Consider the following 44,950-nt stretch of genomic DNA (forward strand, 5'->3'; position numbering starts at 1 on the left):
GCACCGCGCGCTCACGAAGCTCAGCAGGGTAGGGGGACGGACGTGCCATGACTCGATCCTCTCAGGGAATCGAGCCTCCATCAGACCCGGAGCGGTTCACCCCACGCCCACGGCGGACGCGTCATCCGTCATCTGACAACCTCCTTGTAATGCACCAAAGTTGACCCCACAACACAACGTAGAGTCACTCACCCGTCCCCAGGGGGCGATTGACGAAAGGCCAGGAGAACACAGCTCATGCGTACTGCAACGGCGGATCCAGACGCCCAGGCGTCGCACGCAGCGACCTGCGAGCCGCTGCCATATGCCCTGTACCGGGCGGGACCGTAGAAGGTGCCTGCGGGTACGGTGTCCCGTCCCGCGTCTCGTCGGCGACGAGGCCGACCGGCAGCTGCTCGACGAGTGCCAAGCCGCGCAGGCGGTTGTGGACGAGACCGCTTGCCCCGACCTGGCTGGTGTGCCGGGTGCTCGGCGGGAGACCGCCGTGCGGCTGCGCGCGTCGCGGCACGCCCACCACCCTGCCTACCGAGGAGAATGGCGCCCATGACCACCGAGCGCGTCACCGTCCGCGTCCTGCTGCTGTTCGGCGATCAGGCCGAGATTGTCGCCGACGTCGCACCAGCCGAGCGCGGTGAGCCGGAGCGCCATCCGGCGGCGGTCATCGCTGCCGCGGTCGGGGTCTCTGTCAGCGACCTGCCGGGCATGCGGTTGACCGCCGACGTCGGCGACGACGACTACAGCTTGTCCGACTGGCAGTTGGCCTGACCACCTGACGAAGACCGAGCAGGTGACAGGCATCGCCGACGGGGGCGCGCCGCGGCCGCAGTTACCTCGACGCGCACGGCGACCGTGCCAGAGTGGGACGCGCTACCCGGGCCGACATCGGCCGCGCCTGGCCCGCCTCGCGCCGCTCACCGGCGAGGCGGGCCAACGTGCAGTCGAGCCCGCCCTTACGTCAGCAGAAGCAGCCCGGCGCCAGAACGCCATCCCTGACGGCCCACTTCTGTATGCGTACGCGCCCAGGCCGGGTGAGGCTGGTGGCATGGCCGAACGTCGCGTGATCGTGTCTCCGCCCGCCGAGACCGGCGGCCGGCGTGTCCAGGTCGACAGCAGGACGCTGGGTACGGCGTACAGCCTGCACGATTTGACTGTCTTCCTGGAGCGGGCGGGCCTGGAGGGCTTGGACGAAGTCGACGTGGCCGACTCGCCCCTGATCGAGTGGCACGGCGGGGGCCCGGAGGTATGGTCGGCCTCCTCACCGTAGGAAGCCGCACGCTGATCCGTGAACGTTTTCAGCGTGACCACTGATCGGGTGAGACCGGTGAGGTCGAGGTGAGGGCCGCAACGCACAGGGCTCCCGTGCTGTTGGGTGAGGTGTTCGACGTCTCAACCCACCCGCACAGGAGCCCTGTTGGTTCCCCATCCTGCCGCACTCGACCTCCCGCATGCCCTGGTCGAGTGGGTCACGATGCTCATCGTCACCCGTGAGCGTGACCGACGGTGCAAACTCCCGCCGCACCAGCACGCGCTCATCGCTCTGGTGTACCTGCGCAGACGCGACGCCCTCGCCCGGATCGCGGCCGGTTTCGGCATATCCGTCGGCACCGCCCATGCCTACGTCACGGCTGTGAACGACCTGCTCGCCGACCGGGCACCGGGCCTGCTCAAGACTCTGCGCGAGCACGGTCCAGAGTTCGTCCTGCTGGACGGCACCCTCGCCGAGTGCGACCGCGTCGGCGACAGCCGAGCCGACTACTCGGCCAAGCACCGCCGTCACGGCGTGAACGTCCAGGTCGTCACCGATCCCGCCGGCGCAGTGCTGTGGATCTCGCCCGCGCTGCCGGGCCACACCCACGACCTGACCGCAGCCCGCACCCACCGCATCATCCGGATCTGCGAGCGTCAGGGCGCTGCTCGCTGTCTCCGTGCGGGACGACGCCGAGGCCACCGCACGAAGGCTCTGCCGTCTGGCTCCCAGGATCGACTCGTCCACCTGTTGGCGGCAGGCTATTCCCGTCCCTGAGGAGACAGACCATTCCTGAAGAGATCCGGCCATGAATGAGAGCCGCTGAGTGAGCGGTGCGGAGGAGCGGTCATCAGGGTCGTAACTCTCTCGCCCCCGAAGGCTGCTCACCGCCTCGGGAGGCCGGTCGTACCCGCGCAACGGTGTCCGATGCGGCGGTTGTTGATGGACTACCAGTCGTAGAGGCACTGCGCGTACCAGGGACAGGAGAACCCGGACGCTGTTGCCGCCCCGCTGAGTGACCTCGGCCCTGCGCGGTGGCGGAACGGCACGCCGACGACTCGCCACGCTGATCGACGGGCTGCTCCGCCCTGTCGGCGAGACGATCAACATCGCCTCCACCAGCGGGCGCATGGCCAGGCAGACGTCCACTGCGTGGTGGCCTGTCCGGGTCAGCGCATCGCCTGCGACGACCCACTTCCGCCTCGGCTATGACGCCCGGGCCGAAGATGTACCGCCACCTCTTGTGGCGGGAGACGCCGAGGAATATCTGAGTGGCGTTTGCCCCTCGGGCGGAGTCGAGCAGGGCGACCGGGATGTCGTCGCGGACGACGTGGTGGAAGGTGCTGCCCAGTTCCTCGACCAGGCTGCGCTGCACGGCGAGCTCCTTGGAGGACGCCAAGGTCAGGCCGTCACTGCTGGCGATGTGCACGGCCAGCACCTCGCCGCCCGCGCGCCGTTCTCCGCCAAGCGGGCGGCGCGGCGGATCAGCGTGCGGCCCTCCGGACCGCCGGTCAGGCCGACCACGATCCGCTCCCGCGAGCCCCAGATCTTCGAAGCCTGGCGCTGCGAGCTGGCCCTCCTCTGGGTGGCTGACCGGGTCGACGAGTACCTGCGGCAGTACCGTAGGTCAGACTCCCGGGCCGGAAGTAGTTCGACAGGGCCGCGTTCACCTTGTCCGGCTTGTAGATGTTGCCGTGCGCCATACGGCGGCGCAGCGCCGGAGGCGACATGTCGACCAGCTCGATCTGGCTGGACAGCGCACGACACGCCGCCGCAGCAATGTGGCCAGGGACCGGGCATGCCGACGCAGCGACGCCGGGGCAGTCGGCACGCCGGTCAGGTCTCCATCACGGCATCGCAGTCGGGGCAGACCGCAGACGCGTACTCCTCGGGATACCACGGCGTCTCACGACGCTCAGAGGGCTTCCGGCCGGTCGTCTCCATGGCGAAGGTGTCCTTGCCGCAGATGGTTCGGGGTCCAGTCGCGGTGGGCGCCCCCGGGGCTGCGGGCGCCGCGTGCACGCGGCGGACGGGCCGTTCCTCACCACGCGGCACACGCGTGGCCACCGCCTTGTCGAGCTCGAACACGACAACGATCTCGCCCATGCCTCCGCGATAGGACGGCCCCTCACCCGATCCGACCGCAGCAGCCGGCCGGACGGCTACCCAGGCCCGTCTGCCGGTTCGAGCCGGGCCACCTCGAACTCCATGCGGACTCGTTCGCCAGCCGCAACGCGCCCAAGAACGCGGTGAACGGCCTGATGCCCAGGTGGGCTGCGTGACGATCGCCCAGCCACACAACAGCCCGTCTCCGTTCCCTTCCCGTGCACCGTCGCCGGGCGGGTCCGGCCCTTGATGGTGAGGTCCCCTGTGATCTCGAAGGAGTGCGGCGTTCCCGTGATGCGGGTGGAACGGAAGGTGATCGTGGAGCGCTGTGGGGTGTTCCGCGGTGTGCAGCGCGGCCTTGTCCGCCAGCGTCTGTCCGATCTCGGCCCAGTCCGATGATCTTTGCGCAGGCGGACTGCGGGGCGCCTGACGGCCGCTACCGGGAGGCGCATCGGCATACAGCAATCCATCGCCATCGGTACCGACCGAACCTCCGAGCGAGCCGCCCGGATGTACCCGAGTCCGCGGAGTGGTCACTGCGGATCGGATAGAGCGAGGCTGGAGAGAGAGCCCATATCCCCCGACAGCGGTTCCGATCAGCAAGAAGCTGCAACCCGGTGGGTGACGCAGCGGAAGGGCGGCAGCCATGAAGGTCGGAGTGCTGACCGGCGGCGGTGACTGTCCCGGCCTCAACGCCGTGATCCGCAGCGTCGTCCGTAAAGGCATCCAGGAGTACGCCTTCGACTTCGTCGGACTGCGAGACGGCTGGCTCGGCGCGCTGGAGGGCAATGTCGTGCCGCTGGACATCTCCCGCGTGCGAGGAATCCTCCCCCGCGGCGGAACCATCCTTGGCTCCTCCCGCACCAACCCGTTCAAGCACGAGGACGGTTTGCGACGCATTGAGGACACCCTTGCCGCGCACAACGTGGACGCGCTCGTCGTAATCGGCGGCGAGGACACGCTCAGTGTGGCCACCGAACTGAGCCATCAAGGGATCAATCTGGTCGGCGTACCGAAGACCATCGACAACGACGTGTTCGGCACCGACTACACCTTCGGCTTCGATACCGCCGTCGGCGTCGCGACCGAGGCCATCGACCGTCTCCACACCACGGCCGAGTCGCACATGCGAACACTGGTGGTCGAGGTGATGGGGCGGCACTCCGGGTGGATCGCCCTACACGCCGGCATCGCGGGGGGCGGCAACGTGATCCTCATCCCGGAACGGCCATTCGACATCGATCAGGTCTGCGCATGGGTGCAGAGCCGATTCAAGATCAACTATGCGCCGATCGTCGTGGTGGCCGAAGGGGCCGTCCCCAAAGAGGGGCAGATGATCCTCAAGGACCAGACGCTGGACGAGTTCGGCCATGTGCGACTGTCCGGCATCGGCGAGTGGCTGGCCCGGGAGATCGAGGGACGCACGGGCAAGGATGCCCGCACCACGGTCCTTGGTCACATCCAGCGCGGCGGCACCCCGAGTGCCTTCGACCGGTGGCTGGCCACCCGCTTCGGACTGCACGCCGTCGACGCGGTCAGGGACGGTGACTTCGGCGTGATGGTGGCCTTGCGCGGCACCCAGATCATCCGTCTTCCCCTCGCCGAGGCCACAGCACAGACCAAGAGGGTCAATCCGTCGCTGTACGACGAGTTCGAGGTGTTCTTCGGCTGAACGCCCAGGCGCCCACCGGATCGCTGGTCGGACCTGCTGGTCCGCCTCAGCCGGCGTCTGGTACGACCGCCGCCGGGCAGCGGGCGTGGTGCAGTGAGGCGTGGGGGAGACCGGTCCCGGTCGGCCCTCTACCGCCTGGGGACCGGTGCGGCGGCCCACGACGAGCAGGTCCGCTCCCCGAGACACGTTCAGGAGTGAGTGCGCGGGTGGAGCAGGACGACATCGGGGCGGAGCGTCACCGTTGGCTACCTCTCCCGCCACGCGTGCAGGACGTCGGAGCACTGCAGGACCTCCTGGTCCTCCCAGGAGGCGGCCCTCCTCTGTCACCACCAACGTCCGGGGATGTACCTGGACCCCAGCCGAAGGCCGAGCTTGCCGCCGCCGACCATCTCTGAACGCTCCACCATGCCACCGAACTGGGGAAGACCATGCTTTTGCAGATCCCGCACCTGCACACCGTCGAGATCCTTGACTCCCGCGCCCACCCCACCCTCGCCGTCACCCTCACCACCGCAGACGGCAGCCGCTTCCGTGCCGGCGTCCCATCCGGAACCTCCACCGGCAGCCGCAAGGCCGTCGAACTCCCCGACGGCGACAAGGCCCGCTACAACGGACAGGACGTCCGCACGGCCATCGGCCGCGTCAACAGCGAGATCGCCCGGGCCCTGACCGGCCGCACCTTTGCCTCGGCGGAGGTGATCCCCCGCCCGGCGCGGTGCGAGCCTCCCAGCGGGCGAAGCCGGGTTCTCAGCCGGGTCCCTTCCTACGCAGTTGGCGTCGCTGGGTCAGGCGCATGATGTCGCGCGCGGTGATGATGCCGGTGAGGCGCCGGCCGTCGATGACGAGGATGCGCACACCGGTGAGCGGCTTGAGCTTCTTGAGGGCGTCTTCCAGGAGGTCGCCCGGCGCGCAGGTCGTGCACTGCGCGAGAGGGGTGGACGCGTCGCGCAGGCGCAGGGTCTCTCGCTGCGCCGCGGGGATCTTCGTGAGTCGGGGCAGGTCGAGCAGGCCGCTGGGGTGCCCCTCGAAGTCGAGCAACGGAAGCGCCGCGTGGCGGGCGGTCATCGCCGGTCCGTCGATGAACTGCCGCACGGTGATCCAGTCGGGGGCCGTCTCCACGGGGCTGGACATGGCGTCGGCGGCGCGCAGCCCGCCCAGGGCGGTGGTCAGGGTCGCCTGCCGCCGCTCCGCGTTGGCGACGATCATGATGAAGAGGCCGATGAGGGCCAGCCACAGTCCGCCCCATGCGCCGCCCAGGAACGCGATCCAGCCGAGGACGATCAGCAGGATGCCGAGGAGCTGTCCGCTGCGGCCGGCTGCCCGTTCGGCCCGCTCGCGGTCTCCGGTGCGCCACCACATCACGGCCTGCACCACGCGTCCGCCGTCGAGCGGTGCGGCGGGCAGGAGGTTGAACACGCCCAGCAGCAGGTTCGCCCAGCCGAGCCAAACCAGGACGGCCGCAGGTACCTCCCAGCCGAGTCCCGCATCCAGTCCTACTCCTGCACCGAGCGCCGCTCCACCGATGGCCAGGCTGGTCAGCGGCCCGCTCACGGCCACGAGGAAGGCCGCCCCGGGTGCGGGCGGCTTGCCCATCTCGGTCATGCCGCCGAGCGCCCAGAGGGTGACGGTGTGGACGGGGATGCCGTTACGGCGGGCCGTGATCGCGTGCGCGGACTCGTGCGCCAGCAGACTCAGCAGAAGCAACAGGGCGCCGACGAGTCCGGCGACGGAGTAGGCGGTCGCAGACCGTCCCGGAACCATGGCGGGGAGCGTCCGGTCGACCAGGCCGTAACCGAACAGGACGACCAGCAGCGGAACCGTCCAGTGGATGCGCAGGGGTACCCCACCGACCCGTCCCATCCGTATCGAGCTGCTCATCATCGTCACGACCGAACTTGCACGCTGCTCGCTACTGACAGTGTCGCCCCACGGGGGCTGTGACAGGCGGGGGTGTCCGTCGGCATCGTGGGTCATCGCGTCGGGCCTTGTCGGAGCGCAGGGTGGGTGCGGCGGACTCGCTCGGAGCGAGACGCTTGGGAGGGGCCGGGTCCTTGTCAGCCAGTGCGGATGCCGCTGAGCACCGCGGTGAGGACGAGGCCGGGGAACGTGAGGATGGCGAACACCGTGGCGGCGGTCAGCCCCAGCCGCATCCGCACCGCCCTCCTCGCCCCCGTCAGCCGCGACCTACGCACTCCGCTCGCCGCGATCAAGGCTGCGGTGTCCTGGCTGCGCTCCGACGACACGGCGCGGTCCGAGGAGGACCAGGCGGAACTGCCGGAGCGCGTGGAAAAGTCCACGCACACTTCCGTACCCTCTGCTCAGCCATCGCATGACCCACCCGAGATCACCAGCAGAGTCGAGAGTCACCACGTTGGGGTCAGGACAGGTTGTTGATCTTGCTGCGGACCTTGTCCACGATGGTGGCGGGGAGCGTCGCGTAGCCCTGGAAACTCAGGTCCTCCTGGCCCTTCGCGCTGGCGATGTACGTAAGGAATGCCTTGGTGGCGGGCCACGTCGCCGACTTGTTGCCCTTGTCGCAGACGATCTCGTACGTGACCAGGTCGATCGGGTAGGCACCCGGCGTCTTGGTCGCGTAGTCGAGCTTGAGCACGAGGTCGTCACCGGTGCCGGCGATTTTGGAATCGGCGATCGCCTTGGAGGCGGTGAGGACACTGGGGTCGACCGGAGCGGGAGCGCCGGTGGCGATCGAGACCGTGGGAAGGTTGCGGGCGATCGCATACGACAGCTCGACGTAGCCGATCGCACCCGTGGCTTTCTTCACCCGTTCGACGAGGCCCGAGGAACCCTTGGCGGACTGGCCGCCCTTGGCCATCCACTCCTTGCTGTGCCCGTACGGCCAGGCACTCGGTGCGGCGGCGCTCAGGTAGGAGGTGAAGTTGTCCGTCGTGCCGGAGGAATCGGAGCGGTGTGATGCCTGGATCGGCGTCGACGGCAGATTGGTTCCGGCGTTGAGCTTCGCGATCGCCGGATCGTTCCACTTCGTGATCTGCGAGTCGAAGACCTTGGCGAGTGTGGGGGCGTCCAGGATCAGCTTGCTGACCCCGGGCAGGTTGTAGGCGATTGCGATCGGGCCGCCGAGCATCGGCAGGTGGACGGCCCGACCGCCTTTGATGCAGACGCTCTTGGACTGGGCGATCTGGGCGGCGCTCAGTGCGGAGTCGGAACCCGCGAAGGCGGTTCTACCCTTCAGGAAATCGGTCTGGCCGGCACCGGAGCCGTTGCCTTCGTAGCTGATCCGGGTACCGGGGCAGGCCCGCATGTAGTTCTTGATCCAGAACTGCATCGCGAATTCCTGCGCAGTCGAGCCGGAAGCCGACAGCGTGGCCGCCTTGCCGCACTTGACACCGTCGGCACCTGTGGTGGCGGGCGAGGCGGCCGTAGGCGATCTGCCGGAGGGCCGGGAGCTGTCGTTCGAGCCGCAGGCCGTCACGACCAGGGCGCCGGAGACAACCGCCGAGCCGACCGCCAGAGTGCGCAGCCCGCTCGTCCGCTGAAACATCACTCTTCGGGCTCCTTCCTGCAGACCGCCGGGGTCGGCGCAGTAGAGGGGTGTGGTGCCGCGTGATCCCTGCGGCGTACATCTGACCAGCGATGCCTGCGCATAGGCCAGATGACCGCGGATCGGGTAGTGGTCAAGGCCCCCACCCTTCAGTAACTATATGTAATGGAACAGCTACTTTTCGTAATATTGTCTTCGGTTTCGAGAGGTTGCGCCACCCGCCACCCAGATCGCCTAACCTCGCACGCCCTCCTGAAGAAGGCGGCCTGGACTTGGCGATCGACCACGACCCCGACGCCGGGTAGGGCCAGCCCGAAGACCGTTTCGGGGGATAGCCCCCGGTGATCTCGGACCCGAATGACGGTGAGATCTCTTCATCGCTCTTTCCCGAGGAGATCTCTGATGAATTCAGCAAGGCTGCCACTGCCGAAGAGGGCGGGACGACGAGGCATGCTCGCCGCCGCCACAGCCGTGCTCACCACGTTTGTCATCGCGGCGGCCGCCGTGGTGCACAAGGAGACGCGGCAGCAGCCGCGTGCCGCCGCGGGGCCTGTGTGGACCGGGGCGTGGGGCACAGCCATGCAGAGGCCCGTCGAGGGCGGCGAGGACCAGGCGCCCAACTGGTCAGGCCAGGGCTTCGCCGACCAGTCCATACGCCAAGTGGTCCGCGTCGCCGCCGGCGGATCCACGTTGAGGATCCGGCTGTCCAACACGTACGGCGCCACGTCCCTGCGGATCACCGCCGCGGCCGTCGGCCGGTCCGCCGGCGACGCCCAGGTCTGGCCAGGCACAGCCCGCAAGCTCACATTCGGCGGTAGCCAGGGCACCACCATCGCCCCCGGGCGGGACATCAGCGATGCTGAGGCACTGAGCACCTCCCCGCTGGAGAAGCCATCACTGCCCACCAAGAAGCTCTGGGACGCCTTTCGTCAATTACCTACGCCGGGGAGATCACTCCCGGAAGAACTCGACGCCGCTTGGCAGGAGGTGTTCGCCCTCCTGCCAGCAGTGCGCACAACCGGTCCCATCGTCATGATCGAAGGACCGCGCGGCATCGCAGACCTGGCCGAGGCCATCGTGGAACTTGCGACCACAGCCACACACAGCGCCCGGTCGTATTCCTTGATCTACGCCAAGCGCGCGTACGACGATCCAGCGCTTGGCGAGCGCTCGCGACGGGTGACGACGGCTGCCTCGGAACTCAAAGAGAAGCTCTCAGCCTTCGCCGAGGAGGCGCGAAACGCCCTGGACGCTCCGGATGGCACCCACTCATAAGATCCGCCGCGTGTCTTCCCTCACACAGCGCGGGCCCCAAGTGACTCAGTCACAAGGGAGTTGATTCGCCCACAGGACAGGGCAAGACTGGGCGAACGTCTGCCTGCGGGGCCGAACAGAGCTGCTGCCCGGAGGCGGACCTCCCGAGCGGCGGGGCTGGCGCTCACGTTCATCGCCGCCCAGTCAGCGGCACGGATTCCGCGACTGCTTGAGGGAATCGGGCACTCAAGCCACCTGACCGGAACGCGTGCAGGCCAGTCCCCGCGCGACGGCGCGCCATGGAGAAGGCCCCTTCACGCGTGACCCGCTCCGGGCCGTCGAAGAACAACGGCCCGCTCGTCAGATCACCAATCAACCGGCCCAGCAGTGACGCCGTCAGTTCACTCATCGGGACCCACTCCGGCGTGTCCGGTCTCACCGGCTCCCACATGTGCACCTGCCGGCCCGGGAGGTCCACATCCTCGATCTGCGCCCGCAGCCAATCCGCCACGCGTGCCTCACCGTCCCACAGCGCCGACCACAGCGCACGGTGAGCCAACAAGATCCCCTCGTCGGCGACCAACTCCTCGAACCGCTCCCGGCTCACCCGCTCAACTTCGACCACCATGCCCCGACTCCCCACTGTCGAGATCGCCTGATCCAGTTCCCAACAACGTGCTGGCCTCTTCATGCCGCGTCCGGTTCGGGCGGCTGGTCGAGGCGCTCAACAGCCCATCAATTCGCTGGTTGTTGATCGACTGCCGGTCATAGAGACACTCGGCGTACCGGCTCAGCAGGACCTCGACACTGTTCCCCGCCCGCTGGGCGACCTCGGCCGGATCGGCGCCCGCGCACAGCCAGGTGGACAGCGCCGAGTGCCGCAGGTCATACGGGCGCTTCGCGAGCGGGGTGCTGGTGAGGGCGGGAGGCAGGGCGAGGTCGCGGGCTTCGTGCCAGACGCGGTGGTAGGTGGCGTAGGTGAGGATGCGGCCGCTTTCGCTGAAGAAGAGCCGGCCGTCGTCGGCGGTCCCGAAAGTGGCGACGTGCTCGCGCCACAGGGCCACCAAGTAGGGAGGGAGCGGCACCACCCTGGTGTCGCCGGGCGGCCGGTTCTTCAGCCCGCGGTCATCGTGGTACTCGCCGGTGTCGGTCCACCGTCTGCCTGCCTGCGGACGGGTGCGGTGCACGATCAGGCGCCCCCAACCGGTCCTGGGCAGACGGCAGTCCGGCAGCGCCGCCGCAACCGCCTCCTCCGGGCGCAGACCCGCGTAGTACATGCCGGCGAAGAACCCGACCAGCCGGCGACCGCGGGCCCGCCGGTAGCCGCCCACGTACGAGACTGCACTCAGCAGATCCCGAGCCTGGTACGGATTGACCACCACCCGCGGATCCACCACGTTGGCCGGCTTGGGCACCCCCCAGCGAATCTTCGCCAGCGGATGACTGCCCAACTCACCCCGCTCCACGGCGTAGTGGAGGGCGTGCACCAGCACCTTGCGCTTACGGCGCATCGTCTCCACCGCCGCCTCCCCGCCATCGAGCTTGCGGCGCAGCGACTCCAGCACATCACGCGCCAGGACCGGATCGTGCAGGTCGACCAGCGGCCGGGACGCCTTCGCCACCCACTGCAGCACCAGCCGGTCCTCCGCCCCCATCGCCTCCTGCCCCGCCCCGGGCAGGACAAAGGCCCAGTGCCGCAGGGCACGGCGCAGGATCTCCCCCTTCGGACGGCCCGGCACATCCGACAGCATCGCCAGAGTGACGGCGGTCAGCGCCTCGCTGACCTCATCCCGGGTCTTGGCCGCCCGACCGGGCCAGTGCGCTTGCGCGTACTTGATCGCGAAGGCATACCAGCTCAGCCTCGACGGGCCCCGGGAACCCGCGCCGGGTCCGCCCCCTGGGACAGGCCCACGCGAATGGCCCGCACCAGCTCTGCGCCGAACTCGCCAGCCAGATCCGCGACCGCGCTTCCGCCATCCTGGCGCCCCTCACCATACGACCCCACCGGGAACGGGTCCGTCGGCTGTCCGGGTTCCAGTGCAGCACCGTCGTGATGCCCGTTTGAGTCCATGCCCGCCTCCGTCTGATCGGCGGGGCATGACTGCCCGGCTCATCCACTCGAACATCCCCCGGCAAGAGGGCACTCGGGCACCGCCTCGTTGACGAGTGCGGATTGTCGGAAGTTCTACGAGGCTTCCGTCGCCGTTGGTCATACCTGGTCCTGTGTGACCGGTTGTGCACGCTGGCACCCCATGCGCACTTGTATGCGCCCCAATGCGCCGAACTACCGTTCCCGGCCGGCCGGAGCGCGCGGACACCGCAGGGGGACGCATGGCAAGAACCGCACGACAGACCCTCAAGGAACTCAGCCTCCAGACGAGCATCCACGTCCGTTCGACAGCGGACCTGGTCGAGCACACGGGGAAAGCGGCGGCGGCCATCGACGCACAACGGCGCGAGAAGGGCCAGGAGACGGGGCGCAGGAAACCCGACCTGCAGCCCGTTGCCCGGACCGAGTGCGGCCGGACCATCGAGATGACGCCGTGGCAGGTACTACATGCCGTAGCGGGGGCTACGCGCTGGCCGGCCAGGGAATGGCACGCGGGCTCGCCGAACACTGGCAGAGCCTTTCGCTGGTCTCTTCCAAGACAACGGCCCAGGACAGGGCCGGCTCGGTGCATCGCCCCGCCTCAACTGCAGTCACTCAGCGTGTCTCGGGCAGCGGTGATCCCCCTTATCACCGCTGCCCGGCGCGCCACGCCCCCTGGGGAGAATCTGGGGAGGATCCGCGTTTCTGGGGAGCGCGTGGGGAGGATCGAGCGCATAACACGGCACGTCCGTGAAAGTCGCTGAAAGACTCATCGCCGCAGGTCAGCCACCGGTACAGCCGCATCACCGCAGGTCAGCTCCCCTGGGTGGACGACTACAGGACGTACGTCCCGAAGTCGTCGGCCTCGACGAGCCCCGGCAGTGAGCCGCCCTCACGCAGGGGCGTGATGAAGCGGGTCGCGATGACTTCCTTGAGCATCGCCCCAGGTTACTGGCGCGGGGCGGGAGCACGGGACGGCCCGGGCGGGCGACGGTGCGATTGCGCCGACAGCACATCGACAGCCCTGGACAGGGAACCGACAGCTCCGCTTTACCCACCTCCGCGCCGGACCGAGTCAGGATTTCGACATCGTCTGAACAGCCGGTCCCGAAGGGCCGTACCTCTCGCCAGATCAGGAATCCGCGGAAGGAACGTCAGCATGACCAGCGAATCAGTTCAGCCGGTGTCGGGCCCGAGTCGCCGTACCGTCGTGGCGGCGGTAGGCGCGGCGGGGTTCGCCGCTGCGCTGACCGCGTGCGGGTCGGACGACGGCACGTCCGGATCCTCCACCCAACAGGGCGCCGCCGGCGGTGGTGCGAGCACCGAAGCGGGTGGCTCGTCCAGCGAGGCCGGTGCCGGCGGTGCGGCGCTCGCGAAGACCAGCGACATCCCTCAGGGCAGCGGCAAGGTCTTCAGCGACGAGAAGGTGGTGGTGTCACAGCCGACGGCGGGCGACTACAAGGCGTTCTCGACGATCTGCACCCATCAGAAATGTCCGATGACGGACCTGCAGGGCGACACGATCACCTGCGCCTGCCACAAGAGCCAGTTCTCCGTCCTCGACGGCAGCGTGAAGAAGGGGCCCGCCACCCAGCCGCTGGAGGCCAAGGAGATCAGCGTGGCAGGCGACTCGATCACGCTCGCCTGACCCGGCGTGGACGCTTGAGGCCGCCCAGTACCTCGTCCGTGGTCGCGACCGTGGCGACCAATGCGAGGGTGTGGCGGATCATCGCGGGGGTGTAGTCCGAGGGCACCCCTGCGATGGCGTCCCGCGGCACGACCACGACGTAGCCCCGGTTCACTGCGTCGAAGACGGCGTTGGGGATCGCCACGTTGGCAGAGACGCCGGTGACGATCAGCGTGCGGCAGCCGAGGTTGCGCAACAGGGCGTCGACGTCGGTGCCCTGGATCGGGGACAGGCCGTGCAGCCGTCGTACGACGAAGTCCTCCTCGGCCACCTCGATCGGCTCCGCCACGCGTACGGCACTCGTGCCGGACAGCTGCTGGACGGGGAGCCGTTCGGCGGCGCGGAAGAGGCGGGCGTTGCGGTTCGCGCCACGGCCGTCCGGGCGGCGTTCGGCGATCGCGTGGATCACCTGGACGCCGCTGTCGTGGGCGGCCGCGACCAGCCGGGCGACGTTGACGAGGGCTCCCGAGGAACGGGCCTCCTTGGCGAGTTCGGGCAGCGCGCTGTCCGGTCCGACGACGCCCTGCTGGCACTCGACGGTGAGCAGGACGGTGGTCGCGGGGTCGAGGAGTGCGCTGAGTTCGGCGTACGACGGCATGGGTCCCCCTGTGCCCGACGGCGGCGTGGGCGGCGAGCGTAGCCACCTTCGGGTGAGGACGGAACCACCATTGCGTGTGGACGGAAGACGACCCATCCTTTTCTGACGTGATGTCAGAGGATCTCTCCTCTGACACGACGTGAGAGAAGAGGGGGCCGCATGACCGTCACTGAGCAGCGCCGGGGCCGGAAGATCATGATGACGCCCGGTGAGCTGGACGAGTTCCTCACCAGCCAGCGCACCTGCCGGGTCGCCACGGTGTCCGCCGACGGCTTCCCGCATGTCAGCGCCCTGTGGTTCGCCTGGGACGGCACCTCGCTGTGGCTGTACTCGGTCGTCCGCAGCAAGCGGTGGGCCGAAATGCGCCGCGATCCGCGGGTCGCCGTCGTGATCGACACGGGTGAGGAGTACGAGCAGCTGCGCGGCGTCGAGCTGTCCGGCACCGTCGAGTTCGTGGGCGAGAGCCCTCGCGTCGGCGAGCTGCGCGCCGAACTCGACGTGCCCGAGACGCTGTTCGCGCGCAAGAACTTCGGCCTCGACGAGATGCCGCACGACGGCCGGCACGCGTGGGTGCGGCTGACGCCAGCGAAGATCGTGTCCTGGGACTTCAGGAAACTGGGAGCGCTGTAGGCGGCCTCAGGAGACGTTCTCCCCCGCATCGCGCAGCGCCCGCACCGCCGCCCGGATCGACGGGCGGCGGTCGGCGTCGGCCCGCCAGACCACGTACACATGGCGCCGCACCCGCTGCTGCAACGGCACCGTCACGACCCCCGCAGGCGTCGGATGACGCCCCAGCAACGGGACGATGCACACACCGAGACCGGCCGCGACCAGCGCGAGCTGGGTGTGCGTCTCGGGGGCGCGGTGGCCGAGAAGGGGCTCGATGCCCTTGGAGCGCAGCGTGAACATCAGCCACTCGTGACAGAACTCGCCCTCCCCCCAAGTGATCCACTCGTCCTCGGCGAACTCGGCGAGATCCACCTCGTCCCGGTCGGCGAACCGGTGCCCTGCCGGCATCGCCACGTCGGCCGGATCGTCCAGGATGTGCGCCTTGACCAGGCCCTCGGGCAACGCCATCGGCTTGTTGTACCAGTCGAGCACGACCGCCAGGTCGAGGTCGCCGCGGATCACTCCGGCGATGCCGCCCTCCGGCTCCAGCTCGCAACTGCGCACGCGCAGCGCGGGGTGCGCCGCGCGCAGGGCGGAGAGCGCGGACGGGAACAGTCCGCGTGCCGCGGTCGGGAACGCCGCCAGTCTCAGTTCGCCGACGACCTTTCCTCGCTGCGCCTCCAGGTCGGACTGGGCCAACTCGACCTGCGACAGGATGCGCGAGGCGTGCTCGGCGAGCAGCCGGCCCGCGTCGGTGAGCCGTACACCCCGGCCGTTCTTGGCGAGGAGCTGCTGGCCGACCTCCCGCTCCAGCTTGGACATCTGCTGCGAGACGGCCGAGGTCGTGATGTGCAGCCCTTCGGCCGCGCCGCTGACCGAGCCGTGCCGGGCGAGGGCGTCGAGGGTGCGCAGGCGCTCCAGGTTCAACATATAAGCAATGCTACGAGATATCGCTTGCGAAATCTCGATTGTGCTACGAGATCGGCTGCAGCATCGTTGCTGCCATGACCACCGTCACCGCCTCCCGCAACCCGGCCGAAGCCACCGCCCGCCCACTCCCCCGCGCCCGCCTCGACTGGCGTCTGCGCTTCGCCGCCCTCTCCCTGATCTGGGGCTTCAGCTTCCTGCTCATCAAGGTGGGCACCGATGGCTACGCCCCCTTCCAAGTCACGCTCGGGCGGCTGGTGTTCGGTACGGCGGTACTGGCGGCCGCGATGGCGGTGAAGCGGGAGCGGCTGCCGCGCGGGGCACGCACGTGGGGGCATCTGACGGTCGCCGCGTTCCTGCTCAACGCGCTGCCGTTCTCGTTGTTCGCGTACTCCGAGCTGACGATCCCGTCCACGCTCGCGGGAATCTGCAACGCGACCTCACCGCTGTGGGGCATGGCCCTGTCCCTGGTGGCACTCTCGGAGGACCGGCCCACGCGGGTCAGAGTCGCGGGGCTCGGTATCGGCTTCCTCGGAGTGCTGACGGTGCTCGGGGCCTGGCAGGGCTTTGCCGGGCTGGATGCGAGGGGGACGGCGATGGCGTTGCTGGCCTCGCTGAGCTACCCGATCGGCTGGATCTACGTCCGTCGCACGCTGGCCGGATCCAGTCACTCGCATCTGTCGCTGACCGGGGCGCAGTTGTTGTTGGCCACGGTTCAACTGGCCGTTGTGACACCGGCGTTCACCTCTGTGCCGACGCGGCTGTCGCTTCTTCCCTTGCTGGCGATCGTGGCGTTGGGCGCCCTCGGTACTGGGCTCGCGGTTCTGATTCAGTACGGGCTGGTCGCTGAGGTCGGGCCGACCACGGCTCAGATGGTCACGTACTTCATTCCGGTCATTGCGACGGCTGCGGGTGTCGCTGTCCTCGGGGAGTCGCTTCGCTGGACCACGCCGGTGGGTGCGGTGATCGTTCTTGTGGGGGCGGCGCTTACTCAGGTGAAGCGGGGCGCCCAATAGGACGGTTGGCTGCACCCACCCTGTCTAGACGTAGCCCCTTGCCGGTGCTGGGCCCACCGCCGCCGCCACCGCCTCTGCCAGCGGGGCGATCTCGTCCGTCGCGAGGGTCGCTACGGTGATCCGGATCCCTGGTGGCGCGCTCATACGGAAGCGCGCGCCAGGCGCGACGGCCCAGCCGGCGTGCAGCAGCCGGGCCACGGCCCCCGTCTCGTCGGGCACCGGAATCCATACGTTCAGCCCGCTGCGTCCGTGCGCCGCGATCCCCCGCTCCGCCAGCGCGGCGATCAGCGCGTCTCGGCGACCGGCGTACGCCGCCGCTACCGCCTTCGGGTCGACCGCGCCCTCGGCCCACAGCCGGACCAGGGCTCGCTGGCCGATGCGGCTGACCCAGCCGGGGCCGAGGCGCTGGCGGCCGCGGACCCGGTCGACGGTGACGGCGTCGCCGGTGAACACGGCGAGCCGCAGGTCGGGGCCGTAGGCCTTGGCGGCCGAGCGGACGAACGCCCAGCTGCGGGGGGTGCCGGCCAGGGCGTGCAGGGGCAGGTCGACGATGCCGTGGCCATGGTCGTCCTCGATGAGCAGGACGTCCGGGTGGTCCTTCAGCACCGATCGGATGGCACGCGCGCGTGCGGCGCTCACGACCGCACCCGTCGGATTCTGCGCCCGGCAGGTGACGATCAGGGCGCGCGCCCCCGCTTCCAGGGCCCGGCGCACGTCGGCCGGGAGCGGACCCTCGTCGTCCACGCCGACCGGAGCCGTCCGCAGCCCGACGGCCGGGACGAGGTCGAGCAGGCTGCCCCATCCGGGATCCTCGACGGCGACGGCGTCGCCGGGCTTGAGGTGGGCCGCGAGGACGCGCTCGATCATGTCGAGCGAGCCGGAGGTGACGGCGATCGGCCCGTCCGGAACGCCGTCGGCGTCGAACGCGGCCCGCGCGATACGCGCCAACTCCGGATCCACGGCCGCGTCCCCGTACAGGACGGGCTCGCGGTCGTTCTGTTCGGCGGCCGCCGCGAACGCCTTGGCCAGGGGCGGCAGCAGCACCGGGTCCGGGTTGCCGCTCGCCACGTCCCGTACGCCTTCCGGCACGTCCACCCGGATGGACTCGCGCCCGGTCGTGGCCGGCTTGGGCCGCACCCGGCTGCCCCGCCGCCCCGCCGTCTCGATGACCCCGCGCTCCCGCAGGATCCGGTAGGCAGCCGCGACGGTATTGGGATTCACACCCAGCTCGACCGCCAACTCCCGCATGGGGGAAAGGAGTTGGCCGGGCTCCAGCTCGCCGGCCCCCACCGCACGCTCGACGCTCGCCGCAATCTCTGCTGCGCGTCGCCCTTCGATCCGATATCCTCCTAGCACAAAACAGATTATGCACTAGTGCAATATAGAACGCAAGGGAGACCGTCATGCAGGGGACCAAGGAGCCGACGTCGCCGCCCACCGCCTACACGCCGTCCGACCGCACCGTCCCCACGCGCTCCCCGGACCGGGCGTCGTACGACAAGGAACTGGTGCACGCGGTACTCGACGAGGCCTACGTCTGTCATCTCGGCTTCGTGCGTGACGGCGCGCCGGTCGTGCTGCCCACGCTGTTCGGCCGGATCGGCGAGACGCTCTACGTCCACGGCTCGACGGGCTCGCGTCCGCTGCGGATGACCGGCCAGGCCGACCCGGGGCTGCCGGTGTGTCTGACGGTCACGCATGTCGACGCGCTGATCCTGGCGCGCTCCGCCTTCCACCACTCGATCAACTACCGGTCGGTGGTGGTGCACGGCCTCGCGTACGACGTGACGGACCCCGAGGAGAAGCGGGTCGCGCTCGATGCCCTGGTCGACCATGTGGTGCCGGGCCGCTCGGCCGACTCCCGCCCCGCCAACAAGAAGGAGCTGGCCGCCACCGCCGTGATCCGCCTCGACCTGAACGAGGTCTCCGCCAAGCTCCGCACCGGCGGCGTGAACGACGAGCCCGAGGACCTCGCCCTGCCCCACTGGGCCGGCGTCGTCCCGCTGCGCAAGGGCTACGACGCGCCCGTCGGCGACCCCGGCCTGGCCCCCGGCACCGAGCTCCCCGACTACCTCGGATCCCTGTGATGCTCATCCACCCGTGGGACGGGCCCCGCGAAGACGCGGAGTGGCAGCGGTGGCTGGACGTGCACGACTTCGGGCAGCTCGTCGTCAACGGGCTGGACGGCGAGCCGCCGCATGTCCAGCCGCTGCACTTCGCGTACGACGCCGAGCGCGGTGAGGCCGTCACGCATCTGGCCCGCCCCCATCCGATGTGGCCGGCGCTGCTGGCGAACCCCGAGGTCGTCCTGAGCGTGGTCGACGACTACGTGTACGTGCCCGGACCCTGGCAGGCGGCGCCGGAGCAACCGCCCGAGCACGGCGTGCCGACCAGCTTCTACGCGGCGGTCCAACTCCGGTGCCGGGCCCTTGTCGTGGACGACCCGGCTGAGAAGGCCGAGCTGCTCGACCGCCAGGTCGGTCACTTCCAGCCGGAGGGTGGCTCGGCGGAGGTGGCGGTCGGTGAAGCGCCGTACGGCAGGCTGCTGTCCGGCATCCGCGGGTTGCGGCTCGAAGTGACCGGCGTGCGTGCGAAGTTCAAGTTCGGGGGCAGCCGGTCGGACGAGGTTCAGGAGCGGATCGCGGGGAAGCTGGCGGGGCGGACGGGTCCGCGTGACGCGGCGGCGCGCGAGCACATGCTGCGCCGCCGCCCGGCCTGACGGCGGAGGCTGTGGCGAAGGGGCCCCTCACCCGTGCGGTGCGGGGCCCCTCGGCGTCACGCCGGCATCGGATCCCGCTCCTGCTCCCGTTCCCGCCGCGCCCCGCGCGTCTCCGCCACCGCGAGACCCGCGACCGACCCGAGCATCAGCAGGGTGCCGGCGAGGGTCGGCGCCGTCAGGTGTTCGCCGAGCAGGACGACGGCGAGCACCGCCGCGCTGACCGGCTCGAGCAGCATGATCACGGACACCGTGGCCGACCGTACGGCTACCGCGCCCGCGAAGTAGAGGGCGTAGGCGAGAGCCGTGGGCACGGCCGCGATGTACGCCAGCAGCCAGCCGAGCCGGACGAGGTCGGCCGTGTGCGGCAGGAGCCCCTCGGTGAGGGCGAGCGGCAGCAGGCACAGGCTGGTGACTGCGAAAGCCCAGACGGTCGTACCGGCGGCGTCGGTCCCGCCGTCACGGCCCCACTTGCGGGTCAGGAGGGTCATCACGGAGTACCCGGCCGCGGACACCAGCGCGAGGAACACGCCCCACGGCCGTACGGTCGCGCCCTCGCCGCCCAGCGCGAGCACGGCGAGCCCGGTGAGCGCACCGGCCACCGCCACGACACCCCCACGGCCGAGCCGCTCCCCCAGGGTCAGCCGGGCGCCGAGCGCGATGAACACGGGCCCGGCGCCGAGAGTGACGACGGTGCCCACGGCGAGCCCGGTGGCCTCGACGGCCGCGAAGTAGGCCGTCTGGAACACCGCGAGCCCGACACCCGTGACCCCGGCCCGCAGCGCCTTGCGGCCGAGGGGTTGGGATACGGCGGCGGTCAGCTGTACGGCCCTGGCACGCGGACGCAGCAGGCGGACGGCGAGGAGCAGCACGAAGCCGGCCGCGCAGCGCCAGAAGGACAGGGCGATCGGCCCCATGTCACTGGTCCGGTAGACCAGGGAGGCGGCCGCGCCGGCGGTGCCCCAGGCGGCACCGGCAACGATCAGATAGAGGAGGCCTCGCCCGATGGGCAGGCCGGAGTCGGTGTTCGACACGAGTTGTTCTCCGCAGATGCGCGAGTGCGCGGAAGTTCGGGAGGGAGCCCCGGGTCAGCGGGGTCCGTGGACTTCTTCTGCGGGCAGCACCGTTCCGCCCGGCGATGCGCGGGGTTCAGTTCCCGTCAGGCATCGGGGCGCGGCTTCCGGAGGGCCCGCCTCAGGCGGCCGGAGGCGGAAGAACGAGTGTCGAAGGCATGGTCACGGAGCTTAAGCGACGTTTCCGCGGGCGGACAATTCTCTTTCCGGACCGCCGCTCGCCACCGGCTCGTCGGGGCTCTTGGCGGGCGCGGACGACTGCGCGATGAACGCGCCGGCCAGGACGACCGCGCCGCCGACGATCTGCGGGGCGGAGAGGTGCTCGCCGAGCAGGACCCAGGCGAGGACGGTCGCGATGACCGCTTCCAGGCACGCCACCACGCCGGCGACCTGCGGCGAGAGCCGTCGTACGGAGAGCACGCCGGTGACGTAGGCGACGACCGTGGCGATCAGCACGATCCAGGCCAGCAGCACAGCGGCCGCGACCGGGGTGCCGTTCATGTCGGCGGTGTCCGCGAGGACCGACCAGTCCATGTTCCACGGGCGGGCGACGACGGTCAGGACGGCGGCGCCGACGAGCAGGCCGTACGCGATGACTCCGAGCGGGTCGGGCGCCGCCTCGCCGGAGTCGCTGCCCTGGTCGGACAGGACGAAGTAGCCGACCTGGCAGCATGCCGCCCCGAGCGCGAGGAGCAGGCCGAGGGCGTCGAAGCTCAGGCCCGACCAGACCTCGACGACGCAGGCCAGGCCACCGACCGCGAGGACCACGCCGAGCGCGGCGGCGCGCGTCACCGGCCGCCGCTGTACGAACCGCACCCAGCCGAGGACGAGGGCGGGGGCGAGGTACTCGACGAGCAGCGCGACCCCGACCGGTATGCGGGAGATCGAGGCGAAGTAGAAGGCCTGCACACCGGCCACGCCGAGCAGGCCGAACCCGGCGAGCAGCGCGGGACGGCTGCGCAGCAGCGCTCGGTGACGCACGGCGAGCGGCAGCATCACCAAGGCGGCGCCGGCCACGCGCAGCCACACCACATGGAGCGGATCGAGTCCCGCCTCGATCAGCGGCTTGGCCGCGACACCGGATCCCCCGAAGACGACCGCGGACCCGATCGCCAGACCGAGCCCGACACCCTTGCCGCGGCCGACCTGACTGCTCTCAGACATATGCACGGGCACATGATGACAGGCGATGACATGAGCGTCATCCCCAATGACACCTGTCTCGCTGAGTGGACCGGGGTGCCGGCGATCGGTGGCTGCCGGGAAGCGTCGGGACGCCGGGTGACCCGGCAGCGCTGGTCCAGCCGCGCGGAAGCCGGTGCACCGGGCAGCGGAGGTCCTGCCGGCGGAGTGGGCGCACCGGACAGCGAGGGTCCAGCGCGGCGGGGCCGTCGGGTCAGCGGGTGGCTTCGCCCTCGGCGGCGTATTCGTCCCACCGTTCGCCCATGCCACCGCGAACCGCGTCCGCGTCGATGCCGGCGCGGGCGAGCACCTCCACGGCGCGGGCCTGCGGGTCGGCCACGATCGCAGCGAGCAGGTCGGTGCCGCGGGCCTGTGGGTCGCCGCGCCGGGCGGCGCGGCGGCAGGCGTGCTCCATGGCGCTCGCCGCCAGCGGGGAGAAGCCCTCGCCGTCCAGCACCACGGGGACGGCGCCGGAGTCCTCGACAGTGCCCTGCCAGCGCAGGCCGTAGCCGATGCTGCGCTGTACGAGGTAGCCGAGCAGGCGGGCGATCTGGGGTCCGTCGCCGAAGACGGCGTACACGTCCGGGTCGCGCTCCAGGAGTGAGTGCAGCAGATGAGCCGTGTCGATCTGCCGGTCCCCGTCCCTGACCGCCCGGCGGCGGGCACCGGAGATCACCGCTGCCAGCTCGTCGCTGAGCCTGGCATCGTCCGCCGCGGCGTCCGGGCGCCGACAGTCCTGCTCCTGGGCCGACTGCCGGGAGATACGGGGTTGCACATCCCCTACCCCATCAACCACTTCGAGCCAGGTCATCCCCGAGAGGAAGCATTTTTGCGTCCCACACAGAGTGGACTCCGCCTGCTGGAATCTCCTCCTTACGGATGAGATCACGCCGGACGCCCCCGAGGGGCGCGCGCCGCCTTGCCGTGCGCTCCGTACGCAACCATGGCGCTCCGTCGCACGTCCCACAGGGACATGGAGCGCAGATGCTGGCTGGTGGCGCTGCCTGCCGTCGACGGCAGGCAGTACGTCTACCGGGTGTACGCGCCGGAGGACGCCCTGCTCGCCGACCTGTTCTGGGAGGCCTGGCACTGCCACGACGAGAGCGGGTTCCCACGCGCGTGGGATCTGTTCGACGCGGCGGTGATACGGCTGCTGGGCTGAGCCGGCGGACCGGGCCGGAACTCGGTCGGCGGACAGGTCCGGTCGGCCCCGCCGACGTCTCCACATTTTCTGACGGTTCATCAGTATTGAATGTTCCGCGCCCCACGGCTACGTTCCGCGACACCGTAGCCCGAGACGAAGGGGTGGTCGCATGGCCGAAGTCAGCGCGGAGGCACGCATCGAGGCACCGGCCGAAAAGGTCTGGGCGCAGCTGACGGACTGGTCGGCGTACGGACAGTGGAACGCCACCCACACCAGCTTCCCCGGCGGCGGCCCCGCGGCCCTCGAAGTGGGCGGGACCTTCCAGGAGAACATGAAGCTCATGGGGTTCCCGGCCGAGGTCGAGTGGACCATCGAGGAACTGGAACCGGCGCGGGTACTCGCCATTCGCGGCAAGGGTCCGATGGCGGTGACCGTGGCCACGCGCTACACGCTGGCCCCGGACGGCGACGGCGCCACGGCCGTGCGGATCGACGGGGAGTTCACAGGTGCGGCGGTGTCGTTGATGGCGGGCAAGCTGAAGGACTCGGCGACGGCGGCCCTGAACGAGTCGCTGCGCAAGCTGGCGGGGTTGGTGGCCTGAACACCCTCACCGCCGAGGCGGTGCCGGCACACACGAAGGCGCCCCGCGGATCACTCCACGGGGCGCCTCCACTCACAGGCGACCTCACCCACAGCAGGGCGGCCGCCGGCTCTTCTCACCCCTCGCCTCAGTCCTCGTCGGCGAGGATCAGGTACAGCTTCTTGCGTGACTCGTTGATGACGGCGAGCGCCTTCTCGCGCTGCTCCTTGTTGCCCGTCTTCCAGACCTGCCCGAAGGCCTCCATCAGACCGAAGCCGGCCTGACGGATCTCACCGAGGGCCTCCCAGTCGACACCACGGGAGGCTTCCTCCCAGGGGGCCTCGGGCCCCGCTTCAGCCGCCTCGCGGCCCGCGTCGGTGAGCGAGAACAGCTTCTTGCCGCCCTCGCTCTCACTGGCGATCAGGCCCTCGTCCTCCAGCAGTTGGAGGGTGGGGTACACCGAGCCGGGGCTGGGCTTCCACGCCCCGCCGCTGCGCTCGGCGATCTCCTGGATCATCTCGTAGCCGTGCATGGGGCGGTCCTTCAGCAGGGCCAGGATCGAGGCGCGCACATCACCGCGCCGTGCCCTCCCTCGCGGTCCGCCCCGTCCCCGCGGCCCCCAGGGGCCGGGCCCGAATCCAGGCCCACCGAAGCCGGGTCCGCCACCCGGTCCGAAGGGCCCGAAGGCGCCGCGAAGCCCCTCGAAGCCGCCCCGGCCGTGGTGACCGTGCCCACCGTGTCCACGCTCGAATCCATGGGAACGCATCGCAATCACTCCATTCCATCGTTGATCTGTCGCGATGCCTCAACGATATATCGGTACCGCTCGCATGGCAAGCATGTCGTTCGAGCTTCCGTCTCAGCGAACCTGGTCGTTCAGCCGAGGCTCGCTGCCGCCCGAGGCTCGCTGCCGCCGGAGGATGCGGGAAATCCCATGGCTCTCGACTGCCGAATCAGCCAAGGTGCAGCAGTGAGCACTGCAGAGAGCCCCGTCGAACACGAGGACCGATGGGTCCTGAACCTTCGCGGCATGACCGTCACCAAGATCGGCGTGGACTTCCGGCTCCTGCTGGTCCTCGACTCGGACTGGGAAGTCGCGCTGGAAGCGCCCGTCGGCCTCTCGCTCGGGACGGTCCACGCCAATCCGTCCGCGCTCCTGAGACCGGAGTCGCAGGACGTGGCAGCGGCGCTTGCTCTCGTCGGGGCGAGTGTCCTGTCGGCGGTCGCGTTCAAGTCCGGCACCTTGCGCCTGGTCTTCGACACAGGTCACCACCTGACCTGCTTGTCCGATCCGGCCTTCGAAGCGTGGCAGGTCACGTGCCCGGCCGGATGGCGCTTCGTGTCGCTGCCGGGAGGCGATCTCGCCGTCTGGTCCGATGCAGTCGGGCAGGTCAGCGACGTGCAGACGACCAGCTTCGTCGAGACAGGACATCACCTGCCGGCCATGCCGCTGCTGCTGCTGCTGGACCTCGACAACACCCTGGTCGACCGCGATGCGGCCTTCCGGCACGCCGGCGCCGACTTCCTTGCCGAGCACGGCCTGCCCGCCTCGGACCTCACGTGGCTGATGGCCTCCGACGCCGGCGGCTACGCCCCGCGCCATGAACTCGCCGCAGCCCTGACCGACCGATACGGGGGCCTGGTGCCGGCCACCGCCGTCCGCGCCCTGCTCGACACCGGCGCCGCCGACCGCATAGTCCTCGCGCACTCCGCCCGCCAGGCGCTGGGCAAGGCCCAGACCGACGGCTGGACCTGCGTGATCGTCACCAACGGCCGCACCGTCCAGCAGGAAGCGAAGATCCGCAACACCGGGCTCGACCAGCTCGTCCATGGCTGGGTCGTCTCCGAAGCCGTCGGCCACAAGAAGCCCGAACCGGAGATCTTCCAGGCGGCAGCCGCAGTCGTCGGCGTCCCCCTCCCCGGCACGTGGGTCATCGGCGATTCACCGCACGCCGACATCGCCGGCGCCCACGCGCTCGGTCTTCGCAGCGTGTGGGTGACGGACGGACGGCCCTGGACACAGGGCTCCTACGAGCCCACCCATACGGCGCACGACGTCGCCTCCGCGATCGACCATGTCATCGGCACGCGGCGGCGATAGGGTGCCGCCCATCACGGCGGCCCACCTCCCCGAAATCGGTCCAGCACCCACGAATTGGCCTTGGCCGCCCCCTCCCCGCACCCCCTAGCGTCGGCGTCATGCGGATTCGAATCGTCGACGCCTTCACCGACCGCCCCTTCGCCGGCAACCCGGCCGGGGTCCTGCTGCTCGACGCCTTCCCGGAGGACGACTGGCTCCAGAACGTGGCCACGGAGGTCAACCACGCCGAGACGGCGTTCGCGCACCGGCTGGACGCGGGCGGGGAGGCCGACTGGGCGCTGCGGTGGTTCACCCCTGTCGCCGAGGTGGCGATGTGCGGGCACGCCACGCTGGCCACGGCCCACGTGCTGCACAGCACCGGCGCCCACGACGGTCCCGTGCGGTTCGCCACCCGCAGCGGCGTCCTCGTCGCCACGCCCCGCGAGGACGGCTCCATCACCCTCGACTTCCCGACCGCTCCGCTCACGCCGGTCGAGGTCCCGGACGGGGTCGCCGAGGCTCTCGGCGCCGAGCCGCTCGTCGCCTTCGACACCGGCCCGAACGTCGGCGACCTGCTCATCGAGCTCGCCGACGAGAAGACGGTCCACGCCCTGACCCCCGACCACAAGGCCCTCGGCGCCTACTCCGAGCGCGGCATCATCGCCACCGCCCGCGCCGAGGACCCCACCCGGGGCTACGACTTCGTGTCCCGCTGCTTCTTCCCGAACGTCGGCATCGACGAGGACCCGGTCACCGGCAGCGCCCACACGGCCCTCGCCCCCTTCTGGTCCGAGCGCCTCGGCCGGGCCGAACTCACCGGCCTGCAGGCCTCGCCGCGCTCCGGCCGCGTCCGCACCGAGCTAAGCGGCGACCGCACGCTGCTGAGCGGGCGGGCGGTGACCGTCATCGAGGGGGAGTTGATCACCTAGAAGCGTCGTGGGGGCGTACGAAACCTTCGTACGCCCTTCATGCGCGCCCTCGGTACAACTCACGTCATACGCCCCTTCGGTACAACTCACGCCGTCGGCAGCCACCCCACCTTCCCGGCCAGCAGCGCGTACCCCACGAACGCCCCTATGTCGAGCAGGGAATGCGCCACGACCAACGGCCCCACCCGGCCCCAGCGCCGGTACAGGTAGACGAACACCACGCCCATCGCCATGTTGCCCAGGAAGCCGCCGATGCCCTGGTAGAGGTGGTACGAGCCGCGCAGTACGGAACTGGCCACCAGCGCGGTGCCGGGCGTCCAGCCCAACTGGCCCAGCCGGCGCAGCAGATAGCCGACGACGATGACCTCTTCGAGGATCGCGTTCTGCAGGGCGGACAGGATCAGCACCGGGTACTTCCACCACACGGCGGGCAGCGCCTCGGGCACCACGGTGAGGTTGAAGCCGAGCCCACGGGCGGCCAGGTAGAAGGCGATTCCGGTGCTGCCGATCACCGCCGCGATCGCCGCTCCGCGACCGAGGTCCGGCCAGGGGCGGGTCCGGTCGAAGCCGATCGTGCGCAGGCTCGCCCCCTCGCGCAGCAGGAAGTGCGCGACGAGGGCGACGGGCACCAGCGCGGTGGTGATCCCGAAGAGCTGCCAGGCGAGATCCAGCCAGGGACGGCCCGGCGCGGCCGAGGCGTTGAGGGTGGCGGCCTGGTCCTTGAGACCCCCCGGCTTGGTGACCGATCCGACAAAACTGATCAGGGCGGACACACCGCTCGCACCGAGCGAAAGCCCCAGAACGAGCAGCGTCTCGTCCCGGAAGATCCGTCGCGAGGGCCGCTCAGGCGGAAAAGAATCGGCCACGGGGCCTGCCTCGCCCTGCACACCTGCCTCCAGTTGAGTAATCCCGCCTCATCCTCATCGCCGCGCCGCTAGGGTCTCGAAAGCAGTTACGAAGACCGTGCGCGACAGGCCGTTGGGGGGACGGGCGCCGTACGGGGCGTACCGCCCCTTTGCCTGCCATACGGCCGGACTCCGGCACGAGGTTCAGCAGGGCAAAAGGGAGGGGCACCACCGTCATGGGACGTCACAGCTTGCCCGATCAGTATGGGGCGGGTGGCAGCGACCCCCGCCGACGCGCCCCTCGCCGTCGCGCACGCCGTCGTACGGTGGCCGTCGCGACGGTCCTCGTCCTGGCCGTCGCCGGCGGTACGGCCGCCGCGGTCAAGGGCGGGCTGCTCTCCTTCGGCTCCTCCTGCCAGGACGACCCGGTGCGGCTGGCCCTGGCCGCCTCCCCCGACCTGGCTCCCGCCCTCGAAGCGGCGGCGAAGCAGGCCCGGGACGCCGGCCTCACCTCCGACGGACGGTGCGTCGCCGTGACCGTGAGCGCGCAGGAGTCGTACAAGGTCGCGGACACGCTCCTGGCGGGCCAGGACCCCGACGCACAGGTGTGGGTGCCGGACTCGGAGGTGTGGGTCCAGCGGCTCACGGCGGACGGCGGCACGGCCGAGGTCTCCACGGTGGGCCAGGTCGCCTCCACGCCGCTCGGAGTGGCGATGGTGCCCGCGGCCGCGAAGTCGCTGGGGTGGCCGAAGAAGACGTACGGCTGGCTGGAGCTGGCCGGCGCCACCCTGCGCGACGACTCCCTCCGGCTCGACCTCGGCGGATCCCGCGCGCAGCGCGACGGGGCTGCTCGCCGTCACCCGGCTGAGCACGGCCGCCGCCGAGGTCGAGGAGGGGGACACGCAGGCCGCGGCGCTGATGAAGGCGCTGTCGCAGCGCGTCTCCGACAGCGACGGCCAGGTCCTGGACACGCTGCCGCGCGACTCCTCGGGCACCGAGCAGGGCAATCCGAAGCGGAACCAGGCGCTGGTCGTCAGCGAGCAGGCGGCGTACACCTACAACTCCGCGGCCGACGGCGGTGGCAGCCTGGACTTCTTCCATCCGAAGGACGGCTCGCCCCGGCTCGACTACCCGTACACCCTCCTCGACCAGACGGGGCTGACGACCGACGAGAGCCGGGCCGCGATCCGGTTCATGAGCTACCTACGTGATCCCCGGCAGCTGCGGCTCCTGGAGCGGTACGGCTTCCGGACGTCCGACGACGAGGTACCGGAGGCGCTGGTCGCCCGGGCCGGCGGCAGCAGCCCGCAGCCGTACGCGGCGCCGCCGGCCCGGCCGGCCTCGGAGGTCGCCCTCCAGGAGGCGCTCGGGGTGTGGACGATCACCGTGCAGAGCGCGCGGATCACGACGGTCGTGGACGCCTCCGCGTCCATGTCCGAGCCGGTGCCGGGCACGGGGCGGTCGCGGATGGACGTCACCAGGGCGTCGTTGCTACAGGCACTCGCCACGTTCACGCCCGACGACGAGATCGGTCTGTGGGACTTCTCCACCAAGCTGGACGGCGACAAAGACTACCGCGTCCGCGTGCCGACCGAGCGGCTGGGCGCCCGGAAGGGCGACGGCACCCAGCGCGACCGGCTGACCGCGGCGTTCAGCGGCCTGGCGCCGGTGCCGAACGGCGCGACCGGCCTGTACGACACCACGCTCGCCGCGTACAGGGCGGCGACCGCCTCCTACACCAAGGGCAAGTTCAACGCCCTGGTGGTTCTCACCGACGGCGTCAACGACGACCCGGGCAGCGTCTCGCGCGCCGAGCTCACCGCCCGACTGGAGCAGCTCACCAGCCCTGCGCGCCCGGTCACCCTCATCGTGATCGCCGTCGGCCCCGACGCCGACCGCAAGGAGGCCGACCGCATCGCCGAGGCAACGGGCGGCTCGGGCCACGAGGTGACGGACCCGTCCCAGATCCACTCGGTGATCCTGCAGGCGATCGTGGAGGCGGCGTCACCGGGCACGCAGGGCTGACATGACCTGCCTCGGCAAACGCCCCGGCCCTCACCCCAGCGGCACCGGATCCAGCAGCCCCATCGGCCAGGTGTGCACCGGGTCCCCGCGGTGCATCAGCTCGCGGTACCGGCGAGTCGTGGCCGCCAGTGCCGCCTCTCGGGCCATCCCCGACTCCAGTGCCCGGTGGAAGGTGGCCGACTGCCAGGACGCCCCGTTCATGCGCCTGCGGCACCGCTCCTCGATGACGCCCAGGTAGAGATCCCGGTCGGCCGACTCGACTCCCCACGCGTCCAGGCCGACCTCGGCCAGGGGCAGCAGTTCGTCGCGTACGAGGCTCACGGCGTCGACCTCGGTCGTCCCGCCGTACCGCCCCCGCCGGGGCCAGCGCAGCCGCGCGTCGATGCCGTGCTTGCACGCCGCGTCGAAGTTGGCGGCCGCCGCCTCGAAGGGCAGCCGCGTCCACACCGGCCGCGACTCCTCGGCGAGGGCGCGGACGACGCCGTAGTAGAAGGCCGCGTTGGCGATGACGTCCGTGACGGTGGGCCCGGCGGGCAGCACGCGGTTCTCCACGCGCAGGTGCGGGACGCCGTCGGCGATGCCGTAGACCGGGCGGTTCCAGCGGTACACGGTGCCGTTGTGCAGGACGAGCTCGGCGAGGCTGGGGACGCCGCCGGCGTCGAGGACCTCGAGCGGGTCCTCGTCGTCGCAGATCGGCAGCAGGGCCGGGAAGAAGCGCAGGTTCTCCTCGAAGAGGTCGTACGCCGAGGAGATCCACCGCTCTCCGAACCAGGTGCGCGGCCGCACACCCTGGGCCTGGAGTTCGGGCGGGCGGGTGTCGGTGGACTGCTGGAACAGGGGCGGGCGCGACTCACGCCACAGCTCCCGCCCGAAGAGGAAGGGCGAGTTGGCGCCCACGGCGACCTGGGCCGCGGCGACCGCCTGGGCCGCGTTCCACACGTCCGCGAAGCGCCCCGGGGTGACCTGGAGGTGCAGCTGGACGGAGGTGCAGGCGGCCTCGGGTGCGATGGACTTCGACGTGCACGTCAGATGCTCCACGCCGTCGATGTCGAGCGTGAAATCCTCGCCGCGGGCGGCCACGATCTGGTCGTTGAGCAGGGCGTAACGGTCGACGTCGGAGAGGTTCGAGGAGACCAGGTCGTCGCGGTCGAGAGTCGGCAGAATGCCGATCATCACGATTCCCGCGTCGAGCTCACCCGCTTTTCGGTCGGCATATGCCAGTGACGTACGGAGTTCCTCGGCGAGCCGGTCGAATACCCGTCCCTGCAATCGATGTGGGGCTATGTTCACTTCCAGATTGAACATGGCGAGTTCTGTTTGGAAGTCGCGGCTCGCGATCCGCTCGAGTACCTGCGCATTCAACATTTTTGGCATGCCGTCGGCACCGGTGAGATTCAACTCGATCTCCAGCCCCATGAGGTTCTTGGGGCGGTCGAACCGCTTCCCCTCCAGAAGCCGCTCCAGACCCGTCAGACACTGCCGCAACTTCCGGCGGTAGTGCTGGCGATCGGACAGATCGAACCGACCTGCCACGACCTTCTCCCCCATCGAAGCTTCCCTCCTCGGATGGGCGGACCGAAGACCGGGCCGCCGGTCTCCCGGGTCAGGTGGGATGATGCCCAGCCGAAGCGATCGATAACGTCCCACGCGAGGCCGGCGCCCGCTAGGCTCTTGGACGTGTCCGGCGGCACATTCACCAGGCATGGACCACTGTGCAGTTTCCGTCGGCTCACGAACTCGTGAAAAACGCCGACGAGAATTGGCCGACCGCACCCGGGGCATTTTCCGAGGTCATCGCCGCACGACCGACCGGGAATCGGGATGATTCCCGCATATCACCGACCGAATGGACCCTTGCGGGGTGCACCGAAAGCGGTTAGACGAAACACCGTCTGAACACTCGTCGTATAAACTCCGCAATCAAGGCAGAGGGTTGGCGCCCGCGGTCCAGGACCTGCCGTCCAGGTGACGCACGACAGGCCTCACCCGCACCTCTCGCTCCCAGACCCCGGCCCCCGCCTCTCTGACCTTCGTGAGCTGACAGCGCCGTCCGCCCCCGCCCCGCCCTCGCGCCACCGTGCCTGTCGAATGAGAGAGGCGACCCACCATGCCGCTGCATGTCCCCCCGGCTCCCGCGCCCGCACTTCGCTCCGTCCTCACCGCACTCGGCTCGCCCACCGCGGTCAGTGAGGCCCGAACTCCCTCCCTGCGCGCCGCCCAGGGGCCCGCGACACCAGAACTCCCGCTGCCCGTCCATGTCGTGGACGAGATCACCCCGGCGGGTGTGGCCGCGACCCGGCTGGCCGGCTGGCGCTTTTTGATCCGTTGCGGCGACCGCGCGGTGGCCGCGGCGGAGACCCGCCTGACCCCCGACGGCTGGACGTTCTCGCATTTCTTCGAGGGTCCCTACATCGCCTCCACCGAGCGGGCGCTGCGCCAGGCCGAGACGATCACGCAGGCCTACCAGCCGCGCCTGCTGTCGTTCCCCGGCCTCTACATGCTGACCCTCTGGCTGCACGGCGACTGCGCCGCGGACGGTGCCACCGGGCACCCCGACAGCACGGACATCCTCGTGCCGCTGGCCCCGGCCCCGCCCGGCATCGCGGCCCACCTTCCGCACCGGGTCGCCGAGCTCCTGCCGGTGCTCGGCCATCGGGCCACCCCGGCTCCGCTGCCTCCCCTGCTCGGCTCGCCCGCCTGACGGCACTGCGCGCGAGCGGCTTCCGTACCCCGCTGCCCGATTCCGGGTGGCGGGGTACGCCGCTGTTTACGGTGGGGGATTAGGCTCGTATCGGACAACAAAAAACACGCACTTACGAGCCGTAAATAACTCGTACGAGCGAGAAAGCGCTCGAATGAGCCTCTCAAGGCCCCGGACCCGCCGGACTAGCCCCATCCGACCATGTCGAACCATCCGAAGTGACAGTGGAGTTGGGATGAACCGTCCGCGCGGGTGATGCGTCATCAACCTGTGAGAAGCGGTGCTGCGAAATCCCTGCGGATTCACGCCCGTGGGGCAACACTGGGTTCCGACCGACCAATCACAAACGGGGGGCGGCCATGAACGAAGCTTCACGCCGCGAAACAGACACCACAGCCACCTCACACATCACAACAGAGCGAAAGATCCCATCCATGTGCCAGCACCAGCCACCGTGTCCCTCAGCCGACTCCGCCGACCGGGAATCCGCCCGTCTCGTGGCGCACCACCCGGAGCAGGGATGGAGCCTGCTGTGCAACGGTGTTCTGCTCTTCGAGGACACCGGTGAGCTCCTGCCGGACGGCCAGATCATCGCCCCGCACCGTCCGCTGGGCACCGGCAAGGTGATGACCGCCGCGTAACGCCTGCCGGCGGACCACGCCGGAGAGGCCCGCATCACCGGGCGGCGCGACGGGCGCCCGGCGTACCCCAGGGGCCGGTCGCAGACCCTGACTGCGAGCCGGCCCCGATGTGCGTCCGGGGCCGGTCACACACCGTAGCGAGGAGCTACTGCAGCGCTTCCCTCAGCGCGAAATAAGCCGGCTTCGGACGCAGTTGCTCGTCCCACGGCAGTGCCGCGCCCTGCCCCTCGAAGAACGCCGGGATCCAGGAGTACTTGTCGGTGTAGTCCCAGATCGTGATCCCCACGCACCGGCGCACCGCGAGGCAGGCGGCGGTCAGGTCCGCGTACCAGTCGGCCTGCTGGGCCAGCTTCTCCTGCGTCGCGGGGAGGATCATCCGGATGTCCACCTCGGTGAGCGAGGTGTCGAGTCCGAGCCTGGCAAAGCGCCGCAGGTTGTCCTCCAGCGTGGTCGGATAGCCGTACTGGAGCGCCAGATGGGCCTGGAGGCCGATGCCGTGGAGCGGGACGCCCTCGGCCTTCAGCTGCTTGGCGAGGGTGTAGTAGGCATCGCTCTTCGGGCCGATCGACTCGATGTTGTAGTCGTTGAGGTAGAGCTTCACCTTCGGGTCGGCCTGGTGGGCCCAGCGCAGGGCGTCGGCGATGTAGCCGGGGCCGAGCGTCTTGTAGAAGATCGTCTCGCGGTACGTGCCGTCCTCGTTGAACGCCTCGTTGACGACGTCCCAGGCGAAGACCTTGCCCCGGTAGTGCCGTACCTCCGTCTGGATGTGCTTCTTCAGTACGGCCCTCAGCTCGGCGGCCGTCCACTCCTTGCCGGTCAGCCAGTCGGGCAACTGGCTGTGCCAGACGAGGGTGTGGCCGCGCACCTTCTGGTGATGGGCGCGGGCGAGGTCGACGATCTCGTCGCCCTGGGAGAAGTCGAAGACACCCTGCTGGGGCTCGGTGGCGTACCACTTCATGCCGTTGCCGGGCGTGATCTGGTCGAACTCGCTGCCGAGGATCTCCTTGTACGGCTCGTCGACGAGCTCGGGGTTGTCGGTGGCGCTGCCGAAGTAGCGGCCGTGGCGCTGGGCGAGGTCGGCGAGGGTGGCCGGCTTGTCGTGGGCCCGGGCGGCCGGGCCGGTGACGGCCACCAGGACGGCGGCGAGGGCGCCGACGAGTCTGAGACGGTTCTTGCGCATGGTGCGACTCCTCACGTGCGGATGTGGGGTGAGCCGTACTGCCGCGGGCGCGCTCATCCCTTCGAGGCGCCGGCGGTGAGGCCGCCGACGAGCTGGCGCTCGGCGACCGAGTAGAAGGCGAGGGCGGGGACCATGGCCAGCACGAGGTAGGCGAAGACACGGGCGTACTCCGCGGAGTACTGCCCCTGGAACTGCTGGACGCCGATGGGCAGGGTCCACCAGGTGTTCTCGGTGAACACCAGCAGCGGCAGCATGAAGTTGTTCCAGCTGGTGACCACGGCCAGGACGGAGACGGTGCCGAGCGCGGGGCGCGCCATGGGCAGCAGGACCCGCCAGAAGAAGCCGAAGGAACTGCACCCGTCGAGCGTGGCCGCTTCCTCCAGCTCGCCGGGGATCTGCCGGAAGAAGCCCCGCAGGATGATGATGGTCATCGGCAGTCCGTAGGCGGCCTGCGGCAGGATCACGCCGAGCGGGTTGTCCAGCAGGTCCATGGCGCGCAGCAGCAGGAACAGCGGCAGTGCGGCCACCGCGAAGGGGAACATCAGCCCCATGGTGAAGAAGGTGAACAGCACCTCCCGCCCCCGGAAGGCGAACCGCGCGAAGGAGAAGGCGGCGAGCGCGGACACCGCGACCACGAGCACGGTCGTACCGACCGCGATCACGGTGCTGTTGCCGAGCAGCCGCCAGAAGTCGCCCGAGCCGAGGATGTTCGTGTAGTTGCCGGTGACCCAGTGCTCAGGCAGTCCGAAGGGGTTGCGGGAGAGTTCGTCGGTGGACTTGAAGCCCGAGAGGGCGGCGTACACCAGGGGTACGAACATCACCGCGCCCACCGCGACGAGGATCGCGTGCAGGGGCAGGGTCCGTGCGGTCTTGCGGGCGGTCACGCGCCGCCTCCCCTCATCGTGGTGGTGGCCCCTTCGAGGTCGCGGCGGAGCACGAACCGCTGGTAGGCGAGGGCGAAGACGAGGCAGATGCCGAACATGACCACGCTGATCGCGCTGGCGTAGCCGACCTGGTAGCGCTTGAAGCCGTACTGGAACATGGTCACGGCCATCGTCTCGGAGTGGTGGTCGGGGCCGCCCTGGGTGACCACCCACACCAGGTCGAAGAGCTGGATGGCTCCGATGACGGACAGGAAGACGCTGATGCGCAGGGTGGGCGCGAGCAGCGGCAGCGTGACGTTGCGGAAACGCTGCCAGGGTCCGGCGCCGTCGATCAGTGCCGCCTCGGTCAACTCCCGGGGGATCGACTGGAGGCCGGCCAGGTAGAGCATCATGTGGAAGCCGAAGTACTTCCAGGTCATGACCAGGAAGAGAGTGGCCATGACCCAGGAGGGGTCGGCGAACCACTCCCCGCCCAGGCCGTCGAGGCCCACGGCGCCCAGGGCGTTGTCGGCGAGGCCGTCGTCCGGGGCGAAGACCATGCTGAACAGCACGCCGGTGATGGCCTCGGACAGGACGTACGGCGCGAAGAACAGCATCCGGTACACCGCGCGGCCGCGCAGCTTCTGGTTGAGCAGGACGGCCATGGCGAGCGCGAACGGCAGTTGGAGGGCGAGCGACAGCACGACCAGGACCAGGCAGCGCCACAGGTCGCCCAGGAAGACCGGGTCCTCGAAGAGGCGGGTGAAGTTGTCGCCGCCGATGTAGTCGGAGGGCATGCCGAAGCCGCCCCAGCGGAAGAAGCCCGCGTACAGCGCGAACAGCATCGGCAGCAGCACCAGGCCGATGAACAGCACCAGGGCGGGCAGTTGGAAGCCGACCGCGGTGAGCCAGTTCACCGCGCGCCGCCGGGCCCGGCCCCGGGACGCACGGGCGGCCGGGGGCGGCGGGTCGGTGTCGCGGCCGGTCCGCTGGTCCGGCAGGAACGTGGAGGTCATCGCCGGTTACTGCTCTTCCTTGGCGGTCTTGGTGATCGACTGGGTGACCTGTTCGGGGGACTTGGAGCCGGCGATGAGCGCGGCGACGCTGTCGTTGACCTCCTGGCCGACGGCGGGCGCGTACGCCTGGTCGAGGTAGAGCTGGAAGCCGGTGGCAGCCTTCAACTGGGCTTGTACGGCCTTGATGTTGGGGTCCTTGATGGCGCTCTCGGCCGCCGGGACCACCGGGAGGGTGCCGGTCTCCTCGACCAGGACCTTGTCGGTGGTCTCGGAGGCGAAGAACTTCAGGAAGTCGACGGCGGCCTGCGGCGCGTCCCTGCGCAGGGCGTGTCCGCCGCCCCCGCCGAACACCTCGGTGATCGCGCCCTTGCCGCCCTCGACGGCGGGGAACGCGAAGAAGCCGAGGTCGTCGCCGAGTCCCTTGCCTGCGTCCGCCTCGACGACCGGCGCCCACTGGCCCATCAGCTCCATCGCCGCCTTGCCGTTGCCGACGGCGGCGGCCTGGCCGGTGGGGGTGGAGTAGGCGGCGCCGAGGAAGCCCTTCTGGAACGGCTGGAGGTCGACGAGGTCCTGGAGGTGCTGTCCGGCCTGGACGAATTCGTCGCTCGTGAAGTCCTTGTCGTCGGCGGCCTTCTGCAGGGCGTCGGCCCCGGCGGTACGCATCGCGAGGTAGGCCCAGTAGTACATGCCGGGCCACTTCTCCTTGCCCGCGAGGGCAAGCGGCGTGATGTTCTCGGCCTTGAGCTTGCGTACGGCGTCGAGGAAGCCGTCCCAGGTGGTCGGGGGCGCGCTGATGCCGGCCTTCTTGAAGAGCGCCTTGTTGTACCAGAAGCCGATCATGCCCATGTCGAACGGGATGCCGTACACCTTCTCGTCGAGCAGGTACGGCTCCTTGGTCACCGGCAGCAGGCCGTCGGCGAAGTCCTTGGTCCTGTCGGTCAGATCCTCGACGAGCCCCGCGTCGACCTGCTGCTTCAGCACGCCGCCGCCCCAGGTGTGGAAGATGTCGGGCAGTTTCCCGGAGGCGATCAGCGCCGTCATCTTCGACTTGTAGGCCTCGTTCTCCAACTGGACGATCTTTATCTTGACCTTGGGGTTCTGCGCCTCGAACTTCTTGGCCAGAGAGGCCCAGACGCTCTTCGCCGGCTCGGTGGTGGAGATGTTCCACCATTCGATGGTGGTCGTGCCGTCCGACGACCCTCCGTCCGAGTCGCCGCCGCAACCGCTCAGTGCCGTCATGCCCACACCGGCCGCGGCGGTGGCCGCCAGGAATCCGCGGCGGGACAGTCCCGGGTCGCCCATCATGCGCTCCTTGGGTACGGGACGGCTCGTCCACGGCCGTCCGCTGGATCGAAAGTTTCGGAATTGATCCAGAAAGCTTCGTTGTTGCCGCACCCTAGAGACAGCTGCCAAACGGTGGCAACCCCTTGTACGCGGTGAATCTGCCGCCGACTGTCACGGCAGCGGTGACCCTTCAGGGACGTACTCGAACCAGTCGAGCGCCGCACGGAGAGGGAGCCGCCCGTCAAGTTCGGCGAGTCGAACTCCTTCGCCCGCGAGACCGATCGTGTCGGACCCGTCCGGCACGCGCCTCGCCGTTCACTCAGCGACCTCGAACCCTCGAACCCTCCGGCCGACGATGCGGACAGATCCGGTACGGCGCCACACTCGCGGTCTCGAAGCCGTCCCGCGGGGCAGGGAGTTCGACGGCATGCCAGGCCCCCGGCGCCGCGCTACGACCGAAACATTCGACATAGTGGACGAACATTACGGAGCGGAACTGCAAGGGGGCGCACGAGGCGGGACAAGGGCGCCGAAACCGATCCACCTCCGGACGAGGGCCGGAACCGTCTCCCATCCGGAGGTGGATCAGGGATGCCGCGTCGGCTACAGGCCGACGTCGCGGCTGCGAATGTCCTCCAAGGACTCGCGGCGAATCAGGAGCCGGGCGTGGCCTTCGTCCACGGCGACCACCGGCGGGCGGCCGACCAGGTTGTAGCCGGAGGCCATGGACAGGTGGTAGGCGCTGGCGACAGGTACGGCCAGCAGGTCTCCGGGACGAATGTCGTCGGGGAGTTCAACATCGGCGGCGACGACGTCGCCCGCCTCGCAGTGCCGGCCCACCGGGCGGGGCGCGTACCGGACCCCGTACAGGGCGGGTCGGGGGTTGTCGCTCATGCCGCCGTCGACAGCGACGTACGTGTGCGCGCCGGTGCGCTTGACGGCGAGGATGTGGTAGGGCGCGATCCCCGCCGGGCCCGCGATCGCCCGCCCGGGTTCGATGATGAGGCGGGGCACGGCGAGCCCCGCTGCCGTGCACGCCTCGATCAGCTCCGCACGCACCTTGCGGGCCAGCAGGGTCAGGTCCAGGGCCGGTTCACCGGGCCGGTAGGCGATGCCGTGGCCGCCGCCCAGGTCGAGTTCGGGCAGGACCAAGCCGTGCTGTTCGTACAGCCGGGCCATGAGGCCGACCAGGCGTCGTACGGCGGCCAGGTACGGCTTGACACTGCTGATCTGCGAGCCCAAGTGGCAGTGCAGACCGGTCAGTTGGAGCTGCGGTTGGTCGAGGATGCGGGCGCTGGCGTGCTGCGCGTACCCGTCGAGGGGCGGCACCTCCCGCTCGAGCGAAGCCGAGAGTGGGGGCGGACAGACCGGACTTCTGGTCCTCGGTGCCGGTGCGGATCTTCTCGTGACCGCCGACGCTGATGCCGGGCACGACGCGGACCATCACCTTCTGGTGGCCGCCGGGCCCGACCGCGGCGGCCAGCCGGGCGATCTCCGACGGGCTGTCGATGACGATACGGCCGACCCCGAGGCGCAGGGCGGTGTCCAGGTCGCGCGGGGACTTGGCGTTGCCTTGCAGCACGATCCTCTCCGGCGGGAATCCGGTGGTGACCGCGAGTTCGAGTCGCCGGCCGAGTAGACGTCGAGGCCGAGTCCCTCCTCGTCCATCCAGTGGACCATCGCCCGGCACAGGAACGCCTTGGCCGCGTACAGGACTTCGGCGTCGGGGAAGACGTGCCGGTAGGTGCGGCAGCGTTCGCGCACCTCGGCCTCGTCCAGGACGTAGACGGGGGTCCCGAAGCGATCGGCGACCTCGGTCAGGGGCACGCCGCCGACGGAGAGGGCACCCGGGCGGGGCTCGGTGGTGGAGACGGGCCACACGGACAGGGCGTCGACGCCGGAGGTGACCGCGGGTTCGTGAAGGGTGCTCATGGTGTGGCCCCTCAGCAGATCCGCAGCACGGAGACAGGGGCGACCGACTCGACACCCTCGCGTACCTCGCACACGAGTACCTCGGCAACGCCTTCGGGACGGTCTACGACATCTCCACCATCGCGATCCTGTGGTTCGCCGGCGCCTCCGCCATGGCCGGCCTGCTCAACCTCATGCCGCGCTATCTGCCCCGCTACGGCATGGCCCCGCACTGGGCGCGCGCCGTGCGCCCCATGGTCATCGTCTTCACACTGACCGCCTTCCTGGTCACCTGGGTCTTCGACGCCGATGTCGACGCACAGGGCGGCGCGTACGCCAACGGCGTGCTGGTACTGATGTCCTCCGCGGCCATCGCGGTGACCATCGCCGCCCGCCGCGCCCAGGAACGCGGCTGGACGATCGGCTTCGCGATCGTCTCGGCGGTCCTCCTGTACGTCACCGTCGCGAACGTCATCGAGCGCCCCGACGGCGTGAAGATCGGCACCTGCTTCATCGCCGCGATCATCCTGATCTCCCTCCTCTCACGCCTGTTCCGCGCCTTCGAGCCGCGCGTGACCGACGTGGTGTTGGACGACATGGCGGGACGGTTCGTCCGGGACATCGCCAGCCGGAAGATACGGTTCATCGCCAACGAGCCCGACCGGCGGGACAGGGCCGAGTACCGGGACAAGATCGAGCAGATCCGCACCGACAACGACCTGCCCGAGCAGGAGGACTTCGTCTTCGTCGAGGTGACGGTCACCGACCCGTCCGAGTTCGAGGCCGGCCTGACCGTACGCGGCGAGGTCCTGCACGACCGCTACCGCGTTCTGACCCTGGAGTCCTCCTCCATCCCCAACGCCCTGGCCGCGCTGCTCCTCCACGTCCGCGACTCGACCGGCTGCATCCTCCACGTCTACTTCGAGTGGACCGAGGGCAGCCCCTTCGCCAACTTCCTGCGCTTCTTCCTCTTCGGCCAGGGCGAGGTCGCCCCGGTCACCCGCGAGGTGCTGCGCGAGGCGGAGCCGGACCGGGGCCGCAGGCCACGGGTGCACACCGGCTGAAACGGCGTCGGCCATCAGAATCGCGTCAAGGTGTGAACCGTAAGGCGTCAGAGCGCCGCGTGCCGGGGCCGTTCCGGCGCCGGGGCCCCTACCGTCGGCACTGTGCCGTCCGCAGGAAGCAGACCGCGTCCGGCCCCGACCGGCGACCGCCAGTGGCGTGACAGTGCCCGATTCGCCCTGGGCTGCGCTCTGGCCTTCCTCGGCATGGCCCTGCTCGTCGACTACGACGCGGAGACCCTGACCCCGCCCCGGGCCCTGCTGTGGCTCGTACTGACGGCCGTGGTCTTCACGATCCTGCTCCCGCAGCGCGTGACCGCGGGCCCGGGATGGCTGGCGGTGCGTGGCCTCGTACGACGGCAGACGGTGCGCACGGACGCGCTGGTGACGGTACGGCAGTACGGCGACATCTCCGCGCACCTGACCCTGTGCGACACGGACGGCCGCCGCCTGGAACTGGACCCACGGACCCTCGTCGCCAACCCACTGCTGTGGCACGAGCTGGACACCGGGGTACGCCGCTCACGCCAACGCGGGACGCTGCGCGAAGGCGTGGACGTACTGGAACAGCTGGGGCATCGGATCGACGACGCGACAGTGCAAGCGGTGCTCAAGGCGTCGGGGATCTCCTGACCTCCGCATTACGGTAAGGACCGCCACACAAACCACAACTACTGACAAAACCCAACGCTCCCCCAGTCAGCGAGGCGTCCACCCATGCCCCTGAGCATCCGCAACCAACTCCCCGGCACGATCACCGCCATCACCCCCGGTGAGGTCATGGCAACGGTCAAGCTCCGCCTCGACGGCGGCCAGGACCTCACCGCGGCGATCACCCTGGAGGCCGTCAAGGACCTCGGCCTGGCCGAAGGCACCGCCGTGACCGCCCTCGTGAAAGCGACGGAGATCTCCCTCGCCACGGCCCCGATCGACGGCCTGTCCATCCGCAACCGGCTCCCCGGCACGATCACCGGCATCGCCACGGGCGCCGCGGTGGCGTCGGTCAAGATTGCCGTGGAGGGCGGCGCCCTGACCGCGGTCATCACCAGGGACGCCACCACCGACCTCGCTCTGTCCCCCGGAACCCCCGTCGTCGCACTGGTCAAGGCGACGGAGGTCGCCCTGACGACGGCATGACGCAGAAGGACTCCGCCCGGCCGGCTACGGCCAGGGCGGAGCCCATCAATCACCTGCGTCCGTCCTGTCGAGGACAGCCCTGCGTACGTCAGTCCTCGTACGCGTCCAACGGCGGGCAGGAGCACACGAGGTTCCGGTCACCGAAGGCCTGGTCGATCCGGCGCACCGGCGGCCAGTACTTGTCGGCGACCGTGACCCCGGCCGGGAACACGGCCTCCTCACGGCTGTAGGCGTGCTCCCACTCCCCGCCCAGCGCCCCGGCGGTGTGCGGCGCGTTCCGCAGCGGGTTGTCGTCGGCGGGCCACTCGTCCGACCCGACCTTCTCGATCTCCGCACGGATGGCGATCATCGCCTCGCAGAACCGGTCGAGTTCGGTCAGGTCCTCGGACTCGGTCGGCTCGATCATCAGCGTCCCGGCCACCGGGAACGACATCGTCGGCGCGTGGAAGCCGTAGTCGATGAGCCGCTTGGCCACGTCGTCGACGCTCACCCCGGTCGCCTTGGTCAGCGGCCGCAGATCGATGATGCACTCGTGCGCGACGAGTCCGCCCGGCCCGGTGTACAGCACCGGGTAGTGCGGCTCCAGCCGCTTGGCGATGTAGTTCGCGGACAGCACGGCCACCTGTGTGGCCCGCTTGAGGCCCTCACCGCCCATGAGCCGGACGTACGCCCACGAGATCGGCAGGATCCCCGCGGAACCCCAGGGCGCGGCCGAGATCGGGCCGACGCCCGTCTCCGGACCGGCCGCGGGCTGCAGCGGGTGGTTCGGCAGATACGGCGCCAGGTGCGCACGCACACCGACCGGGCCGACGCCCGGACCGCCGCCGCCGTGCGGGATGCAGAAGGTCTTGTGCAGGTTCAGGTGCGAGACGTCACCGCCGAAGTGCCCCGGCTTGGCGAGCCCCACCAGGGCGTTGAGGTTCGCGCCGTCGACGTACACCTGCCCGCCGGCCTCGTGCACCTGCGCGCAGATGTCGGCCACGTGCTCCTCGAACACACCGTGCGTCGACGGGTACGTGATCATGAGCACCGACAGCTCGTCGCGGTGCAGCTCGATCTTCGCCCGCAGATCGTCGACGTCGATCTCACCGTCCTCGGCGGTCTTCACGACGACGACCTTCATGCCGGCCATGACGGCGCTGGCGGCGTTGGTCCCATGCGCGGAGGACGGGATCAGACACACGGTCCGCTGCTCGTCCCCGTTGGCCCGGTGGTACCCGCGTACGGCGAGCAGCCCGGCCAGCTCACCCTGCGACCCGGCGTTGGGCTGCAGCGACACCTTGTCGTACCCGGTGACCTCGGCGAGCCGCTCCTCCAGCTCACGGATGAGCGTCAGATAGCCCTGCGCCTGCTCGGCGGGCGCGAAGGGGTGCAGCTGCCCGAACTCCGGCCAGGTGACCGGCTCCATCTCGGTCGTCGCGTTGAGCTTCATCGTGCAGGACCCGAGCGGGATCATGCCGCGGTCCAGCGCGTAGTCGCGGTCGGCGAGCCTGCGCAGGTAGCGCAGCATCGAGGTCTCGGAGCGGTGCTGGTGGAAGACGGGGTGCGTGAGGTAGTCGTCGGTGCGCAGCAGCGCGCCCGGAACGGCGTCCTCGGTCCCCGCGTCCAGCGCCTCGATGTCACCCTCGACCCCGAACGCCGCCCATACGGCGTCCAGTTGTGCCCGCGCGGTGGTCTCGTCACAGGCGACGGACACGTGGTCGGCGTCGACGAGGCGAAGGTTGACGCCGTTGTGCCGGGCCGCGGCGACGATCTCGGCGGCCTTCGCGGGCACCCGCACGGTCAGCGTGTCGAAGTAGGAGCCGTGCACGACCTCGACCCCACCCGCCGTGAGACCGGCGGCGAGGATGGAGGCGTACCGATGCGTCCGCCGGGCGATGCCCTTCAGCCCCTCCGGGCCGTGGTACACGGCGTACATCCCGGCCATCACGGCGAGCAGCACCTGAGCGGTGCAGATGTTGCTGGTCGCCTTCTCCCGCCGGATGTGCTGCTCACGCGTCTGCAGGGCCAGCCGGTACGCCTTGTTCCCGTCCGCGTCCACGGACACGCCCACGAGCCGCCCCGGCAGGCTGCGCGCGAACTTCTCCTGTACGGCCATGTAGCCGGCGTGCGGCCCGCCGAAGCCCATCGGCACACCGAACCGCTGCGTGGTGCCGACCGCGATGTCCGCCCCGAGCTCACCGGGCGACTTCAGCAGCGTGAGCGCGAGCAGATCGGCGGCGACGGTGACGAGGGCGCCGAGTTCGTGAGCCTGGTCGATGACGGGCTTGATGTCCCGTACGACACCGGAGGCGCCCGGGTACTGCAGGAGCACGCCGTTGATCTCACGCCCTGCGATCTCGGCCGGAATGCCGTCGCTGAGGTCGGCGACCACGACCTGCACCCCGGTGGGCTCGGCACGGGTCTCGATCACGGCAAGGGTCTGCGGAAGCACATCCGCGTCGACCAGGAACAGCCCCTTCTTGTTCTTGCCCATGCGCCGGGACAGGGCCATGGCCTCCGCCGCCGCCGTCCCCTCGTCGAGCAGCGAGGCACCGGAGGTCGGCAGTCCGGTGAGGTCGGCGACCATGGTCTGGAAGTTCAGCAGGGCCTCGAGCCGCCCCTGGGAGATCTCCGGCTGGTACGGCGTATACGCGGTGTACCAGGCAGGATTCTCCATCACATTGCGCAGGATGACCGGCGGCGTGAAGGTCCCGTAGTACCCGAGCCCGATCATCGAGTCCAGCACCTGATTCCGATCGGCGAGCGACCGCAGTTCGGCGAGTACTTCGGCCTCGGTACGCGCTCCCGGCAGATCAAGGGAGTCGGCATTCTTGATCACATCCGGCACCGCGGCTGCGGTGAGCTCGTCGAGCGAGCCATATCCGACATGGGCGAGCATCTTGGCTCGCGCCTCTTGGTCGGGCCCTATGTGGCGCTGCTCGAAGGGGATTCCCTGCTCGAGCTCGGAGAGCGGAATGCGGTGGGCGGTCATTGCGGAGGCCTCCTGGTCTGACGCGACCTTCGAGGGGCACCACGGCACGGGTACCCGGACGGCCTCCCCCTCTGTCATCTCGACCTGAGAGCTTCACCGGGTCGCCACAGGGCGCCCGGCTTTCACCGTCGGTGAGAGCGGAAGCCGTCGACACCCGCCCTGCTTTCCAGAGTGACCTCGTCCGTGCGGTACGTGGGCCTGAGAGATTCCGGGGAGGATTTGCTCCTTCGGCGCCTCCGGATGGTGTCCGGAGGACTCTCCCGCACAGGGTCAGCAGCCGCTAGCCAGCCTACCAGCGGGGTCAACGCACGGACCTTCGAGTGGCCGCGCTCCCCGATGTGCCTTTTCGTAGTGCTTACGGATGAGTTGCGACCAAGTGGAGGGCCCGTGCAGACCGACATCGATCCGCGCAATCTGATCGGCCGCAAGGCATTCGACCGCAACGGCGCCAAGATCGGCACCATTGACGAGGTCTACCTCGACGACGCGACCGGAGTGCCGGAATGGGCGGCGATACGCACCGGCCTGTTCTCCCGGGATGCCTTCGTCCCCTTGGAGCCCAGCGAACTGGTCGAGGGCACCCTCCAGGTCCCCTTCGACCGCGCCCTGATCAAGGACGCCCCCGACTTCGGCGTAGGCCGCCACCTCTCCCCCGAACAGGAACTCCAGCTCTACCACCACTACGGCCTCGACGTGGCCCCTCCCTCCCCCCCCCCGGACCGAGACTTCGGCAAGTTGGCAGGCACGGAGAGCCCGGAGGACAACGGCCCCAGGCCGCCCCGCCCACACCCCTGATTGCGCAACGGCCACCGCAGGCAGCTGCCTCCCCCGCGCCACGCCACGGACGCAACCGAGGGAACGGCAGCTTTCACCCCGCAACCGCG

General features: G+C 69.8%; 40 protein-coding genes, 7 pseudogenes and 1 riboswitch. Of the genes and pseudogenes, 24 read left to right on the forward strand and 23 right to left on the reverse strand.

Annotated elements, in window-relative coordinates:
* The first annotated feature begins 304 nt into the window (after positions 1-304).
* From ADL12_RS58745 to ADL12_RS41370, 4 genes and pseudogenes are all read left to right on the forward strand, one after another.
* A complete protein-coding gene (locus ADL12_RS58745; protein ID WP_425265208.1) occupies positions 305-547 on the forward strand; it encodes a DUF6221 family protein in 243 nt (80 codons plus the stop codon).
* Positions 544-765 carry a hypothetical protein gene (locus tag ADL12_RS41360; RefSeq protein WP_062713144.1) on the forward strand — a complete coding sequence of 74 codons (222 nt, stop codon included), beginning with the start codon at positions 544-546 and terminating at the stop codon, positions 763-765. The genes ADL12_RS58745 and ADL12_RS41360 overlap by 4 nt, the downstream gene beginning before the upstream one ends.
* A gap of 277 nt (positions 766-1,042) precedes the next feature.
* Complete coding sequence (locus tag ADL12_RS41365) at positions 1,043-1,264, forward strand: hypothetical protein (RefSeq protein ID WP_062713146.1); 222 nt, start codon at positions 1,043-1,045, stop codon at positions 1,262-1,264.
* A 147-nt stretch (positions 1,265-1,411) separates the two neighbouring features.
* A pseudogene (locus ADL12_RS41370) lies at positions 1,412-1,909 on the forward strand (transposase); the annotation flags it as partial.
* Positions 1,910-2,456: 547 nt separating this feature from the next.
* Here the strand turns inward: ADL12_RS41370 and ADL12_RS57375 are convergent.
* The 3 genes and pseudogenes from ADL12_RS57375 to ADL12_RS51860 form a co-directional block, all read right to left on the reverse strand.
* Positions 2,457-3,000: pseudogene (locus ADL12_RS57375) on the reverse strand (universal stress protein); the annotation flags it as partial.
* 82 nt (positions 3,001-3,082) lie between these two features.
* Positions 3,083-3,352, reverse strand: a complete 270-nt coding sequence (locus tag ADL12_RS41375; protein WP_062713148.1) for a hypothetical protein — start codon at positions 3,350-3,352, stop codon at positions 3,083-3,085.
* A gap of 56 nt (positions 3,353-3,408) precedes the next feature.
* A complete protein-coding gene (locus ADL12_RS51860; protein WP_107120156.1) occupies positions 3,409-3,828 on the reverse strand; it encodes a YceI family protein in 420 nt (139 codons plus the stop codon).
* A gap of 170 nt (positions 3,829-3,998) precedes the next feature.
* Between ADL12_RS51860 and ADL12_RS41380 the strand changes: the two genes are divergently transcribed.
* Entirely contained in the window at positions 3,999-5,024 is a 1,026-nt protein-coding gene (locus ADL12_RS41380; RefSeq protein ID WP_062713151.1) for a 6-phosphofructokinase, read from the forward strand.
* Between the two features lie 428 nt (positions 5,025-5,452).
* Entirely contained in the window at positions 5,453-5,821 is a 369-nt protein-coding gene (locus tag ADL12_RS41385; protein ID WP_079052555.1) for a hypothetical protein, read from the forward strand.
* Here ADL12_RS41385 and ADL12_RS41390 read toward each other — a convergent pair.
* Complete coding sequence (locus tag ADL12_RS41390; RefSeq protein WP_062713155.1) at positions 5,772-6,902, reverse strand: site-2 protease family protein; 1,131 nt, start codon at positions 6,900-6,902, stop codon at positions 5,772-5,774. The two genes, ADL12_RS41385 and ADL12_RS41390, sit on opposite strands and share 50 nt — an antisense overlap.
* 264 nt (positions 6,903-7,166) lie before the next feature.
* Here ADL12_RS41390 and ADL12_RS57915 point away from each other — a divergent pair.
* Positions 7,167-7,313 (forward strand): annotated as a pseudogene (locus ADL12_RS57915) (histidine kinase dimerization/phospho-acceptor domain-containing protein); the annotation flags it as partial.
* 88 nt (positions 7,314-7,401) lie between these two features.
* Here ADL12_RS57915 and pstS read toward each other — a convergent pair.
* Entirely contained in the window at positions 7,402-8,547 is a 1,146-nt protein-coding gene (pstS, locus tag ADL12_RS41400) for a phosphate ABC transporter substrate-binding protein PstS (protein ID WP_107120157.1), read from the reverse strand.
* Positions 8,548-8,946: 399 nt separating this feature from the next.
* Here pstS and ADL12_RS55815 point away from each other — a divergent pair, with 399 nt between their 5' ends.
* Positions 8,947-9,819, forward strand: a complete 873-nt coding sequence (locus ADL12_RS55815) for a hypothetical protein (protein WP_208614723.1) — start codon at positions 8,947-8,949, stop codon at positions 9,817-9,819.
* A gap of 169 nt (positions 9,820-9,988) precedes the next feature.
* Here the strand turns inward: ADL12_RS55815 and ADL12_RS41410 are convergent, their stop codons facing one another.
* The 3 genes and pseudogenes from ADL12_RS41410 to ADL12_RS58750 form a co-directional block, all read right to left on the reverse strand.
* A complete protein-coding gene (locus ADL12_RS41410; RefSeq protein WP_062713160.1) occupies positions 9,989-10,426 on the reverse strand; it encodes a hypothetical protein in 438 nt (145 codons plus the stop codon).
* A complete protein-coding gene (locus ADL12_RS41415) occupies positions 10,410-11,537 on the reverse strand; it encodes a tyrosine-type recombinase/integrase (protein ID WP_244188243.1) in 1,128 nt (375 codons plus the stop codon). The genes ADL12_RS41410 and ADL12_RS41415 overlap by 17 nt, the downstream gene beginning before the upstream one ends.
* A gap of 1,187 nt (positions 11,538-12,724) precedes the next feature.
* Positions 12,725-12,826: pseudogene (locus ADL12_RS58750) on the reverse strand (HipA family kinase); the annotation flags it as partial.
* Between the two features lie 220 nt (positions 12,827-13,046).
* Here ADL12_RS58750 and ADL12_RS41420 point away from each other — a divergent pair.
* On the forward strand, positions 13,047-13,535 hold the full coding sequence (locus tag ADL12_RS41420; RefSeq protein WP_062713161.1) for a Rieske (2Fe-2S) protein: 489 nt from the start codon (positions 13,047-13,049) through the stop codon (positions 13,533-13,535).
* Here ADL12_RS41420 and ADL12_RS41425 read toward each other — a convergent pair.
* Complete coding sequence (locus ADL12_RS41425; RefSeq protein WP_062713162.1) at positions 13,522-14,172, reverse strand: cysteine hydrolase family protein; 651 nt, start codon at positions 14,170-14,172, stop codon at positions 13,522-13,524. The genes ADL12_RS41420 and ADL12_RS41425 overlap by 14 nt on opposite strands.
* A 159-nt stretch (positions 14,173-14,331) precedes the next feature.
* Here ADL12_RS41425 and ADL12_RS41430 point away from each other — a divergent pair, with 159 nt between their 5' ends.
* Positions 14,332-14,802: a pyridoxamine 5'-phosphate oxidase family protein gene (locus tag ADL12_RS41430; protein WP_062713163.1), complete on the forward strand. Its 471-nt coding sequence runs from the start codon at positions 14,332-14,334 to the stop codon at positions 14,800-14,802.
* Between the two features lie 6 nt (positions 14,803-14,808).
* Here ADL12_RS41430 and ADL12_RS41435 read toward each other — a convergent pair whose 3' ends face one another.
* On the reverse strand, positions 14,809-15,711 hold the full coding sequence (locus ADL12_RS41435; RefSeq protein ID WP_062713164.1) for a LysR family transcriptional regulator: 903 nt from the start codon (positions 15,709-15,711) through the stop codon (positions 14,809-14,811).
* A gap of 74 nt (positions 15,712-15,785) precedes the next feature.
* On the opposite strand from ADL12_RS41435, the gene ADL12_RS41440 reads away from it, so the two are divergent.
* The gene (locus tag ADL12_RS41440) at positions 15,786-16,724 is read left to right on the forward strand and encodes a DMT family transporter (protein WP_244188244.1); all 939 of its coding nucleotides are present in this window, start codon (positions 15,786-15,788) and stop codon (positions 16,722-16,724) included.
* Positions 16,725-16,748: 24 nt separating this feature from the next.
* On the opposite strand, the gene ADL12_RS41445 is transcribed toward ADL12_RS41440, so the two are convergent.
* Positions 16,749-18,080 (reverse strand): aminotransferase class I/II-fold pyridoxal phosphate-dependent enzyme, encoded by a 1,332-nt coding sequence (locus ADL12_RS41445; protein WP_062713168.1) that lies wholly within the window; start codon positions 18,078-18,080, stop codon positions 16,749-16,751.
* Positions 18,081-18,127: 47 nt separating this feature from the next.
* On the opposite strand from ADL12_RS41445, the gene ADL12_RS41450 reads away from it, so the two are divergent.
* Complete coding sequence (locus ADL12_RS41450; protein ID WP_062713170.1) at positions 18,128-18,811, forward strand: pyridoxamine 5'-phosphate oxidase family protein; 684 nt, start codon at positions 18,128-18,130, stop codon at positions 18,809-18,811.
* Complete coding sequence (locus ADL12_RS41455) at positions 18,811-19,443, forward strand: FMN-binding negative transcriptional regulator (RefSeq protein WP_062713172.1); 633 nt, start codon at positions 18,811-18,813, stop codon at positions 19,441-19,443. The genes ADL12_RS41450 and ADL12_RS41455 overlap by 1 nt, the downstream gene beginning before the upstream one ends.
* 56 nt (positions 19,444-19,499) lie before the next feature.
* Here the strand turns inward: ADL12_RS41455 and ADL12_RS41460 are convergent, their stop codons facing one another.
* The 3 genes from ADL12_RS41460 to ADL12_RS41470 all read right to left on the reverse strand — a co-directional run bounded on the left by ADL12_RS41460 (position 19,500) and on the right by ADL12_RS41470 (position 22,470).
* Complete coding sequence (locus ADL12_RS41460) at positions 19,500-20,474, reverse strand: DMT family transporter (RefSeq protein WP_062713174.1); 975 nt, start codon at positions 20,472-20,474, stop codon at positions 19,500-19,502.
* Between the two features lie 210 nt (positions 20,475-20,684).
* A complete protein-coding gene (locus ADL12_RS41465; protein ID WP_062713176.1) occupies positions 20,685-21,689 on the reverse strand; it encodes an EamA family transporter in 1,005 nt (334 codons plus the stop codon).
* Positions 21,690-21,909: 220 nt separating this feature from the next.
* Positions 21,910-22,470, reverse strand: coding sequence for a Clp protease N-terminal domain-containing protein (locus ADL12_RS41470; protein WP_062713178.1), 561 nt, complete (start codon positions 22,468-22,470; stop codon positions 21,910-21,912).
* A gap of 198 nt (positions 22,471-22,668) precedes the next feature.
* Between ADL12_RS41470 and ADL12_RS54600 the strand changes: the two genes are divergently transcribed.
* Both ADL12_RS54600 and ADL12_RS41475 read left to right on the forward strand, forming a co-directional pair.
* A complete protein-coding gene (locus ADL12_RS54600) occupies positions 22,669-22,857 on the forward strand; it encodes a hypothetical protein (protein ID WP_159053460.1) in 189 nt (62 codons plus the stop codon).
* Positions 22,858-23,008: 151 nt separating this feature from the next.
* On the forward strand, positions 23,009-23,440 hold the full coding sequence (locus ADL12_RS41475) for a type II toxin-antitoxin system Rv0910 family toxin (RefSeq protein ID WP_062713180.1): 432 nt from the start codon (positions 23,009-23,011) through the stop codon (positions 23,438-23,440).
* A gap of 127 nt (positions 23,441-23,567) precedes the next feature.
* Here the strand turns inward: ADL12_RS41475 and ADL12_RS41480 are convergent, their stop codons facing one another.
* Positions 23,568-24,185 (reverse strand): PadR family transcriptional regulator, encoded by a 618-nt coding sequence (locus ADL12_RS41480; RefSeq protein ID WP_079052557.1) that lies wholly within the window; start codon positions 24,183-24,185, stop codon positions 23,568-23,570.
* Between the two features lie 204 nt (positions 24,186-24,389).
* Here ADL12_RS41480 and ADL12_RS57380 point away from each other — a divergent pair, with 204 nt between their 5' ends.
* Together ADL12_RS57380 and ADL12_RS41490 are read left to right on the forward strand one after the other, a co-directional pair.
* A complete protein-coding gene (locus ADL12_RS57380) occupies positions 24,390-25,520 on the forward strand; it encodes a DUF6188 family protein (protein ID WP_244188245.1) in 1,131 nt (376 codons plus the stop codon).
* Between the two features lie 98 nt (positions 25,521-25,618).
* Positions 25,619-26,428 carry a PhzF family phenazine biosynthesis protein gene (locus ADL12_RS41490; protein ID WP_062713183.1) on the forward strand — a complete coding sequence of 270 codons (810 nt, stop codon included), beginning with the start codon at positions 25,619-25,621 and terminating at the stop codon, positions 26,426-26,428.
* Positions 26,429-26,514: 86 nt separating this feature from the next.
* On the opposite strand, the gene ADL12_RS41495 is transcribed toward ADL12_RS41490, so the two are convergent.
* Positions 26,515-27,315 (reverse strand): CPBP family intramembrane glutamic endopeptidase, encoded by an 801-nt coding sequence (locus ADL12_RS41495; protein WP_062713185.1) that lies wholly within the window; start codon positions 27,313-27,315, stop codon positions 26,515-26,517.
* Between the two features lie 194 nt (positions 27,316-27,509).
* Here ADL12_RS41495 and ADL12_RS41500 point away from each other — a divergent pair.
* Positions 27,510-29,298: pseudogene (locus ADL12_RS41500) on the forward strand (substrate-binding and VWA domain-containing protein).
* A 30-nt stretch (positions 29,299-29,328) separates the two neighbouring features.
* Here ADL12_RS41500 and ADL12_RS41505 read toward each other — a convergent pair.
* The gene (locus ADL12_RS41505) at positions 29,329-30,846 is read right to left on the reverse strand and encodes a glutamate-cysteine ligase family protein (protein ID WP_062713187.1); all 1,518 of its coding nucleotides are present in this window, start codon (positions 30,844-30,846) and stop codon (positions 29,329-29,331) included.
* Between the two features lie 559 nt (positions 30,847-31,405).
* Here ADL12_RS41505 and ADL12_RS41510 point away from each other — a divergent pair.
* Together ADL12_RS41510 and ADL12_RS41515 are read left to right on the forward strand one after the other, a co-directional pair.
* On the forward strand, positions 31,406-31,999 hold the full coding sequence (locus ADL12_RS41510) for a hypothetical protein (protein WP_062713189.1): 594 nt from the start codon (positions 31,406-31,408) through the stop codon (positions 31,997-31,999).
* A 434-nt stretch (positions 32,000-32,433) separates the two neighbouring features.
* Positions 32,434-32,640: a DUF5999 family protein gene (locus tag ADL12_RS41515; RefSeq protein WP_030053671.1), complete on the forward strand. Its 207-nt coding sequence runs from the start codon at positions 32,434-32,436 to the stop codon at positions 32,638-32,640.
* Between the two features lie 145 nt (positions 32,641-32,785).
* On the opposite strand, the gene ADL12_RS41520 is transcribed toward ADL12_RS41515, so the two are convergent.
* The 5 genes and pseudogenes from ADL12_RS41520 to lysA all read right to left on the reverse strand — a co-directional run bounded on the left by ADL12_RS41520 (position 32,786) and on the right by lysA (position 38,915).
* Positions 32,786-33,820, reverse strand: a complete 1,035-nt coding sequence (locus ADL12_RS41520; RefSeq protein WP_062713191.1) for an endo-1,4-beta-xylanase — start codon at positions 33,818-33,820, stop codon at positions 32,786-32,788.
* Between the two features lie 53 nt (positions 33,821-33,873).
* Entirely contained in the window at positions 33,874-34,638 is a 765-nt protein-coding gene (locus ADL12_RS41525; RefSeq protein WP_425265209.1) for a carbohydrate ABC transporter permease, read from the reverse strand.
* Positions 34,639-34,700: 62 nt separating this feature from the next.
* Positions 34,701-35,699 carry a carbohydrate ABC transporter permease gene (locus ADL12_RS41530; RefSeq protein ID WP_062713195.1) on the reverse strand — a complete coding sequence of 333 codons (999 nt, stop codon included), beginning with the start codon at positions 35,697-35,699 and terminating at the stop codon, positions 34,701-34,703.
* Positions 35,700-35,705: 6 nt separating this feature from the next.
* Positions 35,706-37,001: an extracellular solute-binding protein gene (locus ADL12_RS41535; protein WP_062713197.1), complete on the reverse strand. Its 1,296-nt coding sequence runs from the start codon at positions 36,999-37,001 to the stop codon at positions 35,706-35,708.
* 585 nt (positions 37,002-37,586) lie between these two features.
* A pseudogene (gene lysA / locus ADL12_RS41540) lies at positions 37,587-38,915 on the reverse strand (diaminopimelate decarboxylase).
* 56 nt (positions 38,916-38,971) lie between these two features.
* Here lysA and ADL12_RS41545 point away from each other — a divergent pair.
* From ADL12_RS41545 to ADL12_RS41555, 3 genes and pseudogenes are all read left to right on the forward strand, one after another.
* A pseudogene (locus ADL12_RS41545) lies at positions 38,972-39,958 on the forward strand (amino acid transporter); the annotation flags it as partial.
* A gap of 102 nt (positions 39,959-40,060) precedes the next feature.
* Entirely contained in the window at positions 40,061-40,588 is a 528-nt protein-coding gene (locus ADL12_RS41550) for a hypothetical protein (RefSeq protein WP_062713199.1), read from the forward strand.
* Positions 40,589-40,672: 84 nt separating this feature from the next.
* The gene (locus ADL12_RS41555; RefSeq protein WP_062713201.1) at positions 40,673-41,092 is read left to right on the forward strand and encodes a TOBE domain-containing protein; all 420 of its coding nucleotides are present in this window, start codon (positions 40,673-40,675) and stop codon (positions 41,090-41,092) included.
* Between the two features lie 88 nt (positions 41,093-41,180).
* On the opposite strand, the gene gcvP is transcribed toward ADL12_RS41555, so the two are convergent.
* Positions 41,181-44,066 (reverse strand): aminomethyl-transferring glycine dehydrogenase, encoded by a 2,886-nt coding sequence (gcvP, locus tag ADL12_RS41560; RefSeq protein WP_062713203.1) that lies wholly within the window; start codon positions 44,064-44,066, stop codon positions 41,181-41,183.
* 176 nt (positions 44,067-44,242) lie between these two features.
* Positions 44,243-44,339, reverse strand: a riboswitch (glycine riboswitch).
* Positions 44,340-44,453: 114 nt separating this feature from the next.
* Here gcvP and ADL12_RS41565 point away from each other — a divergent pair.
* Entirely contained in the window at positions 44,454-44,861 is a 408-nt protein-coding gene (locus ADL12_RS41565) for a PRC-barrel domain-containing protein (protein ID WP_062713205.1), read from the forward strand.
* Positions 44,862-44,950: the final 89 nt, after the last annotated feature.

Origin of the sequence: Streptomyces regalis (genome assembly GCF_001509475.1) — a bacterium.
Taxonomy (GTDB): domain Bacteria; phylum Actinomycetota; class Actinomycetes; order Streptomycetales; family Streptomycetaceae; genus Streptomyces; species Streptomyces regalis.

Bases quoted from the DNA above. Each gene is read 5' to 3' on its own strand.
- ADL12_RS58745 (WP_425265208.1), top strand. From the start codon at position 305: ATGCCCTGTACCGGGCGGGACCGTAGAAGGTGCCTGCGGGTACGGTGT.
- ADL12_RS41360 (WP_062713144.1), top strand. From the start codon at position 544: ATGACCACCGAGCGCGTCACCGTCCGCGTCCTGCTGCTGTTCGGCGAT.
- ADL12_RS41365 (WP_062713146.1), top strand. From the start codon at position 1,043: ATGGCCGAACGTCGCGTGATCGTGTCTCCGCCCGCCGAGACCGGCGGC.
- ADL12_RS41375 (WP_062713148.1), bottom strand. From the start codon at position 3,352: ATGGGCGAGATCGTTGTCGTGTTCGAGCTCGACAAGGCGGTGGCCACG.
- ADL12_RS51860 (WP_107120156.1), bottom strand. From the start codon at position 3,828: ATGGCGATGGATTGCTGTATGCCGATGCGCCTCCCGGTAGCGGCCGTC.
- ADL12_RS41380 (WP_062713151.1), top strand. From the start codon at position 3,999: ATGAAGGTCGGAGTGCTGACCGGCGGCGGTGACTGTCCCGGCCTCAAC.
- ADL12_RS41385 (WP_079052555.1), top strand. From the start codon at position 5,453: ATGCTTTTGCAGATCCCGCACCTGCACACCGTCGAGATCCTTGACTCC.
- ADL12_RS41390 (WP_062713155.1), bottom strand. From the start codon at position 6,902: ATGAGCAGCTCGATACGGATGGGACGGGTCGGTGGGGTACCCCTGCGC.
- ADL12_RS55815 (WP_208614723.1), top strand. From the start codon at position 8,947: ATGAATTCAGCAAGGCTGCCACTGCCGAAGAGGGCGGGACGACGAGGC.
- ADL12_RS41410 (WP_062713160.1), bottom strand. From the start codon at position 10,426: ATGGTGGTCGAAGTTGAGCGGGTGAGCCGGGAGCGGTTCGAGGAGTTG.
- ADL12_RS41420 (WP_062713161.1), top strand. From the start codon at position 13,047: ATGACCAGCGAATCAGTTCAGCCGGTGTCGGGCCCGAGTCGCCGTACC.
- ADL12_RS41425 (WP_062713162.1), bottom strand. From the start codon at position 14,172: ATGCCGTCGTACGCCGAACTCAGCGCACTCCTCGACCCCGCGACCACC.
- ADL12_RS41430 (WP_062713163.1), top strand. From the start codon at position 14,332: ATGACCGTCACTGAGCAGCGCCGGGGCCGGAAGATCATGATGACGCCC.
- ADL12_RS41435 (WP_062713164.1), bottom strand. From the start codon at position 15,711: ATGTTGAACCTGGAGCGCCTGCGCACCCTCGACGCCCTCGCCCGGCAC.
- ADL12_RS41440 (WP_244188244.1), top strand. From the start codon at position 15,786: ATGACCACCGTCACCGCCTCCCGCAACCCGGCCGAAGCCACCGCCCGC.
- ADL12_RS41450 (WP_062713170.1), top strand. From the start codon at position 18,128: ATGCAGGGGACCAAGGAGCCGACGTCGCCGCCCACCGCCTACACGCCG.
- ADL12_RS41455 (WP_062713172.1), top strand. From the start codon at position 18,811: ATGCTCATCCACCCGTGGGACGGGCCCCGCGAAGACGCGGAGTGGCAG.
- ADL12_RS54600 (WP_159053460.1), top strand. From the start codon at position 22,669: ATGGAGCGCAGATGCTGGCTGGTGGCGCTGCCTGCCGTCGACGGCAGG.
- ADL12_RS41475 (WP_062713180.1), top strand. From the start codon at position 23,009: ATGGCCGAAGTCAGCGCGGAGGCACGCATCGAGGCACCGGCCGAAAAG.
- ADL12_RS41480 (WP_079052557.1), bottom strand. From the start codon at position 24,185: ATGCGTTCCCATGGATTCGAGCGTGGACACGGTGGGCACGGTCACCAC.
- ADL12_RS41490 (WP_062713183.1), top strand. From the start codon at position 25,619: ATGCGGATTCGAATCGTCGACGCCTTCACCGACCGCCCCTTCGCCGGC.
- ADL12_RS41505 (WP_062713187.1), bottom strand. From the start codon at position 30,846: ATGGGGGAGAAGGTCGTGGCAGGTCGGTTCGATCTGTCCGATCGCCAG.
- ADL12_RS41510 (WP_062713189.1), top strand. From the start codon at position 31,406: ATGCCGCTGCATGTCCCCCCGGCTCCCGCGCCCGCACTTCGCTCCGTC.
- ADL12_RS41515 (WP_030053671.1), top strand. From the start codon at position 32,434: ATGTGCCAGCACCAGCCACCGTGTCCCTCAGCCGACTCCGCCGACCGG.
- ADL12_RS41520 (WP_062713191.1), bottom strand. From the start codon at position 33,820: ATGCGCAAGAACCGTCTCAGACTCGTCGGCGCCCTCGCCGCCGTCCTG.
- ADL12_RS41525 (WP_425265209.1), bottom strand. From the start codon at position 34,638: ATGTTCGTACCCCTGGTGTACGCCGCCCTCTCGGGCTTCAAGTCCACC.
- ADL12_RS41530 (WP_062713195.1), bottom strand. From the start codon at position 35,699: ATGACCTCCACGTTCCTGCCGGACCAGCGGACCGGCCGCGACACCGAC.
- ADL12_RS41535 (WP_062713197.1), bottom strand. From the start codon at position 37,001: ATGGGCGACCCGGGACTGTCCCGCCGCGGATTCCTGGCGGCCACCGCC.
- ADL12_RS41555 (WP_062713201.1), top strand. From the start codon at position 40,673: ATGCCCCTGAGCATCCGCAACCAACTCCCCGGCACGATCACCGCCATC.
- gcvP (WP_062713203.1), bottom strand. From the start codon at position 44,066: ATGACCGCCCACCGCATTCCGCTCTCCGAGCTCGAGCAGGGAATCCCC.